Source organism: Luteibacter sp. KNZ12-1A (assembly GCF_056755675.1).
Genome location: NZ_JBPGXU010000020.1, coordinates 1 through 50,737 on the forward strand (window position 1 = coordinate 1; position 50,737 = coordinate 50,737).

Here is a 50,737-nt window from a genome sequence, read left to right on the forward strand (position 1 = left end):
CCTCGGGTGGCCGCCCATCGAAATCCCTCACCCTGGTGGGAGCCGACCTTGGCGGCGATCCCGCGGCAGCGGGCCAGGTTTGGCAAGCACCTATCGCCGACAGGGTCGGCTCCCACAGGCATCCCTTCCCGAGCGACGGTGCAACCAACCGGAGCGACGAGGGTGGCGGCCGACGGCTCGCCTGCCGCGCTTCCGGGACTTCCGTGTAGAACCAAAAAAAGGCCCCGCAGGGCCTTTTTTCCGTTCCGGCAGCCGGGATCAGCGCTTCTTCTTGGGCCGGACGTAGAGCACCAGGCTATGGTCTTCGATGACGTAGCCGTGGCGCTCGGCGATCTCGTGCTGGAGGCGCTCGATCTCCTCGCTGATGAACTCGATCACTTTTCCGCTGTCCACGTCGATCATGTGGTCGTGATGCTTGCCGCGGTCCAGTTCGTACACCGCCTGCCCGCCCTCGAAGTTGTGCTTCATGACGATGCCGGCAGCTTCGAACTGGGTCAGGACGCGGTACACCGTGGCAAGCCCGATGTCCTCCTGGTGCGCAAGCAGGCGCTTGTAGATATCTTCGGCGGTGAGGTGGCGTTCCTCCGCCTCTTCGAAGATCTGCAGGATCCGCATGCGCGGATGCGTGACTTTGAGGCCCGCCTTGCGGAGCTCTTTGGTTTCCTGGTCCATGTCAGACCCCTCGCGGTGCCGTAAGGCGCTTAGTGTATCATCACAGGCTTCACGATCCGGACGTTACTACGCATGCATAAGCTCATCCGCACGCTGGGTTTGGCCATGATGGCGACCGCCATCGCGGGCTGTGGCCTGCTCTATACCCCCGACGTGCAGCAGGGCAACCTGCTCGACAAGAAGAACGTCGACCAGCTGCAGCCCGGTATGACCAAGCGCCAGGTCCTCGTCCTCCTGGGCACCCCCTCGGTCATCTCGCCGTTCGACCAGGACCGCTGGGACTACGTCTCGACCTTCTCGCACCGCGGCCGTCCGATGACGACCCGCACGCTGACCCTGTCCTTCAACAACGACACGCTCGTGCGGACCGAGGGTGACTTCTTCTCCCAGGATGCCCAGCAGCTGCTGAAGGACTCGGAGAAGTACAAGGCGAACCCGACCGGCGGCGCCGATGGCGACAAGAACACCGATGGCAAGAAGGAATCCAGCGACGGCGGCTTCGGTGTCGGCGTCAACGGCTCGTCCGACGACAGCCCGGCCAGCAAGCGCCAGTAAAGTTCCAGGTCAGGTGCCGCGCATCGCGCGGCGCCTCCTGGCTTCCATGGGGTCGAGGGTCAGCGGCCGGTAGAGTTCCACGCGGTCGCCCTCCTCCAGGACCTGCCCGGCAGGCACCTTCTTCGCGTAGATGCCTAGCCTGGAAGGGTCCGGCACCACCCCCACGGGCAGAGACGTTTTCGCCGCTTCGACGGCCTCCCAGGCGGTCGTCCCCGACGGCACGCGCAGGGCGATCACCACCTGCCCCTCGGGCCCGGCGTAGGCGACCTCGATGGCAATCTCAGCCATACTGCCGGCGCGCCTCGTCGCAGAAGTCGTCGACCATCCGGTTGGCCAGTTGCTGGAAGCCCATCTTCAGTACCCCACCGCCCAGGCCGGCGTAGTCGAAATCCAGGGCGAGCGCGATTTTGCAGCCGGCGTCGCCCAGGGCCTGGAAGGTAAAGACGCCATCGAGCGAGCGGAACGGCCCCTCCACGAATTTCATGGACAGGCGTTCCGGCCGTTCCATGGTGTTCCGGGTGGTGAAATGCTGCTTCATGCCGGCGAACTTGAGATCCAGCCGGGCCACCAGCACATTGTCGTCCCGCTCCACCACCGTGGCCGCGTCACACCAGCCGAAGCGCTTTGGGTATGCTTCCACATCGTTGACCAGGTCGAACATCTGCGCGGGCGTGAACGGCACGATCGCACTGCGGCGGATTTCAATCACGTGAAGACCTCGTCTTATTCACCGGCTCATGGACCCGCCGGACTTGTATCAGGGATCCGATAGACCGATTTTAGCGGACATGGCAAAAGCGAAACCGAAGGACACGGAAAAGGAAGGCCGCGGCACGATCGCGCTGAACAAGCGCGCGCGCCACGAATACCACATCGACCAGCGCTTCGAAGCCGGGATGGAACTGCAGGGCTGGGAACTGAAGTCCCTGCGTGCCGGCCGGATCAACTTCGGCGAAGGCTGCTACGCGATCATCCAGCACGGCGAGGTCTTCCTCGTCGGCGCCCAGATTCCGCCGCTGATCAGTGCCTCCACCCACGTGGTGGCGAACGACCGGCGCACGCGCAAGCTGCTGCTCCACCGCGAGGAGATCGACCGCCTGATCGGCGCCGTCGAGCGCAAGGGCTACACCCTGGTCCCCACCGCGATGTACTGGAAGAACAACAAGGTGAAGTGCGAGATCGGCCTGGCCAAGGGCAAGCAGGAGCACGACAAGCGCAACACCGACAAGGAACGCGAATGGGCGATCGACAAGCAGCGCGTGATGCGCTCGCACAACAAGATGGGCTGACCTGAACAGCCGGGCGGCGCCCATTGTGGGTGCCCCTCCCCGCCCATATACTGCTGGATGTAGTCACATTACGTTTTCCCCGGGGGTGTACTGGTTTCGACGGGGGTAGTGCGATCTACTGGTGCATGCCGAGGGGGCAGCTTTCCTCGTTAAACCAGCCGCAAAACATATAGTTGCCAATGACAACTACTACGGTGACAACTCGGTGGCTCTCGCCGCCTAAGCTGTCCGGCCCCTAAAAAAGGCCAAACCCCCGAACCGATCTTGTGCTCATGCTCGTCGGTGTAGGGTCACTATCATGAGACCGCCGAAAGACCCTCCGTCTGTGGGTCTGACGCTAGATCAATCAGATATGTCCGCCGGTGCGCTTAGCACGCCGTGCTGTCGGCGGACGAGACTTAACGGTGAGCTAAGCATGTAGATCTGGAGATTAAACGCCTTCGGACGCGGGTTCGACTCCCGCCACCTCCACCACTTCGGCAGCGGATCAACGGTAAAACGTTGATCCGTTTTGCTTTCTGGGTGCTGGAAACCTCGCTGATCGGTCCATCAAAAGGTACTGATTGAGGTACTGGTATGCCGAAAGCGTTCCTGCAAACCCGGTCGAGCGGCATCTACGCACGCTATCTGGTTCCGGGCGTTCTGCAAGCCCATTGGGGCGCGCAATACATCGTCCGAGCCCTGCGTCAGCGCGGGGATGCAGCGCGCCTGGCGGCCGCTCAGCTCGGCTATGCTCTGGGGCAAGCGTTCGCTGCAGCCAGGGGGCAGCCGATGGACACGAAAAAGTTGATCAAGGACGTGCTCGAGGCGCACGACGCCGGCAGCTTGCGGCACTACACCGTGGCGCATACGCCGGGTGGCGGTCTGTCCATTTCGGCCGATGGCGCGGAGGACCATGCCCGAGCGATGGAGGCGTTGGCGGCCATGCAGCGCCTGGCACCGGGCTCGCCATCTGTGTTGGTCGCTCCTGCCCTGCCCATGGCGCCAGCGAAGCCGACGCTGCTGTTGAGCGCGGCGGTTGAGCTGTTCTTGAAGCAGTTCGGGCAGAAGCAACGGGCGGCGAGCAACGTGCTCGACACCGGGCACACCCTGAAGGTATTGATCGGCGCGGTTGGGGACAAACCGCTTGCCGAAGTAGGCGCGCCGAAAGCGGGATCGAACGCTGGCGACGGGAATACAACGAGGAGCGACCGAAGAAGGCGTTGAGCGGGTTGACACCTGCCGCCCAAGCGAAGCAGTTAAAGTAGCTCCGGACTCAAAATCGGCCCGCTACTTAAAGCGGAGGGGATATCGGTCGAACGCGGGGCATAGTTGATCCAAGCCATGCTTCGTCACCGAGTCGGCAAATCTTGCCAAGATGGACGCGTTAAAACGAGTCTGGCCACTCGTAAGCAGTCGCTCAATTCCCCTGCGGGTCCGACTTCAAAGCATGTGGGGCCGATACACGTTTCCCGTCTTCTCCAACGCGCTTTAGTTTTTCCTGCGCCTCTTTGTAGCCGGCACTGGCGGACTTCCTCAGCCAGAATAGCGCACGCTCGCGATCAAGTGCCGTGTCGTTGTTCATGAAGTCCTCGTAGACATTGTATTGCGCAACAGGATCCCCGTTCTCAGCGGCAATGAGCGCCCAGCGCCTTTCCTCCATCGGGTTAAGGAGTACGAAACCGTAGAAGACGGAGATCTTGGACGCCGCCTCCGACGACCCACGCATCGCCTCGACCGCAAGAGTTTGCAACTGCTGCTGCGTGAGGACCAAGTCTTGATTGAGGTTCACCGGCTGCTCCGGCGCGGTTTGTGCGTAGGCCGGCTGGACCGCGAACCATAGCACTGACATGAGTAGCGTTTTAGATTGCTTCATGAGAAGGCCTTAGGGCTGAAATTCCAGAATTGTTCCGGTGTTGGCGTGGTCAAAAGTCAGTCCAGAGGGCGAAATATTTTGGCTGTCCCAGGTGACGGGCTGCCCATTCGAAAGGGCGCCAGCGCTTTGAAATGTCCCTTTGCCTAGCCAACCGAAGTTATCTGGCGCTTGGACGGGAGCATTTAACTCTCTGGCAAGCAACTGAGCAAATGAGCCCGATTTATGCCAAATGCGACGGTCCGGCGTAACGCCCGTGTTGCATGCCAGCAGCAACACCGTCTCACCGGGCGAATAGTTGGGATCCGCTTGGATCATCGCAGCAAGGTCTCTCGGCGATAGTTTTTGAATCCGGCTGTTTTGGTCATTAAGCACTTCAAGCGGGTTGCCGTGAGCCCCTACGACATAGGTGCCCGGCGGCGAAACAAAGCTTTGCGCGCTTTGATATTGCGGAGTTCCCGGCTTGAACAGGTTTAGGTCGGTGAGGCCCAGCGGATCGAAGAGACTTAGCGGTTTACCACTGGCATATGCATACGTGCTGATGCCGCCTGCCAAGCCGATCGGATCGCTCTGGATGTATCGCCCCGTAGCGCTGTCGTAGTAGCGATAAATATTGTAGAGAAATCCGCTTTCCTGGTCCCAGTATTGACCCGCGAACCTGAGATTTAGCACGTACCCACTCGCCGACGTCGGCGCCTGCTCACCAAACGGATTTCCCTGGTAGGCCCAGTTCCACACCACCGTGCCGGCGGTGTTGGTGACCGCGCGGGGCGTATCCAGGCCATCGGCATGCACGAAGTTGATGGAGGAACCGTCCACCACCGCGACCGGGGTGTTATCCATCCACACATAGTCCCGCGACGCGGCCCCATACTCGCCCAGCAACCCAGAGGGTCCATAGGCGAACCGGTTGGTTGCAGTGCCCACCACCTTGGCAATGCGGTGCGCTGAGACGTCGTAGACATAGGTCGCGACCGTCGCGCCACCTTGCTGAAGCACCGTCAGCTGACGGCGTCCGTTGTAGCCATAACCCCAAGCCATACCAGCGCTGGCATTGCCGATGGTTGACCCGTTCGCATCATAGGTTCGGGACCCGGTGCCGATGGCCGTGAGTCGATGCGTGCCGCTTTGATATCCGTAATTGCCTGTGGCCAGGCCCGGCGCCGTCTTCGTCAGTCGATCACCGGTCTTCGAGTAGGTGTAAGCTTCGACGAAAGCGCCGCTGGCGTCCTTAACACCGGTGAGCCGATAGAGCGGGTCATAGGTATAGGCCTCCACGGCCGGGGAGGCGCCCGGCACGTTGCCCAATGCCACGATGTTGCCCACCGCATCCCGTGCCACATGCAGGTTCAGTGCCGGGCTGGTGATATCGGTGAACCGGTAGTTGGCATCGTAGCTGCGGGCGATGGTCTGGCCGTTGCCCAGGGTGTAACTCGCGACCGGGCCAAACGGCAGGTAGGTGGCCGCGCTGACGACGGTGGTGGCAACGCCCTTGGCCGGGGTGACAGTGACCTTGGTGACCTGGCCTACGGCATCCCGTCCGTATTCGGTCACGAGCCCACTTGGGGAGGCGACCGCTGCCAGACGACCGGCCTTGGTGTAGACATAGTCGGTGGTATCGGTGACCGTGCCTTGCGTCTGGCGCTGTTCGGTCACGCGCCCATGGTTGTCGTAGCAATACACCGTGGTGACCGCACTTTCGACCACCCGAGTCAAACGGCCGACGGGGAAAGAGCTGGCACACCCAGTGACACTCGCGGCCTCATCGTAGTGGAACGCGACGTTGAGCGTGGCGTCCGTGTAACCGACGGACGTCTTGCGACCCAGCGCATCAAACGCCTGGTTCGCCACGGTGGATTTGGCGTCGGTCCGAGTCAGCGCGTTGCCCGCAGGATCGAAGGTGGACGATTGCGTGCCCGTATCGGGGCTGGTCAGGGATGCAGGGTTGCTCAGCCCATCGAAGCCATAGGTGGTCACCAAGCCATCGGGGTCGGTCACCGACTTAACCTGGTCCAGAGCGTCCAGCGAGAGTTTGGTCGTGCTCGACTTGGAAGCATCCGTGCCGCTGGCATTGGCGACGGTGCTGACCACGCGGTCTAGGCCATCATAGCCGCTCTTCTGAACCGTCCCGAGCGCATCCTTGGCTGACACCAGATTGCCATCGGCATCGTAGCTGCCGCTGTCGGTGGCGTCGAAGACGACATGACCCAGCCCATCGGTCACACTGACCAGCTGACCTAGCGTGTTGTAGCTCCGCGAGAGGCTTTGCCGCGACACGCCCAGCGCGTCGAACGTCTCCTCCTTGATCCGATTACCGGAGGCATCCAAGGCGTAGTGGATGTGCTCACCCAAGCCATCGGCCAAGTCAACCAAGCGATGAGCATCGTCGTAGCTGTAGGTGACCGCCACACCGTCCGCATCCGTCACCGACGTCAATGCGCCCACCGCATCGTAGGTCAAGGTGGTCGTGGCATCGCCGGCCGACGCCGTACCGTCTGTGTTGGCTCGCACCGTTTGGCTAGCCAGCCAGCCGCGCGAGGTGTAGCTGAGATCGGTCACGACCCCGTTGGGATCCTGGCGACGTACCGGTCGCCCAGTCCGATCGTAGGCCAGTACTCGCGTCACCTGACCCAGTGCATTCGTCACTTGCGCGAGATCACCCGCCCGGTGGCACGCCCCTCCCGACGTGCCGCACCCTGATTCATCCGTCGTCAGGTAATAGCCCAGCTGGGTGACATCACTGACATCAGCACGGGGGCCGTCCACCGACAGCAGCAGTCCGATCCGTGGGCACTGGGTGGCGTCGACCGCGTCGCAGTAGCTCATGGTCGAGCGCCGCACGCCAGCCGGCGCGGCACCCGTGGCCGAGCACGTATAACTTGCAGCCGTGGAGATGGTCGGGTCCATATCGCACTGGGCCGTCACTTGGCCGCGTGCGTTGTAAGCCCATCCGAGTTTGGCGACAACGGTGCCTGAAGCATTGCTGATGGTGCGCGTCAGCGGATTGCGCCAGAGCGTGTCCCACGTGGTCACGGTGGTGCGCTGATCCGTGGTGTTCTTCGCCTCAATGCGCTGGGTTTCCAATCCGGCCGGGGTCGTGACGACCGATGTAATGTGATTGGCGAAGTCGATAAAGCTCGAGGGCCATCCGTTCGCATCATAGTTGATGGTCGAATAGGGTTGCGCGCAATCGGGGCCGCAAGGTGCCGACCCTCCGGTGACGTGCGATTGTGCCTTGAAGCTCTGGAAATTGAGTGCCGTCTTCGCCCCCAGTGGCATGGTCGCGGTATTACGCAACTGCCCATAGGAGACCTGGTAGGTGTCAACATTGCCGGCGAAGCTCGCCGAAATAGCTCGGCCACTGCTGTCGTAAGTGGTGGTCTCGAACCGCACCCCTTTTTCGTCGACCAGACCGGTCATCGCGTTGGGCTGAGCCTTGCCACCCGTCAGGGTGCTCTCGTTGTAGACATACGTGCGCGAGTGATTGTCCGGGTAAGTCACCGAGGTCAGGTTGCCTTGGCTGTCATAGCCATAGGAAAGGGCTGCGCCATCGGGCAGCGCCACCGTCGCCACGCGACCTGCGCTGCTGTAGGTGAAGTTCAAAGCACGCCCATCCGGCCCCGTCACGGTCAGTAGCAGACCCGCACGGGGCGCCGTCTGCGCAGGGGTGCTAGCCGTGCTGTAGGCAAGCGTGGTGACTGCGCCGGACAGATCCACGACCGACTGGAGCGTCCCATCCAGGGTGTAGTGCTCCGTCTCGCGCGCTGCGCCGAGAAACAAGGCGTAACCGACAAGGTGCCCGGTGCCATCGGTCTCGTCGCTCAGGGTGTTGACGGTATTGGCTGCGCCCACCCATCCGCCCGTGCCCTTTGAGAATCGCTCCACCGAGCCATCGGGGCGATAAACGGCGGCCGTCTTCACCGACGCATTGTTCGACCCCGCGGCGTCATGGAGCGACAGCGAGCGGTCAAAGCTGTGGCGCCAGTGGGCACCCATGGCCGTTGAGGTGACCGTGGAGTCGCTGTTATAGAAGCGACGAAAGGTCAGAGCCTCATTGTCTCGAAAGTCTGTGTCTTGCTGGTACTTATTGCCGTTGGACGCGTTGATGGGGTCCCCGACAAAGTTGGAACCTGGGCACATGGTCCCTGATTCTTTCGCAGCATCTCCGGAGCTTCGTAACGGGCTCGATCCGCCCAGCGCTCCTCCTTTTCCACCATTCGCCGCCGCGCAACCACCCAGGTTTTTCTCGGGATTCTGCGCAACATACTCGGTCGCCCAAACGCCATAACCCGCCGTATTGGGTTGGGTGGCTACCGCCGCGGCTACCGCCGAGTCACGGGCATCAGTGTCGTAATAGTAATAATAAAGCGTAGGGCAATTGGTGGTGCAGTTGCCGCGCATCTGGGCCGCGAGCGATGCAACGGCGGCGTCGAGGGACGAGAAGGTTCCGTTGTAACCGCTGGTCAGATAATAGGGTGCGCCGTAGGTCGATGCGGCCCAGGTTGAACCGCTCACGCAAAGCAGCATCGCGAGCGAACACTGGACCATCAACCGAACGAGGGAGCGAGCGGACCAAGTCCTTGTCGTGGGCATCGCGGCAATCTCAGGAGAGGTGCCGCATTATCGAAAAATCTTGCTTCAGCGGCGTGTCGGCGCAGACCCACATGACTTGTAGGATTTCCCCTACACACCACCTCCCCGCTCCTGCGCTCAGAACTCGTACGGCGTCAGCGCCCTAGGGCGTTCGCCAGGTTAAAAGAAAGGGCGAGTTGTGAAGCTTGGACTGGCTCTATCGCTATCGGATTGCCTGGCCGGGTGTCACCACCGCGATGCACCCTTCGCATCCGCTGGGGCGTGTCAGAATACAGCGACGAACCAGGCGATGGCTCATCAAGGAACGCTGCACAGCTCCGCTCAGATCGACCGCCTGCCCTCCTCCCACATCTCACCTGCCGCCGACCGTCGCAAGCATCTATCGACGCCTTGCTGTGCCGTTCAATTGAATGCCGCGCACGACCTGCCTAGCTCATCAGCAGATCGCGAAGCGCTTTCGAGGGACGTGGATTTCGGCACGTCAGAAAAGCGTTCCTCAGGGTTTGAAACTGCGGATCCGCCGTGACGGCGCCGGAGGCCTGCCAAGCGTTTACTGCTTCCCACAATCCCGGATTCGACAACGCGATGTGCGTCAGTTCGATCTGCAGCATGCGCCGCTCCCCTTCGACGGTCGCGGGCCACCCAGGCTGCTGAGTCAGAAACGCATACTGGAATTCGGAAGGGATCAGCTTCTTGACGGTGGGCGCCAGGCTCGAGGGATCCTGATTGAGCATGGCCATCGCGTCGAGACATCCCGCCCCGAAGTGCTCAACGTCGTGAGCAGAGGTGTTGGCCGACGCCTTGAGCGCGGCACGGACCACCTCGACGCGCTGCCAGCCCTGCAATTTTTCCAGTGTCGGCCACCAGTACTGCATGTAAAGCGCAACGGCGGCCGCCACTTGCGGTGTGCTGCCTGAGGTGCCGCCGCCATCGAGGTCGTAGCCGTCGGTCGCGTAGCCACCGAGTTGGCCGTTGGTGACCAATCGACACTGCGCCCAGGGGACATTCGGGGTATAGGCTGCAATCACATTGCCCATGTCCCCCGTCGGCCCAAAATTGCCCTCGAGCGTGCCGACGCCATAGGAAGCGTTGAAGTAGGGCTGACCGGCGTAGGTCACGCCAGCCACCCCGATGACCTGCGGGTATCGGGCCGGCCAAACCACCCATCGGTAGGGAAGCCCGCCGAAGTTGTCCCCGGTCGCCGCACAGATGACCACACCGGCCTCGTAAGCGGCATTCACGGCATCGGCCCACGACCGTGTCGGCAAGCCGCCGTGGCACAAGTTGATGACATGGGCGCCCTGTTCGATGGCGTAGTGGATGCCCTTGGGAATGACGCTCGTCCACAGGTGCCAAACGTGATCGGAAATGCGCACGGGAAGGATGTTGGCAAACGGCACCCCGCCCAAGTCCTCCCCCGTGGCACTGCAGTGACCGCCCGCCAACAGACACGCAGTCCCGGTACCATGGCCTGGTGACGACAGGACGGGTTCGGGCACCCCTGGGTCGGACACATCCTTGCCCGGTGGGTCAACGGTGAAGTCGATGCCCTGCCCCCAAAGCAGGCCTCGCGGCAGACCCACGTGCTTGGGGTTGTAGCCGGTATCGAGGTGGGCCACGGTGACGCGGAAGGCCGGATCGAGCTGAGCCATCACGCGGCCGCGCGCATCGCGCAGCCTGGCGTGGTCGAGGAACCAATCGATGCGCGGCTTTGGGACGTCGGCAGCGGACGGCGGCCACTCGGGCTTCCATTGCCCCGTAGGGGAGGGTTTCAGGGCCGCGGAGCGTGCCGCGGCAGCCTGAACATCGGAGGGGAGCGTGTAGAGCAGATCCGGCTCAGCGTAGGTCTCATCGGATCCTCCTTCGGCTCGCGCGTGGATGACCAGCGCATGCGCTGCATCCCATGCGCTCGCCACTGCGTCTGGCGCCTCGGCATCCAAGGCAGCGGGCACGATAGGCTCTATGGGCACCGAGGACCACGCCACGCCGGCCGGACTCGGCAGCGGTGCCCGCACGTGCGACGCTTCCAGCCGAAGCGTCGTGGACAGACGAAGATGCCCGGGCTGGATGAGCGCGTGCGGGTCGAGCGAAAGAGCATCGTCGTGGCGCAGCAGAATGGCGCGAGCGGTGGACACGGTCATGGAGGGTTCCCTGGTGAATCCGCAGGATTACCCTACCCTTGCTCATGGTCGCTTGCCATCGGCCAGATGGGCTGATTCAACCTCGCACATGCACGCTTCCGGCAACTCAACTGGACGCTCGCAGCATGACGGTGACCTGAGGAAGAACGAATGCATCTCACGTATTTCGTCGGCTTGTTTGATGTCCTGGGTCGAATCCCGCTTCGCCCATCTTGGCCTTGATGGGATGTTCGCTCGTTACCGGGCTTTTGGTTCGCCAAATTGACAGCGCAACGCACACAATGGCGAGCCTTTGGCGACCTTGAGCATCGAGGATGACGCGTGTTGAGCGGCAGGTGGCGAAACGATGATCTTCAACCGGGTCAATGGGGCTTATGCCAGCGACTCAATGGTGCTTTGGTCCCACGCCCGTTTCCCCTGAGGCCCAAGGCATGAACGAGGCACAGTGAACGCCGGCATTGTGCATACAATCAGCTTCCGAACCAGAGCAATCCTCATGATCGAAGACGATGCCGTGCTTGACGCTGCAGGCCTCTTGATCGATGCCGTGGCCTTGAGCGAAGCGCTGCTCGATGGCGACCTCTCGGAGGCCCGTTTCTGCGCAAGGCTGCTCGCCGCCAACTCACCCGCAGCCGGGTACGAAGAGGTGCATGCTGCGACCGTGCAAGTGGACGAACTGCTCGGCTTGCCTGGGCATTGACCGCAAGCGGGATACGCCGCCGCTGTGGCGGAGTTCTGAAAAGCTCGAGCGAGCGACCGCTTTTCTCCGAAGATAACCCGGTCACCCGACGCACTGAGCCAGCGCTCGTGTTTAGGCTCTGGTGGATTCCGTTCGGGCGTCCCAAGTTGCCATCAGAAATGTGGCCAGAGCCCCGGCCAAATTCACGGCCAGTTCGGCGTGCCGCGGTGCAGGTCGGACGGCCGCACGCCCTTTGCCATGGGCATCGCTCAACCGATTGCGTAGGGCGCCCAGCCCTTCCACCGTCGATGCACAACCTCCGAGGATTTGTTTGAACACTTGCTCGCTGTGCTGTGACGGCGCGATGGCTAGCACTCGCGATGCTTGGCCGTAGAGCTTCGTGATGTCCGCCGCGTCCGCATATTCCTCGCCTGCGGCATCCAAAATGTGCTTGCACACTGTTTCGACCAAGGTTCTGGCCATCGTGATCGCGCCCTCGGGATCCGTCGCACGCCGTTCAAGAACCTTGCTCCATGCACCGCGCACGTGATCGGCGTCGATGGCTTGCAGTGCCGTGGTGATGAGCCCATCGGACGGACTGCGCACGCTTGCTTCTAGCCCATCTAGGAGGGGCCCAAAGGCGGCCCACAGAAAGGTTCTTCGTTCATCATAAGTCCTGAACTTGTGCGAAATGAAATGCCAGAACTGGTCGAGCGTGCGGCTCGTGCGCACAACCTCCGGAATGAGGTCGGGTTGAACCGACAGTCCCATCACGGCGGCACGCAGGCGAGCGTATTCGGATGCGCTTTCTTGGCCCCCGCATGCGCGTGAGACCATTAGGTTCTGCAATCCCATCACGTGATCAACATGGACGCGCATGGCGAACTCACTCCTCCTTGGATCGCTGCATGTTGCCGCCGCCATCGCTCGTCGGCACAACTCGTCTGGTGAGAGCTGAGATCCCCGCGTGCGTAAGCTCAACGCTATAGTCCTTGACCTACTCCGAGCATCCTACGAGTATTCTCGCCCCATGTGCTACTCCGCCCAAATCCAAGCCAACTTTAGGGCCTACCAGCGCTTCGACGGAGAGCTGGATCTCGACGCTTATGTGAGATGGCCGGCTAGTCCAAACGCAACGGCACCTGGATACAAAGTGTCCCCAAGGGCATCCGCAACGCCTTCCTCGATTCCACCGAACCGGACGAGCAGGAAGCGCGTGCCGCGGCGCTAGACGCCTATCAAGCCGCGACGCTAACCCTGGAGCAGGAGCTGGCTGAGCAGACGTCACGGCTGGCCAAGGCTCAGAGTGTGCTGGCCAGCCCCAAGCCCACGAAGAAGGCGGAAACCGACCAGCACGGCGCCACTAAGAAGTTCGCCATCGCCAAAGCCAAACTGGCCGAGATCCACGACCACGCCAAGGGTGACGGTTATGCGCGTATCTGGCCGGGCGGCATCACCCCGGTGCTCATGCGGGATCCGGCTACTGGCGAACGCCGGGTAGTCCCCCATGCGCTACCGCTGTCGGCTGCCGTCATGGACTGCGGCGGACGAGAGGAAGTGGGACGGCACCTACAATGCTCGGCGCGACAAGCTCACCACCGCCTGGTGCGAATTGTGGGGCAAGGTGCATGGTGTGATGCTGGCTCGGCGGATCTTCGTCCAGGTTATGCCGAGATGTCTACCGATTCTTAGAGCAGCCGCAACCGGAGGGTATGACGTTGTCGAATTCGCCTCGCCCCTCTGAAAATAAAAGTTGCTATCTATTTAAGATTGCCTTATTATTTTTTCACACAACTACATGGGCGGATAACATGCAGATGCACCACAAGATCGAATTCGACCAACTCATCGATAAGCTCTTCTACGATGGTGCAGCAAGTCTGCGATGGGACCGTTTGTATCTATGGTTTGGGGCAAAGCGCATCGCAAAGCGCACATATCAGGCCTTTCACGAGGCTTGGTCCGAGCTGTCTCTTGCTAAATACCCCAACTCTCCGGTTCCTGCCATCTGGATCATGAAGCTCGACAACTCTTTCACCATCGTCCGCGAGGCTTACAAGGAGGAACAAGTGTCTATGCTCACCGAAGACGGCGAAGCCCCTTATAAACGTCGTTAATCGAGCAATATACTGGTGGAGAAAGAGGCACCTTGTTGAAGCCACGTCGATAACTGCGAACACTTGCTAATTAAGGCGTCACGGCGTTTCTCGACAGGCTCCTGCGACCACGAGCAGACGGACCTTCGATAGCACGGCAATTCCCCGCAGTACCCGTCCCAGTACTTCGTATCTGCAGACGCTTGGCGGTCGCCAAGAGTCACCTGCGCTAAGTCAACTCTACTGCTCGGCCCAATCGAAATTCATGACCCTCACCCATTCTCGGGCGAGCATCACGCTACTAGGAGGTTGTCGTGCCATCCGTGTTTTTCTCGTACTCGCACATCGACGAAGAGTTGCGCGACCGACTAGAAGTCCATCTGGCGATGCTCAAGCGCAAGGGCATCATTGAGACGTGGCACGATCGGCGAATCGGTGCCGGCGAGGACATCCACCAGGCCATCGACGAGCGCATCAACCAGGATGACATCATTTTGCTGTTGGTCAGCCCCGACTTCTTGGCATCGAAGTATTGCTACGACATCGAAATCAAGCGTGCTATGGAACGGCATCACTCTAAGGAAGCCATTGTGATCCCCGTGATCCTCCGCCCGAGCGATTGGCACGACGCACCATTCGGCGCGTTGAATGCGGTACCGAAGGACGGTAAAGCCATTACACGCATGCCGGACGCGGATGAGGCATTTCTGGAAGTGGCTGGAGCGATACGCGAAGCCGCGACGCGTTGGGGTGAGCGCAAACGACGCGCGCAAGTACCATCGACCAAGGATACCGTGCGGGTCGAGCCAAACCCTGCCCCGTCGGTCGCCCCGACACATCGATCCAGTAATCTGCGGCTGGCCAAGGGCTTTACCCAGCTCGATAAAGATCGTTTCCGCTCGGAGACCTTCGAGTTTATTGCCAAGTTTTTTGAGAATTCCTTGACTGAGCTGTCGGCGCGAAACCGTGGCGTAGAGGCGATTTTTCGTCGCATCGACGCGGTTCGTTTCGTTGCGACGGTATATCGCGATGGGACGAAAGTCGCTCAAGCAACCGTCTACACAGGAGGCGCGCATGGTTTCGGGCAGGGCATCAATTATGTGAACGGCGAGAGCTTGAATCAGAGTGGATACAACGAGTCCCTTTCTATCGACGCCGACGATCAGACCCTTTACGTCACGGCACTGGGCCTTCAGGACTTCGGCGCACACCGCGAACAGAAGCTGACGCAGGAGGGCGCGGCGGAGCACCTTTGGGCTTTGCTCCTTCGTCCCCTCCAAGGACGTGCATCGTGATGAACTACCTTCGCGCCAGCGAATTTGCCGTCGGGCCCTTGGGGTGCTGCGCGCCGGGCTCCATCCTGCTCCCGCGCACTGCTCACGAGTTGCCGTACCTGGTCGGCGCGAGCCCAGACGGGCCGATGGCCCTGTGTCTGAGCGGGCAGTTTCGGTTCCAAGCTTTCGTGACCGAGGGTACTACTGGATGGTCCGGTCTGATTGTGCCAGGCGTGCGCGTTGAAGTGGATCCGGCGTCTAGCCCCGAGCTGCACCGCCGCGGCGCGTCGATCGGGTGTGCCCGGCGCCAGGGCAAGACGCTGTCCGTCATCGGGCGCAGCGACCACACACGTCGTTCTGCGACCGTCATCGTGGATGACGAATTAGCCAACCTGAGCGATGAGGCGGCGACCTTTGAGCGCTGGCAAGTGGTGCTCGGCGATGGACTTGATCGGCGCGTGCTGTGGACGGTGGATACCGTCACCGACGAGATCCCCGCAGCCTGAAGAGCGATCTGGACCCGCCGTTGCGCTCTGCGATCGTCAGCTGGTGTTGGCGGGACGGGCCCCAGAATGGGCCGATGAGCGCGCTTCGCCCTGAATGCCGACGAGCTTAGAATTTATTTACTGCATTAGCGCGCTGTTGCCCATCGAGCAGCAAGCTTTCTTGCATTGAAGCGCCCGGCGATCAATGATCTGTACGGTCTTAGTACCGTTTTGGTAGCTCTTCCCCTAACCCAGATACGTTGCTAATCAGAGAGTTGTGGCGTCCGCCCCGAGAGGGTCCCGCAACCTCCACCAATACAGGCCTGTAAGTGATTGATTCGCTTGCAGGCCTTTTTGCTTCATGGGGCTGGAACGGGGTGGATTGGGCTACGGTTGGTCCGTTTTTGGTCCGTTTTTCTGGAGGGGTATATGGTCGATCCCGACCTGACCGTGAAGCTTATTCCCGATGCCGCAAGCGCCTTGGCACCCTGGTTCGACTTCCTCAAAACGATTGCCGCCGCAGGCTTCGGCGCTGCATTCGTGTATTGGACGACAAGGCGGGCCGAAAAGGTTCGCGCCACCGAAGCCCTGAAGACTCTTGCAGGGGCGGCGGCCGCGGAGCTGGCGGCTTCGCGTGGCGTCCTCCAGGAAGCGGAAGATGCCGCGCAAAAAATCGATGCCGAGCACAATTTCGACACGATCACGTACGGGAGGCTGCCTGACGACCCGACGCCGCTCGTCAGAGCCGCGTTTGAGCAGGCGGGGAGATTTCCGAGCAAAATAGCCACCGAACTCGCGCAATACATGCTCCTGCAGCGGCAGCTACGCCAGCATGTCGAAACCCTGCAGACTATGCACGCAGCGAACGTCCTCACAGACAAGAAAAACACAGCTAGGCGCATGGCAATGACAGTCGTAGCCGCGAAGCTGAAGCTCAGCATGCAATCATTGGAGCTGCAGCTGACACTGTTTAGCTTGGGTCGCAAGCATTGGCTCAGCGTGTTCCACTGATTTCGAGTCAGGTACACAACGGCTCTGCAGAGCCGTTTGCAGGCCATAATTTTTAGGCAGAGCCGTGCGATAACGCCTTGAAGCGCCTCGAAGTGGCCATCGAATTTTAGGCGGTTCCGAGCCGGCTCTCGGCGGGCGGGAGGACCACGTTGCATCCAGTTACGCCCGGAGGACCTATGCCACGCTACGGTCCCACCCTCGCCCAGAGCTACCAGGGCCCAGCTATAGGCCCAGACGTGGTAGCCGCCTTCCCTGTACACGACCACCAGCGCCTTCTGGGTCGGGACGATGTTGTACTGGGGTCCCGCTGGTTGATCTCGCTGATGATGTCGATCTCCATCTGCTCCAGGGCTTCGCGCGCCTGGCGGGACACGGAGACGGGTCCAAAGGTGGCGTAGCGGCCGCACATCGCGCCGCCGTGAAGGCGGCGCGGGCGTCGCTAGACGATGCTCAGCCGAGGTCCAGGGGAGGATCCTCCTCGGCCACTTGGCTCGTCGCAATCGTCCACCGCGTGCCGTCAGGCCGCTGCGATGTAAGGCTCCAGCGTGAGAGCCATATCCACTCCTCAAGCCGAGCCGCCGGTGCCACCACTCGGCACGTTTCTACGTTGACCACAAAGCGCTCCACCGCGCCTTGGGGCGGCTGGTAACTCACGGCGAGGCAGACCATCTGTTCACCAACAACCGCAAGGCCACCCGGGTGCGGATCCGCGATGTCGGCCGCAGCATCGAATTCCACCTGGATCTTCCCCACGGGTAGAGGTGCTAGACCCCGGAGTGGCCCGAGAGACCCTTCACACGCTCTCTCGCCCTCGAGCTTGATCGCAAGCAGCTCATTCTTGTAGCCGGCCACCAGGATTACTCCCTGACGGGAGAGGTAATAGCCAGGCGAGCTGGCGGCAGCCAGCGTCAGCTCGCCGATATCGAACGGTCCGAAAACCATGTGTCCTCCTATCTCCCCCGAGAGGCGCCCATCGTACGTGACAAGCGCACCTCGTACAGGCTGCCTTAGCCGGGCCCGGCTCCCACCTCGGCCCGAATTCGTGGCGCGAGCTTTCGACTGAGCAGGATCACATTCTCGGCCTGTGCCGAGGTCTTCACCCGCTGGCGCAGAGATGCCTGCAGATTGGACATACCGATCGCGATCTCAGGATACCTCCCATTGAACGCTCGGATCTTCGTCAGCGCAGCCGCTCGGTCGTCGCGATCACCGCTGGCCGTGGCCATGGCGAATGCGTTCATGAGCGACTTGCGGCCATCCTGGACGCCCCGCTGCTAGTTCATGAGGGCGCTGTTGATCCGCTGCTGCTCGGCGAGGCGTGTCGGCTGGAGGCCCAAGGCCTGGACGAACTGTTCCGGCTTGCTTACGTCATTCACGATCGGATCTCCGCTGAGCGTGTTCACCCCCTCGTGGGCGAAGCGCACCGACTTCATCGCGTTCTTGATGAAAAGGTATGCGGGTTCATTCGCAAACATCGACACGAGATCGGATGCTGCCATTTTGATGCCGGACATCGCCTGCGCTTGGCTCTTTCGCTCCAGCGCCTCGATCGCCGTAAGTGGGTGATCAGCATGGCTCAACGCAGCGAGGTCGAACGCGTAGGGCATAGCCGTAACGACGAATAACCGGAGTTGATCGTACGTGAGCGCGACTGATTGATTCATAACCCTCTCTGAGGACTGTTGTCCGGAAGATGACCGAACTCGGCATCGGACGCCCGCATGTATGCTCCACGAAACACTTATAGTCGGATATGCCATTGATCATGTTCCGCGTCGTTCCGCCCACGCTGCGCGCGCCTCCGTGGTAATCGATCAAATGTTGCTCGGGCCCACGGATCGCGGTTTTGCTGTCTGTATAAACGTCGACCACGGGGAGACTGAAACCCTCTCGATTGAGCAAGGGTTGTCCAGAAGCACGTAGGTTCGCAATGCGGGTGAGATCTGGGCCTGGGTTAGGTAGCCGGATATACCCACTTGTGCGGCCCGCATAGACGAGGTCCGTCGCCGTGTTGAAACGCACGTAAGTGACGTAGGCGAAAATCTGATCCTTATCGCGAGCGGTATCGCCCGACAGTGACAGGGCCATCAGGAGGGGCGAGGCCGCTGGGCAGCTCTTCCCTTCCCTACCGCGTCGCGCTAACGTCACGGTACAGTTTGGGGTACGATTTTTGCCGCCAATTTCTTAGTCCAAACACGTTGCTGATCAGAGGGTTGTGGCGTCTCCCGACAGGGTCCCGCCACCTCCACCACTTCGGCAGCGGATCAGCAGTAACTTGCTGATCCGTTTTGCTTTGCGGGTGACGGAGATCTCCGATCAGTCCTTTCAAAGGTACTCTTGGAGGTACTGGTATGCCCAAAGCATTCCTGCAAACCCGATAAGCCCGCTGACCGAGGTCGACGCGCAGGACATGGATCTGTTTTTTGGACGCCATCGCGACACTGCCGCGCAACGCCACGAAGAGATGTCAGGCAACACTCCGACCGGCCTCGCTCAAATGCAGCAACGGAAATGGCAACCCCAGGGAATCCGTTGATGAGCGACCAGTGACTACGAAGCCATTGGATAGATAAAAAGCCACTGCGCGCGGATTTTGCTCATTTACATCCACTTGCAGTTCGCCTTTCAGTGTTCTCGCATGCTCAAGCATGATCTTTCCTCCGCCTCGCCGAAAGCTGGTCGGAGAAATAAACAACGCCTCAAGCTTGTTGTCGTCCAGCCCCATAAAACCGATAGGCGCTGATGCCTCATCGCACAATACCCACACTTCAAGGCCCGGCAGGGCTTGATCCCGAACTATGGGTAGAAGCGTCTGGATATCTTGTTCCGACAGAAAGTCATGTGACGCGCGAACCGATTGCTCCCAGATGCCAAGGAGAGCTTCATGATCTTCTGGCTGTGCTTTTCGGATCTTCATGTGTGCTGTCTAACGCGCATTAGGAAGTAGCCATCTTCCTTTGATTTTGCACAGGAAACCGGGCCCCACAGTATCCCGCAGTTCGACAGCCTTGTCTTGAGGCTGTATCCCGGAATCGCCAGTGGCGGACGACCGATAACATGCGGCTTCTCGACGGGCTTTCATATGCCGGTCAGAGTAACCCCTCCTGGACAGCCTGATAGATCGTTCTGACGGAAGGCTGGAATCCCAGGCTACGGGCGAAGCTCCCGTCCACATGCAAGTGCCAGGGATTCATGAGCGGCTCGGAAGATGGCGCCATGGATGCGCCGGCGAGCGTGACCAATTCATAGACCGACGCCGGGGCTTCGTCTGTGATGTTCACGATATGGCCGTCCATCACACCGGCCAAGGCCATCTTCACGACCAATGCGACGTCTCGATGATGGACGGTGCTCAGTCTCTGGGCGGGATGCCATGTGCCGACGACATGCTTGGGAAGGTCTTCGAGATGCCCGTCACGATCACCGTAGACGAACGGGAATCGCAGGATCGACCAGTTGACGCCGCTGCTGCGCAGTTCGTTCTCCGCCGCCACCTTGCTGGCAGGATACGCATGCCGTGGCTCGACGACATCGTCTTCGCGGCCTGGACGAGGGCTGTTCGCATCGTAGACGTGGCAGGTACTCGCCATGATGAAGCGCGCGCCCTTTGCATGTGCCTTCGTTGCCGCGATCAGGTTACGCGTGCCTTCGAGGTTGACCTTCCAGATCAGGTCTTCGTCGGACGTTCGGAACACCGCCGCCAGGTGCACGACAGCCGATATGCCTTCCAGCGCAGCCGCAAGGGACCCCGGGTCCAGGATATCGCCCTCGATGGCAGTTACTCCGGCTGGGAGCGTCCTGCCGTGGCGCACCAGCGCCCGGCATCGCACACCCGAATCCACCAGACGCCCTAGCAGACGCGAGCCAACGAGCCCGGTCCCACCTGTCACAAGAACCGTCATGGGTTCACTCCCTCCCCGGCCGCTTCTGGAAACTTCCGCCCTTCGCCGGCGGGATAGACCATGCCGGTCAGCCGCTCCGATTCATCCCAGAGCCTGGCAGCGCTGGTCGTATCGAGGGCCTGCGGAGGGATCATGGCCGGGACCGGATAGCCACGCGTCTCGCTCAGCTTGTTCGGACCGTAGTACGCACCCGCTTGCGCTTCCGGCGAAGTCGCGGCGAAGAGCGTCGGCAATGCCCCCTGAGCCGCGGGTTGGAACAAAAACCACAAGTAACGGCGGACGATACCCGGCGCGCTCCAGGTTCCGGCGCCATTGGGCAAGAGATCGGTGCGCGAAATACCGGGATGCGCGGCGACACTCTGGATACCCCAGCCTGCGTTATCGCTGCGGCGTTGTAGTTCAAGGGCGAACATCAGGCAGGCGAGCTTCGATTGGCCATAAGCTGGCATCGGCTTGTAGCTGCGCCGAGCTTGCAGATCATCGAAGTCGATCGCGGCGCTTCGGGCTGCAACGCTAGAAAGAGTGACCACGCGCGGCTTGTCGCCCTTTCGCAGCAGCGGCAGAAGCTGGCCGGTCAAGGCGAAGTGGCCCAGGTAGTTGGTGCCGAACTGCAACTCGAACCCGTCAGCAGTGGCCAGGCGCTTCGGTGGCGTCATCACCGCCGCGTTGTTGATGAGCAGATCCAGTCTGTCGCGCGAGCGTCGCAGGTTCCCCGCGAATGACTTGATGGAGTCGAGGCTGGCGAGATCCAGCAACTCGAAAGCTACATTCGCACCCGGCACGCTTTGGCGAATCCGATCGACTGCCGCGCTGCCCTTCAACGGATTTCGACCCGCGATGATGACGTCGGCCCCTGCCCGGGCCAATGCCAATGCGTCCTGGAATCCAAGACCGCCAGTACCGGTGACTACCGCTGTACGGCCGCGTTGGGATGGGATGTCGGAAACGGTCCAAGTGGCCATCAACCTTGCCTTGGTCAGGGATGAGAACGTAAGATGAGTGCAACTAATTTAGCACTGAGTGCAATTTTTACTGCACTTGGTGCAGCTTTGCAATAGGCCATCCGGATGTCAGGAAATTCGTCCCCCGTGGGCGCAGCGGCCACAGAAGGTTTGCGGGAGCGCAAGCGCCGCGAAACTCGTCAGCGTATCGCCGAGGTCGGACAGCGCTTGTTCCTTGCCAATGGCTACGAAAATACGACGCTGGACGCCATCGCCGCGGAAGCGGGCATCTCGCGCCGCACCTTTTTCTCGTATTTCAAATCCAAGGACGACGTCATCCTGTTCTGGCAACAGGCAGGAGCTTCGAGTCTGTATGCCGAGTTGCTCAAGACATCACCCGACGTATCGCCGCTCGATGCGGTTCGCGATGTGATGGTGAGGCATATCGAAGGCTATACCACCGAACAGATGATCGCCGTCGACAACCTCATGCGGTCAAGCGAAGCGCTGCGTGCCCGCAAGCAGACGCACTATGCGGAACAGGAGCAAGCGCTCTTCGAGACGTTGTGCGAGGTGTGGCGGCAACCCGAGCGCCGCACCTCGCTTCGGATGGTCGCCATGGTCTCGGTCGGGGCGATGAGATTGGCGCTTCAAGCATGGAGAGACCAGACTGGCCAACGAAAGCCGGTGGCCAAGTTCTTAAGGGATGCCTTCGACAGTTTACGCATGGAACTCTGATTGCATCGAGGGCCATTCGTTCCTGACAGCAGCCCATCCCATGTGTCCTAACGGGCGCGGCTACGATCTCATCTGTCCCAATGAAACGCCTCGGTAGTCTCACGACGACCCAGCAAGAACGCATCGGCCACCAGTCGCAGCGGCGTCGTATCCACATCGGAATTGCGCGAACGGATCAGCGAGGCGAAACGCGAATACATCCCCGCATATTCCCGGTCTTCCCCGCCTACGTCCTGTCCAGGCAAGCTCAGCACGGCGCCACCCTTGGCAAGGGTCAACCTGCCCTGATCGGTCTCGACCACGATGTCCCAACTCTGTGGACCGGTCTGGCGCCAGTCCAGATCCATCGACATCGGGACATCGTCCCCGTCGACGAACCGCAGGTCGGCCGCGATGGGCGCCGCGCGGTTGGCGGGAATCGACAAGGTCGCGGACCGAAGGATGAACGCCCGGGGAAGTATGTACGTGGCGATCGACAATGCGTTGATCCCCGGATCGAAGACGCCCAGCCCGCCGGCTTCCCATATCCATTCTTGCCCGGGGTGCCACACGCGAACATCTTCCCGCCAACGGATGGAAACGCTCTCTATCCGCCGCTCGGCGAGCCAGGCGCGCGCAGGCTCTACGCCGGCGGCATATCGGGAATGCCAGCCCGCGAACAAGGTCAGGCCGCCAGCATCCGCCCGCTGTGAGAGTGCCGCGACTTCGGTCAATGTCGCGCCCGGCGGCTTCTCGAGGAAGACATGGACGTTGTTCTTCAGGGCCTTCCTGGCCAGCGTATAGCGAACCTGCGGCGGCGTGCAGAGGACGACCGCATCCACGGCGACGCCACCCTGGAACAACGCATCGAGGCTGTCGAAGCAAGGAACGCCTTCAACGCCCGACACCGCGGGATCGACCACTGCCGCAAGCTGGAAGTCATCGTCGTTCGCGATCGCGGGGAGGTGCTGGTCGCGGGCGATCTTGCCCAGGCCGACCACCGCGATGCGGATAGGGGCCACCGTCAAAGTGCCTTGACCGTGACGGCCTGCGCGGGTGCCTGCGCGAGCGCGTTACGCAGCGGCAAGGCGAACGGCGCGGCTTCTATCTCGAACACGTCGCCAAGCTGGGTAGCCACGCCATCGGAGAACGACAACGTGGCCGTACCGAAGAAATGCACGTGGATATCGCCCGGCTGCCGGAACAGCTCGTACTTGAAATGATGCGCCTCGAGATTCGCGAAGCTATGCGACATGTTCTCTTGCCCGGAGAGGAATGGCTTTTCCCACACGACCGCGCCGTTCCGATAGATGCGGCTCTTGCCTTCGATTTCAGCAGGAAGCGGGCCGACGAGCAATTCGGCACCCAGGGCCGCCTGACGCAATTTCGAATGCGCGAGCCAGAGGTAGTTATGCCGTTCCGTGATGTGGTCGCTGAACTCGTTCGCGAGGCAAACGCCGAGACGAAACGGCGTGCCGTCGTCACCGATGAGGTAGATGCCCGCGAGTTCCGGCTCCTCTCCGCCATCCTTCGCGAATGCGGGCGACGTGAGCGGTATGCCCGGCCCGACCAGGCCATGGCCGTTGCCCTTGTAGAACCATTCCGGCTGGCTGCCGACTTCCCCTTCCGCGGGTTTGCCGCCCGCGACTCCTTCGAGGAAGATTCGCATCGAATCCGTCTGCTTCTCGGCGACGGCCGCCTCACGGTGCATCTTGTCCCGCCCTTCCGCGGAACCCAGGTGGGTGAGGCCCGTGCCGGTCATGAAGAGATGCGCCGGGTCCGGGTGATCGATCGGAGCGAGCAAGCGGCCCGCGGCCAACTCCTCGACGATATCCACCGGCTTCCCGGCACCGCATGCGGCGATCGCGCCCGCGAGGTCGGTACCCATCGCGATGGCCTTGCCCGCGAGTGCCCGAACGCTATCGACGCCGGGCACGAAGGCGGCGGCATCGCCCCGCGCGGCGATCACCGAGCGCACGCCGTCCGCGGCGCGATGTTGCAGGAGACGCAAAGTCATGAAGTCTCTCTCTTCTCGGAAGACGGGATTCAGGCGGCCGGGATACCGTTGACGAGCCGCGGCAGGCCAGCGTCGTCGCGCAGCACGGCGGGCAACAAGGCCGGCGGGAAGTTCTGGTACGACACCGGGCGCAGGAACCGATCGATGGCGAGGCTGCCGACCGATGTCGAACGCCCGTCGGACGTCGCGGGGAACGGTCCGCCGTGCACCATGGCGTGGGTGACTTCGACGCCGGTCGGCCAGCCGTTGACGACGATGCGTCCGCACTTGCGTTCCAGCAGCGGGACCAGCCGGGCCGCCAATGCGGTATCGCCATCGTCCATCTGCAACGTCATCGTCAGCTGCCCCTCGCATGCCGCGAGGACTGCGCGAAGTTCGGCTTCGTCGGCACAGCGAACCAGCAGGGACGAGGCACCGAAGACTTCGTGCGCGAGCACCTTGTCGGCGAGGAACGCCTTGCCGCTGGTGGAGAAGAACGCCGCGCGCCCGGCGCTCGCGCTTTCGGTAGCCGGGCCTTGTGCCAGGGCCGTCACCTCGCTGTGTTTACGAAGCGCCTCGACCGATGTCTCGTACGCATGGTGGATCGCGGGCGTCAGCATGGTTTGCGGAGGTGCCTCGGACACCACGCGGCTGGCGGCCGACACGAACGCGTCCAGGCCTTCCCCTTCGATCGCCAGGAGCAAGCCGGGGTTGGTACAGAACTGTCCGGCGCCCATCGTCAACGAACCGACGAAGGCGGTGCCCATGGCTTCCCCGCGTGCACGCAGCGCCTCCGGCAATAGCAGCACCGGATTGACGCTCGACATCTCCGCGAACACAGGGATGGGGATCTCCCGTGCCTGTGCCAGTTTGACGAGCGCCAGGCCGCCGGCACGCGAGCCGGTGAATCCCACCGCGGCGATCGCCGGATCGGTGACCAGGGCCGCTCCCAGTTCGATCCCCGGGCCGGTGAGGTTCGCGAATACGCCGGACGGCAGGCCGCTCGCCTTCACCGCCTTGTGGATGGCATCCGCGACCAAGGCTCCCGTGGCGGGATGCGCGGGATGACCCTTGACGACGACGGGACAGCCGGCGGCGAGCGCCGATGCCGTATCGCCACCGGCCGTGGAAAACGCCAACGGGAAATTCGACGCACCGAACACGGCGACCGGCCCCAGGGGAATCCTGCGCAGTCGCAAATCGGCACGCGCGGACGGTGTCTCCCCAGCGGGGACGGGGTCGACGCGCAGCCCCATCCAGTCGCCGCGCCTGAGCACGCCGGCGAACAACCTCAGCTGGCCGACCGTACGGCCGCGCTCGCCCTCCAGGCGCGCGCGCGGCAATCCGCTTTCGCGCATGGCGGTGACGATGAGCTCGTCACCCAGGGCGAGGATTTCCTCGCCGATGCGTTCCAGGAACGCCGCCCGGTCACCGGCATCTGTCGTACGATAAACATCGAAGGCCGCCTCGGCGGCCGCACAGGCGGACCTGACCTCAGCCATATCGTCCGGCGTGAACGCAGGGCCGAAAGGCTGCCCGGTCGCCGCTTCCACCGAGCGGAAAGTACTCTGCATCCCGCCTGTCTTCTCATCGTTCGACATGTGCTGCGCCACGATAATTACTCAGACAATTAGGTTAAGGCGGTTATGCTGGTTTTGCAATGCCAAGCGGTCGATGGCCAGGAAGGAATGAGCACGTGAGCAAGACGACGACGCCGACAGTACCGATCGAACGCGAACGCCAGCCGCGCGGTACCGGTCGACGCCTGTACGGCGCCATCGCGAACAAGCTGGGCGCCGCGATTCTCTCCGGTGAATACCAGCCGGGTGACGTACTCTCCGGCGAAGTGGTTTTTTCCGAGCAGCTGGACGTTTCGCGAACGGCCTACCGCGAGGCGATCCAGGCACTGGCTGCCAAAGGCTTGGTCGAAAGCCGGCCAAAGGCCGGTACGCGCGTGTTGCCCCGGAGCCGCTGGAACCTGCTCGATCCCGAGGTGTTGGGTTGGGCATTCACCGGGCAGCCCGACATCGGCTTCATTCGTAGCCTGTTCGAACTCCGCGCCATCGTGGAGCCCGCCGCCGCCGCACTGGCCGCGGAACGACGCGACAACGAGGCACTCAAGACCATGCGCGACGCCCTGGCCCGCATGACCCGCCATACCCTCGCCACCGAGGCCGGCCGCACGGCCGACCGTGACTTCCACAGCGCGATCCTGCATGCCACCGGCAACGATGCGCTCATCGTGTTGAATGCGAGTATCTGTGCCGCCGTCAGCTGGACGACACAGTTCAAGCAACGCCAGCGCACCCTGCCCCGCAATCCCATCCCGGACCATCGCCGGGTGCTCGTCGCCATCGCCGATCGCGACCCGGCCGCCGCCAGCGAAGCGATGCGCGTACTCGTGGAACTGGCGCTGGAAGACACCCGGCAGGCGATGGAACCGTAAGCCGCATCGCTGACCGCCCGCCTCAGCGGGGCCTAGCGACCTCCGACGCGGCGCTTGTTGTAGACGTCGAACGCGACGGCCGCCAACAGCACCAGCCCCTTGATCAGCGACTGGTATTCCGTGCCGACGCCGAGGATCGACATGCCGTTGTTGAGCAGGCCGATGATGAGGCCACCGATGATCGCGCCGGTCACCGTGCCGATACCGCCGGTCACGGCGGCGCCACCGATGAACACGGCGGCGATCGCGTCGAGTTCGAAACCCGTGCCGGCGCTCGGGCTCGCCAGGTTCAGCTGGGCGGTGAAGACCAGTCCGGCCAGCGCGGAGATGACTCCCATGTTCACGAACAGCAGGAAGGTGACGCGCTTGGTTTTCACGCCCGAAAGGGCCGCCGCGTTGAGGTTGCCACCGATCGCGTAGACATGGCGCCCGAAAACCGACCGCGCCATGATCGCCGCATACGCGACGATCAGCACGCCCAGGATCACCAGAACGATCGGCGTGCCGTTATAGCTGGCCAGCAGGAACGCCATGCAACCGATCAGGAAGACCGAGAAGGCCAGCTTGAGGATGAAATACCAGAGCGGCTCGGACTCCAGTCCGTAGGTATGCCGCACCATCCGCTGGCGCAACGAGCCATAGAGCAGCACGAGGGCGGCGACGCCCCCCAGGATGAGCGTGAGTGGCTCGTATCCGCTGGTGCCGAACGCCGGCAGGAACCCGGAACCCATCCGGCGGAACGCTTCCGGAAAGGGTGAAATCTGCTGGTTTTGCAGCGCGATCTGCGCGGCCCCGCGAAACAGCAACATGCCTGCCAACGTGACGATGAACGCGGGAATCCTGAAATAGGCGATCCAGAAGCCCTGCCATGCGCCGACGACGCCACCGATGACCAGGCAGAGCACGATCGCCGCCGGCCAGGGGATGTGCCACTGCGTGATCATGACGCCGGCCATCGCCCCCACGAAGGCCACGAGCGAACCGACCGACAGGTCGATGTGGCCCGCGATGATCACCATGACCATGCCGATGGCAAGGATCAGGATGTAGCTGTTCTGGATGACCAGGTTCGATACGTTGATCGGCCGGAGCGTGATGCCGCCGGTCGCGAACTGGAAGAACAGCACGATCACGATCAGCGCGCTGAACAGGCCGACCTGGCGAAGCTGTCCCGCCAGGTATTTCAGCGCGGTCTTCGTCGCGCTGGACGGTGGCGTCAATTCATTGGAGGTTGTCACTGGCGCCCCGCTCCCGTTCTCTTGTCATGTGCTGCATAAGGATTTCGGCGGTCGCTTCGGATCGCGGGATATCCGCCGTGATACGGCCCTCGGCGAGGGTGTAGATACGATCGCAGACGCCCAGGAGCTCGGGGAGTTCCGACGAGATCATGATGATGCCTTTGCCCTCGTCGGCGAGCCGGTTGATGATGGCGTAGATCTCGTACTTGGCGCCCACGTCGATGCCACGGGTCGGCTCATCGAGGATCAGCACATCCGGGTCGGCATACATCCACTTGGACAACACGACCTTCTGCTGGTTACCGCCCGACAATTTCCCGGTGATCGAGGACACGCTGGGCGCCTTGATCTTGAGCGACTTGAGGTACTCGCCCGCCACGGTGGCCTCTTTATGCCCATCGACGAAACCGAACAGGCCCGCGAGCTTGCCCAGGGCCGAGCCCGATGTATTGCGGGTGATGTCGTCGATGAGGTTCAACCCATAGCGCTTGCGATCTTCCGTGGCATACGCCACGCCGTTCCTGATCGCCTTCGGCACGGTGCTCATGTCGATCTCGACACCGCGCTTGAACACCTTGCCGCTGATCTTCACGCCGTAGCTCTTCCCGAACACGCTCATCGCGAGCTCGGTCCGTCCTGCCCCCATCAACCCGGCGATGCCGACGATTTCTCCCGCCCGCACGCGGAGGCTGGCGTCGGTGATGATCTGCCGGGTGACGTCGATCGGGTGAAAGACGTTCCAGTTCTCGATGCGTAGAAGCTCTTCACCGATGTTCGGCGTGTGCTCCGGATACCGGCTTTCCAGTTCGCGCCCGACCATGCCCTTGATGATCCGTTCTTCGGAGACGTGGTCCGCCTGCATGTCGAGCGTCTCGATCGTACGGCCGTCGCGGATGATCGTCACTTCGTTGGCGATCGCCTCGATCTCGTTGAGCTTGTGGCTGATGATGATCGAGGTGATGCCCTGCGCCTGGAGCTGCTTGATCAACCCGAGCAGGTGCGCCGAATCGGCGTCGTTCAGGGCCGCGGTGGGCTCATCGAGAATGAGCAACTTCACCCGTTTGGACAAGGCCTTCGCGATTTCCACCAGCTGTTGCTGGCCGACGCCGAGGTCGGTGATCTTGGTGACCGGGTTGTTCTTCAGCCCTACCCGTTCGAGCAGCTTCGCGGCTTCCAGGTTGGTCTTGTTCCAGTCGATCCACCCACGCGTCTGCTGCTCGTTGCCGAGGAAGATGTTCTCGGCGATGGAAAGATACGGGCTGAGCGCAAGCTCCTGATGAATGATGACGATACCGGCCGCTTCGGAATCGTTGATGCTCCTGAAGTCGACCGGCTGGCCCTCGAAGACGATCTGTCCGTCGAACGTCCCAGCGGGATATACCCCGCTGAGAACCTTCATGAGCGTCGACTTGCCGGCACCGTTCTCGCCACAGATGGCGTGGACATGGCCACGCTTCACTCCTAGCGACACATCCTGCAATGCCTTGACACCTGGAAACGCCTTCGTGATGCCCCGCATCTCGAGAATATGATCGGTCACGTGCCCTCCAGCGCGTCTTACTGCAGCTGCGCCGGGGTGTAGTAACCGCTATCGACAAGCACTTCCTTGTAGTTCGCCTTGGTGACCACGGTCGGCTGGAACAGGTAGGTCGGGACGACCACGACCTTGTTGTTGTACGTCTTGTCGTCGTTCGTTTCCGGCTTCTTGCCGGTCAGCAGGTCGTTGGTCATCACGGCCGCCTGGTCGGCGAGCTTGCGCGTGTCCTTGTAGATCGTGGAGTACTGCTGGCCCGCGATGATCGACTTGACCGAGGCCGCCTCCGCATCCTGCCCGGTGATGATCGGCAGCGGTTTCGCGGCGCCGCCGTAGCCCGCACCCTGCAAGGCGGAGATGATGCCGATCGACATGCCGTCGTACGGAGAGAGCACGCCATCGACATTGGCGCCGTCCGAATAGGACTTGGCGACCAGGTTCTGCATGCGCGCCTTCGCCGTCGCCGGATCCCACTGCAGGGTGGCCACCTGGGTGAAGCCGGTCTGGCCGCTCTTGATGACGATGGAGCCGTCGTCGATGTACGGCTTGAGCGTGTCCATCGCGCCGTTATAGAAGAACGTGGCGTTGTTGTCGTCGGGGCTACCCGCGAACAGCTCGACGTTCAACGGTCCCTTCTTGTCGGTCTTCTTGCCATTCGCATCGAGGAAGCCCAGGCCGGTAAGCAGGCTGTTGGCCTGGTCGACACCGACCTTATAGTTGTCGAACGACACGTAGTAATCGACGTTCTTGCTACCGGTAAGGAGGCGGTCGTAGGAAATGACCTTGATGCCGGCTTTTGCCGCGGCATCGAGCTGGTCGCTGAGCGAGCCACCGTCGATCGACGCGATGACCAGCACCTTGGCACCCTTGGTGATCATGTTGCTGACCTGGAGCACCTGCTGCGGGATCTTGTTGTCGGCGTACTCGAGATCGACCTTGTAGCCGAGCTTCTCCAGGTCCTCCTTGACGGCGTTGCCATCCTTGATCCAGCGCTCGGAGACCTTGGTGGGCATGGCGACACCGACCAGAGCGCCCTTGTTGTCCGATGACGAGGCGGCGGTGTCGCCGTTGCCACGCCCGCCGGAACAAGCCGCGAGCGAGAAGGCGAAGCCGACGGCCGCGAGGCCGATATACAGGTTGCGTGCGTTCACTTTGGAATACCTTTCGGTTGAGTGCTGGAAATTACCCGTCTTTCCGAAAACGTCTTTACCGCCGCGTATCTCATCGATTATCTTGTCTGAGTAATAGACTATCGGCGCACTGATCGCGCGTCAACGACCGCCGCTCGACTGTACCCCCAAGTGCCGAACGGCTTCCTGCCTGTCTCCAGAGACCTCCCGCTCGCCATGACACAGCCCCCCTCTCCGCTTCGTTCCCGCGCCTGGTTCGACAATCTCGAAAACATCGACATGACCGCGCTGTACCTGGAGCGGTATCTCAACTTCGGCCTGTCGCTGGAAGAGTTGCGCTCGGGCAAGCCGATCATCGGCATCGCCCAGACGGGCAGCGATCTTTCGCCGTGCAACCGCCATCACGTCGTGCTTGCCGAACGCGTGCGCGAAGGTATTCGTGAAGCGGGCGGCATCGCGCTGGAGTTCCCGGTGCATCCGATCCAGGAAACAGGAAAGCGTCCCACCGCCGGCCTCGATCGCAACCTGGCGTACCTGTCCCTGGTCGAAGTGCTGCATGGTTATCCCATCGACGGCGTGGTGTTGACGATCGGTTGCGACAAGACCACGCCAGCCTGCCTCATGGCGGCGGCCACCGTGAACATCCCGGCCATCGCGCTTTCGGTCGGCCCCATGCTCAACGGCTGGCACAAGGGCGAACGTACCGGCTCGGGAACGATCGTCTGGAAAGCGCGCGAGTTGTTGGCTACCGGCGCCATCGACAAGGAAGGCTTCATCAAGCTGGTCGCCTCGTCCGCGCCATCGACAGGCTATTGCAACACGATGGGAACGGCGACGACGATGAACAGCCTGGCCGAAGCCCTCGGCATGCAGCTGCCGGGCGCCGCGGCGATCCCCGCGCCCTACCGCGACCGTCAGGAAGTCGCCTATTTCACCGGCAAGCGCATCGTCGAGATGGTCGCGGAAGATCTCAAACCCTCCGACATCCTCACCCGCGAAGCATTCCTCAATGCCATCGTGGTCAACTCGGCCATCGGCGGATCGACCAACGCGCCCATCCACCTCGCAGCCATCGCGCGTCACATGGGCGTGGAACTGACGATCGACGACTGGCAGACGCACGGCCACAAGGTGCCGTTGATGGTCAACCTGCAACCGGCCGGGGAATACCTCGGCGAGGACTTCTACCACGCCGGCGGCGTACCCGCGGTGGTGGGCGAGTTGCTCAGGCAGGGCCTGATCCACGAAGGCGCGATGACGGCCAACGGCAAGTCCATCGGCGAGAACTGCCGCGATGCGACCATCGAGGACGAGCGCGTCATCCGCCCGTTCACCCGTCCCCTGAAGGAAGATGCCGGATTCATCGTGTTGCGCGGCAACCTGTTCGACAGCGCCATCATGAAAACCAGCGTCATCAGCCCGGAGTTTCGCGAACGCTATCTCAGCCGTCCCGAGGACCCCGAAGCGTTCGAAGGCCCGGCGGTCGTCTTCGACGGCCCGGAGGATTATCACCACCGCATCGACGACCCCTCGCTCGGCATCACCACCGACACCTTGCTCTTCATGCGCGGCGCGGGCCCGGTGGGCTACCCGGGTTCCGCGGAAGTGGTGAACATGCGGCCGCCGGCCTATCTCATCCGCGAAGGCGTGCACGCGCTGCCTTGCATCGGTGACGGTCGCCAATCGGGCACCTCGGGTTCGCCCTCCATTCTCAACGCGAGCCCCGAGGCCGCGGTGATGGGGGGACTGGCGCTGATCCGCACCGGGGATCGCGTCCGCATCGACCTCGGCAGGGGCACGGCCAATGTATTGATCAGCGACGAGGAACTGGCCGAGCGCCGCCGAGCGCTGGCCGAAGCGGGCGGCTACCGCTATCCGGCATCGCAGACGCCGTGGCAGGAGATCCAGCGCAGCATCGTCGGACAGATGGAAACCGGCGCCATCCTCGAAGGTGCGGAGAAATACCAGCAGATCGCGCAGACGAAGGGGCTCCCGCGGGACAGTCACTGACCGGCCAGGCAAGCGCTAACCGGTCGACACGCCCTTGGTGTTCGGCCGGCTCCGCGAAGCCTCCACCAGATAAGCACGCGACATGACGGGCAGCTGCGCCCGTAGTATCGCCAGGGATGCAGGCGAGCCATCTTTCTCCAGTACGGCTTGCACCGTGCCGACGAGCATGGAACGCAATGCGAACGTCACGGTCTCGACATCGTCGAACACGGCATCCGATGCCGTGGCGAGCAGCCGCGCGATGGCCCGATCGGTACGCCCGACCACATCGGCGATGAGGTCGGCCGTATCCAGTTCGGCGGCGACCACATACAAGGCCCGCGAGCCAGGAAGGTGGCGCAGTTTCGCTTCGAGGTACGCGCGGCACAGGCCATCCGAGATCTCCCGCAGGGGCGCGCCCTCGTATCGCACGCATGCCTCCTGCATGGCGATCACCACATCTCCCAGGTACTGATCGAGCACCGCGTATAGCAAGGCCTGCTTGTGCGGGAAATACTGGTACATCGTGCCCACGGAGACCCCGGCCCGCTGCGCCACGCGCGTGGTCGTGAGCCGGGCGATGCCATCGGATAGCAAAACCTGAAACGTCGCCTCGAAAATCGCCGCCACGGTCGCCGTCGAGCGGGCCTGGCGCGGGGATTTACGGGGCTTCAGGGACTCGGAAGGCACGACGGTCATATGCGAATGTAAAAACCGAAGGATGATTCATAAATTAACTCATAGCGCCAACCATCACTACTCCACAAGGAAACGCCATGAGTAACGCAGATCGTCGCATCTCCCTCGTCACCGGTGCCAACAAGGGCATCGGTCTTGAAGTCGCCCGCCAGCTTGGCAAGGCCGGTCATCGTGTCCTGCTCGGCGCACGAGACGAAACACGTGGCCGCGAAGCGGCGAAAACCCTTCAGGCCGAAGGTATCGACGTGCGCTTCGTGGCCGTGGATCTCACAAACCCCAACTCGCTGACGGCCGCCGCCGCCGACATCGAGGCCAACGAAGGCCGCGTCGACGTCCTCGTCAACAACGCCGCCATCGCGTTGCAAAACGACGGCCTGCCGGGAACGGTCGACCTGGACGCCGTGCGCCAGACATTCGAAACCAACTTCTTCGGCACCGTCGCCGTTACACAGGCACTCTTGCCGCTGCTGAAGAAATCCACTTCCGGTCGCATCGTCAACGTCTCCAGCGGTCTCGGTTCCATCACCCTGAACAACGACCCGGCCTGGGAGTTCGCCGCGGTCAAGTTCCTTGGCTACAACGGCTCGAAGGCCGCGCTGAATATGTTCACGGTGCTGCTGGCAGCCGAACTGAAGGAACACGGGATCAAGGTGAACGCCGCCGATCCCGGCTACACCGCCACCGACCTGAACGGCCATAGCGGCCACCAGACCATCCCTGAAGGTGCCGCTGAAGCCATCCGCCTCGCCCTGCTCCCGGACGACGGCCCGACCGGTGGGTTCTTCAACTCCGATGGTGCAGAGCCCTGGTAACTTCTTTTTGATCGTCACGGAGAGCACCGAAAGGTGTCCTCCGTGATCAATGTGCGCCAACCACAAGGCCTGCCATGGCAATGCCAACTAGAAACTTAGCCCCAACGGCTTGTCACATTCATATTCCTCGTCAATCTTTGTCATGTCATCGGATGAGATGTGCCGCGCGATACGTTCCTGCGGAGTGAGGCTCCGCCAGACTTCCACGTCGATGCAATGACGATTGGTAACACCAAAGAGACGTTGCGTGTTTCGCATCAACGCACCCACACCTTGATCCGTTGGATTACTCAACTGAATGCCCGGCGCAAGACGTCGATCGGAACCAGGAATACCACGGACATGGCTTGAACTTTCGGCGTTCAGCAGGCGCTCCTGAAATCCTCCGTCGCTGCCAGCCGCCTCGTTGCGAGCCGGCGTGGCCGTTGGCAAGCCAGATGCAGAAGCCGCATTCACGTTAACCGCACCACCGGACAATGATTCAGAACGCGCGGTTGGCTCGCGGGCGTCCCTCGGGGGAGGCGCCTTTCCCATGACGGGTGCACCTCCTCGTCGACTCGATAACGCCTCTGTCACAGCAGCTGTCGCCGCCTTGTTAGACGCAGCAAGTGGCATCGGTGGCGATATGAATCGCAGTTGTAGAGTTGCCGTAGCCCTGCTTTCCATTCCAGTCGGCTTATCGACACTATCGACTCCAGGCCGAAGCAACGACACTAGTAAAGCGAAATGGCAGCCTATCGCCACGGCCCATGCCGCGATTCGGTGTGTCGAGCCGGACAGAGCATCCGGCCTCCGCCTTTCCACCCTCACGGCGCGCCCTCCTTTGGCAAGCATTTATGGCCTCTACCGGCTATTTCGGTCGCGAAGGACGAGCCGGCGGTCTTTCCCAGCAAATACAGAACCCTCGCAAAGCCGGCGTCGCTTCGACCTAGCTAACTGTGGAAGGTTCCATGGACGGTCGACGAATATCGTCGTTAAGGGCAATGTTCGCCCCGATCCGCCATAGCACCCCGCTGGGGTCGGTAAGCGTGAAATCACGGATAGCCCATGCGCGGTCTTCCGGGGTGCTACAGCGCACGCCATAACGTCGAACCAGCTGCTGTGCCTGGACACGGCTCCACCAGGCGTCCACGTCGACCACGAGCAAATGCATCATGAAGTTCGAAGCGTGGTCAGGCATGTAGAACTTCTGCAAAAGAAAACTGCAATTTCCCGCCCGCAAGTAAGCGAGGGAATCATCGGTGAAAGCCACCTCGAACCCCAGGTCGACATAGAAGCGTTTAGATAGTTCGAAATCCCTCGCGGGAACGAAAGCCTTTATCTCGACGGTTTCCAATGCCATAGGATGTCCTTCTGCGAGAGTGTCACATGTACGAACAGCCAGGAGTCATCTGGACAGGAATCTGGCCAAGGGTTTCGGCTTGGATGGAAATATACGCCGCATCCGCCGTATTTTGCGCCCCCACCCGTATTTTTCGCCTCCGCCTCCGCTCGTCCAACACTACACCGTGTCATTCGTAGGGGAGCCGTCGGCTGCCGTTCTCAGAGCGATTCCGCAGGGAGGCGAAGGCCGAACGAGGACTTAGCGAAGAGAATGGCAGCCGACGGCTCCCCCTGCCTCGACGCATAAAAAACCCACGGCATCCCTGCCGTGGGCCTCGTCTTTCAGCGGTCGCGCCGGACCATGCCGGCGATCGCATCAGGCGGCGTCGCTATGCAGTTGACGCACGGTTTCCGTGCCACGATTGATCTCGATGCGGCGAGGCTTCATGGCCTCGGGAATCTCGCGCTTCAGATCGATCGAGAGCAGGCCATTGGCAAGGCGCGCGCCGGTCACCCGCACATGCTCGGCCAGTTCGAATCGCCGGCTGAAGGCCCGGGTCGCGATCCCGCGATGCAGGTATTCGCCCTCGGCTTCGGCCTTGTGCTCACCGCTGACGATAAGCATGTTCGACTGGGTCGAGATGTTCAGCTCGTCCTCCGTGAATCCCGCCACCGCCATGGTGATGCGATACGAATCCTCGTCGATCTTGACGGAATCGAACGGCGGATAGTTGTCTCCCTGCTGCGAGCGCGAGGCGGATTCGAGCAATTCGAACACGCGGTCGAAGCCGATGCTCGAACGCAGGAGCGGGGAGTAATCGAGAAGAGTACGCATGGCCATATCCTCATGAATAAGCAACATGGATGGGTTCTCTTGCCCACCCTCCCGGGTGGACAGGCTGGCCCCGAAGCGGCCAGCGATGCGTAACTAGGGATGCCTCGCTCCATTTCAAGCCGGCACATTCAGAATTTGTTTAGCCATCCATACAGGTTGCTTCACCGATGTCGTCACACCCTTGATGATGAGGCCACGACGGCTTTAACGACCGGATGGAATGCTGCCCGCGTCGTCGGCGGAACCTGTCGCAGGCGGCAATCACCTTTTCTTGTGGAGGACCCGAAAATGGCAAATTCCGGCAACACCAACCGCAACGCCCCCGGTAGGGGCGGCGACCAGGCAAGCCACGAGCAACACGTCAAGGCAGGCCAGCAATCGCACAAGAACACGGGCGGACAGCAGCAGTCGTCCGAAAGCTCCATGAGGGGCGGTTCGAGCGAACAGCACGCCAAGGCTGGCCAACAAAGCCACAAGAACCAGTAACCGTCTAAACCACGAAACGGAAGAAGGCGCGGTCTCCGCGCCTTCTTCCTGCCCGGCCACCCCGCCTTCACGCGACGGCCTGAATGCTTCGGTCATTTCACCGGAGCAACGATATGAAGGACTCGTTCTTCAAGCGCAACGGGTTGAGCATCGTCGTCGGCCTGATGATGCTGGCGACGTGGGGGGCGCAGGCCATCACGGGCCATGCCGCGCATAACCAGGAACTGGGCGAGCATGGGCTTCCCGACATCGGCCTTGTCGCTTATTTGATGAGCGGCGACTTCTGGTCGGCCACCTGCGAGAACTGGGAGTCCGAGTTCCTCCAGATGGGCCTGTACGTACTGCTCACCGTCTGGCTGCGCCAGAAAGGGTCGGCCGAATCGCGTCCCGTGGACGAGAAGGAAGAGGAAAACGAGCCGACGCCCGAACATCTGCAACCCAAGGCCTGGCGCCGTGGCGGGATCGTGCGCTGGCTCTACGCCAACTCGCTATCCATCGCGTTCCTCTGCCTGTTCGCCATGAGCTTCGCGGGCCACCTGTTCGGCAGCTGGCGAAAATCCATCGCCGAGGCACTGGCACACCACCAGCCGCCCGAGCGGTTGGCCGCCTATATCGTCGATCCCTCGTTCTGGTTCGAGTCTTTCCAGAACTGGCAAAGCGAATTCCTGGCGGTGTTCTCCCTCGTCGTCCTGTCGATCTTTCTTCGCCAGAAGGATTCGCCGCAGTCCAAACCCGTCGACGCACCCAATAGCCGGACAGGAAGTTGACCTGTAGTAGCGCGCACATGGAACCCATTATGAGGCCGGCAACATCTTTCGATAGGCGGCGCTAATCGAGCATTATCCTGCGACGTGAAATCTACGTGATAGTCTCTTAGATATCAGAGATTTAGATCGTTCATATCGCTTCTTCCGCAATTGCATACGCCCATTCACATCGCAAGTATTGACGACTTCTGAACGATAGTTTTATGTTCGGGCTGCCGTTGACGGGCGACCGAACGGCTTTGGCTTGTTTTCCATCGTTTGAAACATTCGGAAAGAATTTCGAATAGCGAATGGAAATGCTTTCCGAGTGAGACCTTCGGCAACCGCCGATGCGTTACTTGTGGCCCGCTGGGGGCCAACTCTGGGGAGAGCAGTAAATGAATTCACGTGACCTACGGCAGGCGCAAGTCCTGCGTCGTTCCGCACTGGCCTTGGCCCTTGCGGTTGGCCTCGGCGGCACGGGTGCCGTCCTCGCTCAGGCCACCACGGGCGCGATCTTCGGCCAGGCCAGTCCAGGCAGCACGATCCAGGTATCCGGCACGACCGGTGTGACCCGCGAGGTCACGGTCGGTACCGACGGCCGGTACCGCATCGGTAATCTTCCGCTAGGCAGCTATACGGTCAACGTCATGCAGAACGGCCAGGTGGTCGATTCCCGCAAGAACGTCGGCCTGACCGTGGGTGCGGGATCGGAAGTCTCATTCACCGGGGCCCCCACCGCCACCGGCGCCCAGGCGCTGGAATCGGTCACCGTGACAGCGAATGCGCTACCGCCGATCGATGTCTCCGCGGTGGATTCGCGCACGGTGATCACCTCCGAGCAACTCGCCCGCCTGCCGCTCGGCCGCAACGCGGAAGCCATCGCCCTGCTCGCTCCGGGCGTGAATCCAGGCGCGGGCTTCTTCGGGCGGACCGTCTCGTTCGGCGGCTCGGGCGTGTCCGAGAACGCTTACTACATCAACGGCTACAACACGGCCGATCCGCTGCGTAACCTGGGTGGCGTGGGCCTTCCCTATGGCGCCATCGACCAGCAGGAGATCTATACCGGCGGCTACAGCGCGATGTATGGGCGCTCCGAAGGCGGCGTGATCAGCCAGGTCGGCAAGCGCGGCACGAACGAATGGCATTTCGGCGCGCAGATCCTGTGGGAGCCGAAGTTCGCTCGCTCGCAGCTGGGCAACCAGTACTTCCCAAGTGCGAACCTGCCCGCGGGCTACGAGTACTCCGACCCCTCGCTGGCCGGCCAGCTCTACCGCAATCGCGTAGGCGACAACCAATGGACACGCACGGTCAGCGCGTACGCCGGCGGTCCGCTGATCAAGGATAAGCTGTACCTGTTCGTCGCCGCGGAAACGGAGAAAACGGAAGGTACCAATACCAATCCCTTTACCACGGCACCAAACGCGACCAACCACTACAAGTGGGATTTGCCGAAGTACTACGCGAAGCTGGACTGGAACATCAACGACAGCAACATCCTCGAACTGACCGGGATCAACTCGGCGGACGAACGCAGCGGCAAGTATTCCACCTTCGACTACGACACACGCGAACACCTGGGCTTCCAGGGACGCTACCCCGACAGCACGAAGACGTCGTCGACCTACGGCATCGCCAAGTACACCAGCTACATCACCGACGACCTGACGTTCTCGGCGACTTACGGAAAGAGCAAGACAACCGACGTCCAGCGCAATCCGGGCGACCTGGGCCTGCCCTTCATCAGCCGTCCGGACCTCCAGGATCCGGCGATCACCGGCGGACAGTCTTTCACCAACACCACGGCCACCACGCAGAAGATCGCGCCGGGCGCGAACAGCAAGACCCACGGCCTGCGTGCCGACCTGGAATGGCAAGTCGGAGATCACCGCGTGACCGGCGGTATCGACAACATGAAGTACACCGCGCAGGACGAAGGCGTGACGACCACGGGCCCGGGCTATTTCTGGGCCTACGGTCACGTGAACGATCCCACCGTCCCACTCGTCCCGGGCCTGGGCGTCGGCCCGACCGGCGGTGACGGCTATTACGCCCGTCGCACGATCTTCATCACGACCACGAGCATGGAAGTCGACCAGAAGGCTTACTACCTGGAAGACAAGTGGCAGATCACCGACAAGTTCCTGTTCACCATCGGTGTACGCAACGACCGGTTCAAGAACTACAACGACCAGGGTCGTACCTACGTCAACAGCGGAAACCAGTGGGCGCCACGATTGGGCGCTTCATGGGACGTCTTCGGCGACTCCTCGCTGAAGATCTACGGCAACCTCGGCCGTTATTACCTCGCGCTACCGAACAGCGTCGCTATTCGAGGCGCCTCGGCCTCGACCTTTACCAACGAGTACTTCACGTATACCGGCATCGATCCGAACGGCGAACCGACCGGCCTGAGCCCGATCGGTCCCGGCCCGGTATCCTCGAACGGCGAGTACGGTCAGCCCAATGATCCGAAGTCGATCACCGCGACCGACCTCAAGTCGCAGTACCAGGATGAAGCCATCCTCGGCTTCGACAAGACGCTGGGTCCCGACTGGGTCACGGGCGCCAAGGTCATGGTTCGCAAGCTGCGCGCGGCAATCGACGATGTCTGCGACACCGCACGTATCGCCGACAAGCTGGCGGCGACCGGTATCGATCCGGACAGCGTCACCATCCCGGGCTGCGTGATCTTCAACCCGGGCCGCTCGAACGAGTTCAGCCTGGCCAACGTCGACGGCAGTGGCCGTACCAAGGTGAAGATGTCCAAGGACGACTGGGGCTTCACCACCGGTGCCAAGCGCAAGTACTACTCACTGGACCTGTACCTGGAACATCCGTTCGATGGCAAGTGGTTCGGCCGCGCCATTTACACCTTCTCGAAGAGCTACGGCAACACGGAAGGCCAGGTGAAGTCGGATATCGGCCAGAACGACATTTCGAAGACGCAGGATTGGGACGCCGCCGCGCTGATGGTGCATAGCAATGGCCTGCTGGCCAACGATCGCAAACACCAGTTCAAGGCCTACGGCTCCTACCAGGTGACCCCGGAATGGCTGCTTTCCGGTTCACTGCGCCTCACCTCCGGCGCGCCGAAGTCCTGTCTCGGCTTCTTCGGCCCGAACGACGACGACCCGATCAGCTACGGCTCGTCGTACCACTCCTGCGCGGGCAAGCTCTATGCACCGGGCGAGCAGCGCATGCCCTGGTTCAAGCAGCTCGATCTGTCGGTCGAATACCGCCCGGCGTTCGCCGACCACAAGCTGGCCTTCGGCCTGCAGGTCTTCAACGTCACCAACGAGCGCAAGCCGCTCCTCAACGACTATGTCTACGAGGACGATCGCTTCACGGTGTCGAACACCTACGGTGCGGGGCTGTACTACCAGACGCCTCGTTATGCCCGCCTGACCGCGAGCTACGATTTCTGAGCTGGGAATCATTACGGCATCACAACAAAAACCGGGCCAGGGAGGGCCCCTCATTGCAAACTCCCCTCGCCGCCGTGCACAACGGTGGCGTTTTTTTTAAGGACCGATATATGCGTTCGTTCGGCAAAGCGTACGTCCCCCGTTCCGTCCTGGCGCTCTTCCTCTTCCTGCCTTTGTGCGCATCCGCGCAGCACAAGGCGGGTGACATCGTCGTCGAGCGGCACACGATACATGACGAGAAGGGCCAGTCCCGGGACTACGAAATCGGCACGCTTTACGTGCCGGAGAACAGGCACAAGCCGGACAGCCGGCTCATCGGTGTCGGCTTCGCCCGGATCAAGGGACCGGCGTCGACGCGTCCGGGAACGCCTCCGGTCTTCTGGCTTCCTGGCGGACCGGGACTGACCGTGCTCGGTGCATTTACCGATACGGACGCATCGTCGAAATCCCGGCTGCGCTCATGGCTCGCCTTCGGCCAGGTCGGCGACCTCGTCGTCATCGAACAGCGTGGCTATACCACCCGCGGCGACATGCTGACCATTGCCTCGAAACCCCTGCCCGACGATCGCCCCGGCTCCGTGCGCGACGACGTGGCCGCCATGCGGGAAGATGCCAAGGCCGCCATCGCGGCCTACCCGGACAAGGATCTCTCCGGCTACGACATCGGCGAGTTCGCCAGCGATATCGACGACCTCCGTCGTGCGCTCGGCTATCAAAAGATCAGCCTCTTCGGCGGCAGCTTCGGTTCGCAATGGGCGCTGGCGGTCATGCGGCTGCATCCGGGCATCGTCAGCCGCGCCGTGATCGCCAGCGTGGAACCCTTGAACAATGGTTACGACATGCCTTCGCATGTCTATGCCTCGCTGCAACGCATCGCCTACGATGCCGATCGCGCGCCATCGCTGGCACCCTACCTTCCGCAGGGTGGCCTCATGGCGGCCGTGAAGGCGCTTCACGAGCGCTTCGCCGCGGCCCCCGTCACGGTCACGTTCAAGGAGGACAATGGCGCGACGCGGCGCATCGTGCTTGGCGAGGGCGATCTCCAGCAGGCCCTCCTGTCGCACACGCAGGAAAGCGCGGAATGGCCGGCCTTCATCCTTTCGCTGTATCACCGGCATTACGAGGCATGGGCGCGCGAGGTCGCCGGCGAGCGCAAGCCGGACCCAAGGATCCTGATAGGACCGCTGGCGGATAGCAGCCTCGGCGTCAGCGCCGAGCGCGAGCACCTCCTGCGCACCGATCCCGCGCTGGACATGTTGGGAACGTGGAATTTCGAGGGAAATATCGCTTCGGCCGCCGACTGGCCGACTGCGGACATGGGCGACGGGGTACGCAAACCCATCGTGTCCGACATACCCGTGGTTTTCATCCACGGCGACTGGGACACCTCGACGCCTGTCGAGAATACCCTGGGCCTGCTTCCCTATTTCCCGAAGGGCCATGCCATCCTGGTCCACCGGGGATCGCACGACGGCGCGTTCTATCAACTGCGGAACGAACCGGCGGCGAAGCAAGCCGTGTACGGATTCCTCGCCACCGGGGAAACATCGGGACTGCCCGTCGAGGTCACGCTTCCGGTTCCGGACTTCGAGGTACCTTCCTTCGCGCCGCCGACATCGACCTCGGCGCCGCCGGCGCGGTCTTCCTGAGCGTAGCCGTCCGCCTTCGAGGGCTCGGACCGATCAGGTCGGGCTCTGCCGGTCGTTCTCGGCCTCGATCTGCTGCAGGTCGAGGTCGCGCTCCATGTAGTGCAGCAACTCGTCGTGGATCTGGCCGGAACGATGCAGGCGCAGGAGTTCGGTGCGACCCGCGGCGATGGCCGCCAGCACCACGTCGTAATGCGCGGCGCGCCCCCCTTCGTTCGCATGCGGGGCCTTGCTGTAGCGTTCGGCGACCGTCACGCGATAGGTGTACTGCTCCAGCAGGCGGGGATGGATCAAGCGCCCTTCGTCATCGTAGGCGCGCGCCTTCACCGCCGCGAGTTGGGCGGAATCGATGAATACGGAAGCCTGTGCTTCCGTCAGGTGCGTGCTTTCCGCCTTCTCGCCGGCATCGAGCCGAAGCCAGCGGATGACCGGCGCGATCGTCCCACCCTGCACCACCACCGTGACCAGGATCACGGCGAAGGCCGCTGCGATGGTCAGGTCGCGCCCAGGCACGGCTTCGGGCAGCGACAAGGCGATCGCCAGCGTCACCACGCCACGCATGCCCGCCCAACTGAGCAGGAACGAGGCCTTCGCCGACGCCGGCACGGGCTTGCGTCCCACCATGCGCGCCAGCGGGACGCGCAGGTACTCGGTGACGTAGATCCAGAGAAAGCGCGACAGGATGACCGCGGCGAGCACGGCGAGGATGGGCATGCCCAAGGTCGACAACGCCTCGCCGACGCCGCCCATGCGCGCGACGACACCACGCAGCGAGAATCCGATCAGGATGAAGACCAGCGCCTCGAGCAGGAAGATCATCACTTCCCAGAAGGCGAAGCTGTTGACCCGCACACGCGCCGAGAAGACGTCGTGCTGGTACCACCCGAAGATGATGCCGCAGCTGACCACCGACATCACGCCGGACACATGCAAGGATTCGCCACCGATGTACGCGGCCCAGGGTGACAGGCAGGCGGCCGTGATGGCGAGGAAGAGGTGGTCGATCCGGCGCAGCACGAAGATCAGGGCGAAACCCAGCGCCACGCCCACGACGATGCCGCCCAGCGCCAGCGCGGCAAAACTGAGCACCGCTTCATGCGTGCTGAAAGCGCCGGTGAGCGCGGCCGCCGTGGCGAAGCGGAACAGCACGAGGCCCGTCGCATCGTTGAGCAGGCTCTCCCCTTCGAGAAGAACCATCAGCCTGCGCGGCAGGCGTACCTTGCCCAGCACCGCCTTCGCCGCCACGGCGTCGGGTGGCGACACCACGGCACCGAGCGCGAAGCACGCCGCCCACGGCAAGGAAGGCAGCATCCAGTGAACGGTGACGCCCACCGCGAACGTGGTGAATACCACGGCGCCTATCGCCAGCCAGAGGATGCCGCCGAGGTATCTGCGGAACTCCGACCACACCGTATAGAAGGCGCCGTCCATGAGCAGCGGAGGCAGGAAGATCGTCAGCACCAGCTCCGGATCGAAGCTCACTTCCGGGATACCGGGCAGGAAGGCGATGCCGATGCCACCGGCCAGCAAGGCCGCCGCGGAAGGCAGGCGCAGGCGGCGCGCGATCAACTCCAGCACGAGGATCGCGACGAGAAGGATCAGTACGAACTTGAATGTTTCGGTCGAGGCCATGCGCCCTCCAGGCATATCGGAGGCAATCTTATCCGTATCGCCTGGCCCGCCGATTGGACCGGTTGTACGCCCACCCCTGCCGGAAGTCATGCATTTACCTGCCGGGGACATTTTGCCAGACTCGATGAACCGTCCCTGAAAAACAGGCCTGCCTGATGCGACCGATGCGCCCTGCCCTCCACCACGTCAGGACCGCGTTGTCGGTCGGCGTGGCTTCCGTTTGCCTCGCCCTCGTGGCAGGCCCCGTCGCCGCGCAGCAGACCGTGCTGACCCCCGAGCAGAAGGCGACCATCGCCAAGCGCAACGACATCGAGCGGCAACTCGAAGCCATCGCCGTGGTCGACCGCAAGGTGATGGTGAAGATGCGCGACGGCAAGCGCATGGCGGCCGACGTGTACCGGCCCAAGGATGCCTCGGGCAAGGTGCCCACCATCTTCGTGCGCACGCCGTACAACTTCAATTTCTGGGACGTGAAGCTCGGTGCGCCGCGTGACATGAGCCGGCAGCTCGCGGCGGTGAAGCGTGGCTATGCCTATGTCGACATGAACGAGCGCGGCCACTATTTCTCCGAGGGCAACTACGAAATCCTCGGTGCGCCGCTCAGCGACGGCGTCGACGCCATTCGCTGGATGACCTCCCAGCCCTGGTCGAACGGCAAGGTGGGCACCACCGGATGCTCGTCCACCGCCGAGTGGCAGATGGCCGTCGTCGCGCAGAACGAGCCGGGTCTCGCCACGTTCAACGTACAGGGCTTCGGCGCCGGCGTGGGTCGCGTCGGCCCCTATTACGAGCAGGGCAACTGGTACCGCGGTGGCGCCGTGCAGATGCTCTTCATCGATTGGCTCTACAAGGAACAGAACCAGGTGCGGCCGATGTTCCCGGCCAACCTGTCACAGGCCGACCTCATCCGTGCCTCGAAGATGTTCGACCTCGATTCGCAGCCGCCGGAACCCGATTGGGACAAGGCGTTCTGGGTGCTGCCCGAGAAGGACATCATGAAGTCCGTCGACGGCCCCAAGGGCATCTTCGCCGACGCGATGGACGTACCGACGGGCGGCAACATGATCGCGCGCACGCCCAACAGCCCCGCCTGGCACAAGGGCGGCCTGTGGCACGACGACATGAAGATCGACAAGCCCGGCCTGTGGTTCATGAGCTGGTTCGACGTTTCCGTTTCGCCCAATCTCGCCGCCTACAACCACGTGCGCGCCACGGCGTCCAAGGAGGTCGCGGACCAGCAGTACGCGATCATCGCGCCGGTGCTGCACTGCGCCTATACGCGTGCGACCGAGCACACCGTCATCGGCGACCTCGACGTGGGCGACGCGCGCTTCGATTATGAAGGCCTGGTCTTCGGCTGGTTCGACAAGTTCCTCAAGGGCGTGGACAGCCCCATCGTCGACAAGCAGCCCAAGGTCATGTACTACGTGATGGGCGAGAACAAGTGGCGCGATTCGCCGACGTGGCCTCCCGCGGGCGCCACCACGCGCGAGCTCTTCCTCACCAGCGGCGGCAAGGCCAACACGCTGTATGGCGACGGCAAGCTGGTCGGCGCGGCGGGCGGCACGGACCATCCCGACCAGTTCCTCTACGACCCGGCCAATCCGGTCACCACGCTCGGTGGCGGCGGGTGCTGCCAGGGCACGGCGGTGAAGTTCGGCTCGTTCGACCAGAACCCGCAGCTCGCCCGCAACGACATCCTCGTCTACGATTCGGAGCCCTTCAAGGAAGGCACCGAGGTGAGCGGACCGATCACGGTCACGCTGTACGTGTCGTCGGATGCGAAGGACACCGACTTCACCTTCAAGGTGATGGACGTCTATCCCGACGGACGCGCCTTCAACCTCACCGAGAACATCCAGCGCATGCGTTACCGCGAGGGATACGACAAGCCGCCGGTGTGGATGAAGGACGGCGAGGTCTACAAGGTGGCCTTCCAGCCGATCGACACGAGCAACTTCTTCTTCGCCGGCCATAAGCTCCGGGTAGCCGTGTCGAGCAGCAACTTCCCGCGCTTCGACCGCAACCTCAACACGGGCGGCAACAACTACGACGAGGCCAAGGGCGTGATCGCGCACAACGCCGTGCACCACGACGCCGCCCATCCGTCGAAGATCACCTTCACGGTGGTGCCGCGAAGCAACCCGTAACCCGGATCAGGCCGGCTTGCACCCGGCGGAGACTTTCTCCGCCGTGGTCGTCACGCACAGTGTGAAGCCCGCGGGCAGCCGGTCGACCAGTCGTTCCTCCGATACCGCCAGCGAGAAGGCCTTCACTTCGGCCGCACCATCGAACACGGTGTAGTAGCAGCGCCCCGCGCTGCTCGCCTGGCAGGCGAAGCGTGCGCGGCCCATGCGCACTTCCGTGCGGCTGTCCAGGGTGACCACGCCGTTCTCCTGGGATGTGGCCACGATCGTGCGGTTCTGCGCGTCGGTGCAGCCGGCGAGGTTCATGAAGCAATAGACGATGGCAAGAAACAGGCGCATGGAAGTCTCCTTCGTCACATGGCGCGGAAGATGGCCATGAACGGCTGGCTCACGCTCAGGGTTTCGGGGCGGCCGCGTAGCCGCAGGCAACCCTTGCCGGTGTCCTCGCGTTCCACCGAGGCGACCTGGCGCAGGTTGACGATCGTCGAACGGTGGATCTGCCGGAAGATCTTCGGGTCGAGTTGACGGAGCAGGTCCCGGATGGGCCTCGTCAGCAGGGCGTCGCCATCGGCGGTCGCCACCAACGTGTATTTGTTGTCCGCGCGGAAATAGATCACGTCCTCGACGAGGATCAGGCGTGTCGCGCGTCCCGTGCTGGCGGTGAGCCATGTCAGCGGCTCGTCGGGCGGACGGTCGAAATGCGCGCCGATATCGCGCGCGATCCGCGCCGTCCGCTCCACATGCCGCGCCGCGTCGGCGAGACGGCCGCGCAAGCGGGCCACCGTCTGCGCGAGCCGGTCCGATGTGACCGGCTTGAGCAGGTAGTCCACGGCACCTCGTTCGAAGGCGTCGACGGCATACTGGTCGTACGCGGTGATGAAGACGACCAGGGTGTCCGGGCTCGCCTCGGCAGCCGCGGCGGCCACTTCCATGCCGGTGAGCCCGGGCATGCGGATGTCGAGGAAGGCCACCTCGGGCCGGTGCGACGCGATGGCTTCCAAGGCGGTGCCGCCATCCTCCGCGACTTCCAGCACATCCAGTTCGGGCCAGGCGATGGCGAGCTCGCGCTGCAAGGCGGCGGCGAGCAGCTTCTCGTCTTCGGCGACGATGCACCTAGGCATGTTCGACCACTCCCGTCACCGGCAACGTGATGGTCGCGGCGACACCATGGGGAAAATTGTTGCCGATCGAGAACGCCGCGGCGCTGCCGTACATGAGTCGAAGGCGCTCGCGCAGGTTCTTCAGTCCGATGCCCGTGCCAGCACCGTCGCTACGGAAGCCCATGCCGTCGTCGGCGACCGTGAGGGACAGGCCCGAGCCATCCACGCCGGCGCGGATCCAGATGCCACCACCGCCCGGTTTCGGTTCGAGCCCATGCTTGATCGCATTCTCGACCAGGGTCTGCAACATCATCGACGGCATGGGCACTTTCAACGCATCCGCCGGCACGTCCGCATGCACGGCCAGGCGGTCGCCCATGCGCAGGCGCATGATTTCCAGCCACGCGGTGGAACGCTCCAGTTCCTCCCCCAGGGTGGAGAGCGAACCATCCGTGCGCGGCAGCGAGCGGCGCAGGTAATCGATGAGGTGGCCGAGCATCCGATCGGCGCGCGCGGGGTCGGTACGAACCAGCTCCTGCGCACTGGCCAGGGTGTTGTAGAGGAAGTGCGGTTCCACCTGCGCCTGCAGGAGACCGAGCTGCGCGGCGGTCAACTCCTTCTCCATCGCGGTCTGGCGTACATCGGCACGCTCGCGGTTGCGGCGTTCGGACAGGCGCTGCGTGATGGCCCGTACCAGCGTTTCCACGTACTCCAGCGACGCACCGCCATCGGGATTGAACCAGTCGGTCCATGCGCCGCTGTCCGGCTCGCAGACGAACATCACGCTGCTCGATCCGTCCGTCGGCGTGATCGTGGCGGATATCTTCGTGTGGCGGTCGAGCGATGCCTGCCACTGTGGCCGGGCCCGGCGGCGTGGTTGCTCGTTGGCCAGCTGGCGGATGATCGCGCGCAACTGGAGCCCGCCGCGTGTTCCGCTCACATCGTGCACGTTCGGCAGTTCCCGGATCACCTCGTCGACGATGGCGAAGGCCTCGTCGGCGGGATAAGGCACTTCCACGCGGCGACGCTGCCGGTTGGACACGGTCTCCGCATCGACGCGGCCCGCGATCACCCGGACACGGTAAAGATGGGTGACGCCGCGAGACAGCGCCACGAGCAGGCCGACGAACCACGCCAGCGTGAATATCCACGGAAATTCACCGCGATTCCAGCCGGTTCCGGACCACACGACCATTAGCACGCATAGCGCCGCCACCCACGCCACGACGATGCGTCCAAGGAACTTCAGGCTTGCCATCACATGTACTCCCACCCTGCATTGGCGTGGAGCATACGACGCGGTTCGCCCTGCCCGGCGCCGATTCCGACGAAACGTCGCATGCGCCGACGAAACGCCCTCCTTGCGCGGCGCAGCATGACCTGGGCCGCCCGATGGGCCATTCTCGGGAAACGGCTTTCGCGGTGGGGACCGCAAGCCACGACAAAGGGGTTACTGCATGGCCTTGTTGCTCGTCGTTTTCGCTGTCGTCGTACTTGCGATCTTCCTCGGCATCCGTACCTTGCCGAAGCATCATCCCGCCAACTGGCTGCTGGGCATCGTCGGTGGAGCCTGCCTGGTTCTTGCCTGGTATGCGATCTTCCGTCCCATGTTGCTGGCCTCGGGCGGTGGCGATCCGTCGCTGGTCACGCTTGGCCTCACCGCCGCCGGCATCGTGTCGTGCGTGCTGGGCGTGGTCTGCCTCGGAGTCTGCGTGTGGCGCGACCCTGCCCGCTTCTGGATGCTCTCCATCGTCTTCATCGGCGTGATCGGCGCGACCCAGTTCACCGCCCTCGGCTGACGATCTACGGAACCACGGATAAAGGCCGCTCAGGCCGAAGCGGTCGACCCGTCGAGGGACGCTCCGGCATGGCGGTAGTCGAACACCGCCAACGTCGCGGCACCCGCGACCACTTCCAATGATGCGTGGCCGCCGAACGGGAGCGTCCACTTGTCCGGACCGTGTCCGAAGGAAAGGCCGCGCAACATCGGCAGGCCACAGGCACGAGAAAAACGCTCCAGCGCATGGTCGATGTCGTAGCCGTTGTCGTACTCGCTGATGCGATGGCCACCGAGCCCGCCGATGAGGATCGCGCGCTGGCGGTCGAGTACTCCCGCCAGCTTCAGTTCGTACAGCATGCGTTCGACCCGATAGGCCTGCTCGCCGGTTTCCTCCACGTAGAGAATGCCGCCGTCGATCCTGGGCAGGTAAGGCGTGCCGATCAGGCTGCACAGCGCGGAGAGGTTGCCACCCCAGAGCGTGCCTTCGACGAGCATGTCGTGCTGCTCGTCGCCACAGGCCCAGCTCATTTCCGTTCGCGGCGACAGCACCGTATGCCAGAAATGCCGCCAGGTGTTTTCGCGCAGGTAACCCTGGCCGAAGTCGCGCACGAGCATGGGCCCGTGCAACGTACCGATCGCACTGCGGGCATAGAGCGCGCACTGGAGCACGGTGAAGTCCCCGTGCCCCACCAACACGCAGGATTCGTCGAGGAAACGGGCGGCAAGGCCGTCATAGTCCAGCCGCTCCAGCAAGGCGATCGCGCCATAGCCACCGCAGATGGCCATGACGAGATCGGGCAATGGCCGGTCGGTTCTCGCCAGCTGGTTGATGTCCGCGGCGCGCTCGGCGTCACCGCCGGCGAACCGCAGCATCACGCGATCGGCCACCTCGCCGCCATGGACGGTATGTCCGGCGGCTTGCAGCCGTTCAATGCCCCGAGCGCAAGCGGCACGGTCATCCGCATATCCGGAGGGGGCAATGAGCCGTATATCGAGTCGTGTCGGCATGTCTGGCAGTGAATGATTCGGCCTAGCAATACCTCGACCGCCCCGAGAAGGCAATCGAAAGGTGCCGGACGACCTCACCATTCCATGCCGGCGCCCACGCTGAAACCCGCATCGCCACGCGAATTCGCCGACCCGCTGAGCTTGTAGACCCACCCTCCCCCGTCCGTGACCGTGGAAATACCGACGGCGATGCCCGACTCGCCGCGGAAGGTGCCCCCCGCCACCGCGGCCATGTTGCGTCCCGGCGTCGTGGCTTGTGGAAGCCCCGCCATGGCCATCGCCGAGGCGACGCCCGCGCTGGCCCGATTGTTCGTACGCTGGATATCGCGGTCGATCGCGCCCACCCGTTCATCGGTGTAGCGGCGCGACCAGTCGGCTACCTGGTCCAGCTGGCCCACGTTGGCCGCATCCGTCGCCGCGGTGCCGGGTGCCACGTTGTGCACGACCGTTGGCGCACCGGGCGAGCCAAGGGTGACATTTCCCCGGTCGACGCTGCCGTCCGGGCCGGTGTCGTAGCCCACGCTGCCTTCGCGCACCTGTCTCTTATACACATCT

Annotated in this window: 47 protein-coding genes, 1 other RNA gene and 1 pseudogene; 20 read left to right on the forward strand and 29 right to left on the reverse strand. The window is 62.6% G+C overall.

The features are described from left to right. Positions 1–258: 258 nt before the first annotated feature. On the reverse strand, positions 259–672 hold the full coding sequence (gene fur, locus ACR9ZJ_RS06515; RefSeq protein WP_306847561.1) for a ferric iron uptake transcriptional regulator: 414 nt from the start codon (positions 670–672) through the stop codon (positions 259–261). A 72-nt stretch (positions 673–744) separates the two neighbouring features. On the opposite strand from fur, the gene ACR9ZJ_RS06520 reads away from it, so the two are divergent. After that, positions 745–1,227: an outer membrane protein assembly factor BamE gene (locus tag ACR9ZJ_RS06520; protein WP_306847563.1), complete on the forward strand. Its 483-nt coding sequence runs from the start codon at positions 745–747 to the stop codon at positions 1,225–1,227. 9 nt (positions 1,228–1,236) lie between these two features. On the opposite strand, the gene ACR9ZJ_RS06525 is transcribed toward ACR9ZJ_RS06520, so the two are convergent. Both ACR9ZJ_RS06525 and ACR9ZJ_RS06530 read right to left on the reverse strand, forming a co-directional pair. Then, positions 1,237–1,515, reverse strand: a complete 279-nt coding sequence (locus ACR9ZJ_RS06525; protein WP_481287236.1) for an RnfH family protein — start codon at positions 1,513–1,515, stop codon at positions 1,237–1,239. Further along, positions 1,508–1,936, reverse strand: coding sequence for a type II toxin-antitoxin system RatA family toxin (locus ACR9ZJ_RS06530; protein ID WP_481280760.1), 429 nt, complete (start codon positions 1,934–1,936; stop codon positions 1,508–1,510). Before ACR9ZJ_RS06530 ends, ACR9ZJ_RS06525 begins: the two co-directional genes overlap by 8 nt. Positions 1,937–2,015: 79 nt before the next feature. Between ACR9ZJ_RS06530 and smpB the strand changes: the two genes are divergently transcribed. The 3 genes and pseudogenes from smpB to ACR9ZJ_RS06545 all read left to right on the forward strand — a co-directional run. Beyond that, on the forward strand, positions 2,016–2,516 hold the full coding sequence (gene smpB, locus ACR9ZJ_RS06535) for an SsrA-binding protein SmpB (RefSeq protein WP_306847568.1): 501 nt from the start codon (positions 2,016–2,018) through the stop codon (positions 2,514–2,516). Between the two features lie 81 nt (positions 2,517–2,597). Then, positions 2,598–2,990: a transfer-messenger RNA gene (ssrA, locus tag ACR9ZJ_RS06540) on the forward strand. 668 nt (positions 2,991–3,658) lie between these two features. Then, a pseudogene (locus ACR9ZJ_RS06545) lies at positions 3,659–3,763 on the forward strand (integrase core domain-containing protein); the annotation flags it as partial. 152 nt (positions 3,764–3,915) lie between these two features. Here the strand turns inward: ACR9ZJ_RS06545 and ACR9ZJ_RS06550 are convergent. The 3 genes from ACR9ZJ_RS06550 to ACR9ZJ_RS06560 all read right to left on the reverse strand — a co-directional run bounded on the left by ACR9ZJ_RS06550 (position 3,916) and on the right by ACR9ZJ_RS06560 (position 11,102). Continuing rightward, positions 3,916–4,371, reverse strand: coding sequence for an SEL1-like repeat protein (locus ACR9ZJ_RS06550; protein WP_481287237.1), 456 nt, complete (start codon positions 4,369–4,371; stop codon positions 3,916–3,918). Between the two features lie 9 nt (positions 4,372–4,380). Continuing rightward, positions 4,381–8,916 carry an RHS repeat-associated core domain-containing protein gene (locus tag ACR9ZJ_RS06555; RefSeq protein ID WP_481287238.1) on the reverse strand — a complete coding sequence of 1,512 codons (4,536 nt, stop codon included), beginning with the start codon at positions 8,914–8,916 and terminating at the stop codon, positions 4,381–4,383. Between the two features lie 473 nt (positions 8,917–9,389). Then, on the reverse strand, positions 9,390–11,102 hold the full coding sequence (locus ACR9ZJ_RS06560; RefSeq protein WP_481287239.1) for a S8 family peptidase: 1,713 nt from the start codon (positions 11,100–11,102) through the stop codon (positions 9,390–9,392). Between the two features lie 496 nt (positions 11,103–11,598). On the opposite strand from ACR9ZJ_RS06560, the gene ACR9ZJ_RS06565 reads away from it, so the two are divergent. Then, positions 11,599–11,802 carry a hypothetical protein gene (locus ACR9ZJ_RS06565; protein WP_481287240.1) on the forward strand — a complete coding sequence of 68 codons (204 nt, stop codon included), beginning with the start codon at positions 11,599–11,601 and terminating at the stop codon, positions 11,800–11,802. Between the two features lie 111 nt (positions 11,803–11,913). Here ACR9ZJ_RS06565 and ACR9ZJ_RS06570 read toward each other — a convergent pair whose 3' ends face one another. Beyond that, a complete protein-coding gene (locus ACR9ZJ_RS06570) occupies positions 11,914–12,660 on the reverse strand; it encodes an abortive infection family protein (protein ID WP_481287241.1) in 747 nt (248 codons plus the stop codon). A 429-nt stretch (positions 12,661–13,089) separates the two neighbouring features. On the opposite strand from ACR9ZJ_RS06570, the gene ACR9ZJ_RS06575 reads away from it, so the two are divergent. The 5 genes from ACR9ZJ_RS06575 to ACR9ZJ_RS06595 all read left to right on the forward strand — a co-directional run bounded on the left by ACR9ZJ_RS06575 (position 13,090) and on the right by ACR9ZJ_RS06595 (position 16,647). Continuing rightward, entirely contained in the window at positions 13,090–13,473 is a 384-nt protein-coding gene (locus tag ACR9ZJ_RS06575) for a hypothetical protein (RefSeq protein ID WP_481287242.1), read from the forward strand. Positions 13,474–13,598: 125 nt separating this feature from the next. Next, the gene (locus tag ACR9ZJ_RS06580) at positions 13,599–13,898 is read left to right on the forward strand and encodes a hypothetical protein (protein WP_481287243.1); all 300 of its coding nucleotides are present in this window, start codon (positions 13,599–13,601) and stop codon (positions 13,896–13,898) included. A gap of 293 nt (positions 13,899–14,191) precedes the next feature. Beyond that, on the forward strand, positions 14,192–15,172 hold the full coding sequence (locus ACR9ZJ_RS06585; protein WP_481287244.1) for a toll/interleukin-1 receptor domain-containing protein: 981 nt from the start codon (positions 14,192–14,194) through the stop codon (positions 15,170–15,172). Continuing rightward, a complete protein-coding gene (locus ACR9ZJ_RS06590; RefSeq protein ID WP_481287245.1) occupies positions 15,172–15,657 on the forward strand; it encodes a hypothetical protein in 486 nt (161 codons plus the stop codon). The genes ACR9ZJ_RS06585 and ACR9ZJ_RS06590 overlap by 1 nt, the downstream gene beginning before the upstream one ends. A 408-nt stretch (positions 15,658–16,065) precedes the next feature. Continuing rightward, a complete protein-coding gene (locus ACR9ZJ_RS06595) occupies positions 16,066–16,647 on the forward strand; it encodes a hypothetical protein (RefSeq protein ID WP_481287246.1) in 582 nt (193 codons plus the stop codon). Between the two features lie 450 nt (positions 16,648–17,097). Here ACR9ZJ_RS06595 and ACR9ZJ_RS06600 read toward each other — a convergent pair whose 3' ends face one another. The 6 genes from ACR9ZJ_RS06600 to ACR9ZJ_RS06625 form a co-directional block, all read right to left on the reverse strand. Beyond that, the gene (locus tag ACR9ZJ_RS06600) at positions 17,098–17,589 is read right to left on the reverse strand and encodes a hypothetical protein (RefSeq protein ID WP_481287247.1); all 492 of its coding nucleotides are present in this window, start codon (positions 17,587–17,589) and stop codon (positions 17,098–17,100) included. 65 nt (positions 17,590–17,654) lie between these two features. After that, positions 17,655–17,888: a hypothetical protein gene (locus tag ACR9ZJ_RS06605; RefSeq protein WP_481287248.1), complete on the reverse strand. Its 234-nt coding sequence runs from the start codon at positions 17,886–17,888 to the stop codon at positions 17,655–17,657. Positions 17,889–17,921: 33 nt separating this feature from the next. After that, entirely contained in the window at positions 17,922–18,311 is a 390-nt protein-coding gene (locus ACR9ZJ_RS06610; protein ID WP_481287249.1) for a hypothetical protein, read from the reverse strand. A gap of 803 nt (positions 18,312–19,114) precedes the next feature. Further along, positions 19,115–19,564, reverse strand: a complete 450-nt coding sequence (locus ACR9ZJ_RS06615) for an acetyltransferase (protein WP_481287250.1) — start codon at positions 19,562–19,564, stop codon at positions 19,115–19,117. A gap of 172 nt (positions 19,565–19,736) precedes the next feature. Then, positions 19,737–20,549: an NAD-dependent epimerase/dehydratase family protein gene (locus tag ACR9ZJ_RS06620; RefSeq protein ID WP_481287251.1), complete on the reverse strand. Its 813-nt coding sequence runs from the start codon at positions 20,547–20,549 to the stop codon at positions 19,737–19,739. Further along, positions 20,546–21,511: an SDR family oxidoreductase gene (locus ACR9ZJ_RS06625; protein ID WP_481287252.1), complete on the reverse strand. Its 966-nt coding sequence runs from the start codon at positions 21,509–21,511 to the stop codon at positions 20,546–20,548. The genes ACR9ZJ_RS06620 and ACR9ZJ_RS06625 overlap by 4 nt, the downstream gene beginning before the upstream one ends. A 126-nt stretch (positions 21,512–21,637) precedes the next feature. On the opposite strand from ACR9ZJ_RS06625, the gene ACR9ZJ_RS06630 reads away from it, so the two are divergent. After that, complete coding sequence (locus tag ACR9ZJ_RS06630) at positions 21,638–22,228, forward strand: TetR/AcrR family transcriptional regulator (RefSeq protein WP_481287253.1); 591 nt, start codon at positions 21,638–21,640, stop codon at positions 22,226–22,228. A gap of 68 nt (positions 22,229–22,296) precedes the next feature. Here the strand turns inward: ACR9ZJ_RS06630 and ACR9ZJ_RS06635 are convergent, their stop codons facing one another. From ACR9ZJ_RS06635 to ACR9ZJ_RS06645, 3 genes are read right to left on the reverse strand one after another with little or no spacing between them, the layout of a single operon-like run. Further along, a complete protein-coding gene (locus ACR9ZJ_RS06635; RefSeq protein ID WP_481287254.1) occupies positions 22,297–23,229 on the reverse strand; it encodes a Gfo/Idh/MocA family protein in 933 nt (310 codons plus the stop codon). A gap of 2 nt (positions 23,230–23,231) precedes the next feature. Further along, positions 23,232–24,224 carry an AraD1 family protein gene (gene araD1, locus ACR9ZJ_RS06640; protein ID WP_481287255.1) on the reverse strand — a complete coding sequence of 331 codons (993 nt, stop codon included), beginning with the start codon at positions 24,222–24,224 and terminating at the stop codon, positions 23,232–23,234. 29 nt (positions 24,225–24,253) lie between these two features. Beyond that, positions 24,254–25,777 carry an aldehyde dehydrogenase (NADP(+)) gene (locus ACR9ZJ_RS06645; protein ID WP_481287256.1) on the reverse strand — a complete coding sequence of 508 codons (1,524 nt, stop codon included), beginning with the start codon at positions 25,775–25,777 and terminating at the stop codon, positions 24,254–24,256. 122 nt (positions 25,778–25,899) lie between these two features. Between ACR9ZJ_RS06645 and ACR9ZJ_RS06650 the strand changes: the two genes are divergently transcribed. Further along, entirely contained in the window at positions 25,900–26,649 is a 750-nt protein-coding gene (locus ACR9ZJ_RS06650; RefSeq protein WP_481287257.1) for a FadR/GntR family transcriptional regulator, read from the forward strand. A gap of 32 nt (positions 26,650–26,681) precedes the next feature. On the opposite strand, the gene mmsB is transcribed toward ACR9ZJ_RS06650, so the two are convergent. Genes mmsB through chvE form a run of 3 tightly spaced genes read right to left on the reverse strand, consistent with a single transcriptional unit; the run spans position 26,682 to position 30,572 of the window. Continuing rightward, positions 26,682–27,887, reverse strand: a complete 1,206-nt coding sequence (gene mmsB, locus ACR9ZJ_RS06655) for a multiple monosaccharide ABC transporter permease (RefSeq protein ID WP_481287258.1) — start codon at positions 27,885–27,887, stop codon at positions 26,682–26,684. After that, positions 27,871–29,427 (reverse strand): multiple monosaccharide ABC transporter ATP-binding protein, encoded by a 1,557-nt coding sequence (mmsA, locus tag ACR9ZJ_RS06660; RefSeq protein ID WP_481280770.1) that lies wholly within the window; start codon positions 29,425–29,427, stop codon positions 27,871–27,873. Before mmsA ends, mmsB begins: the two co-directional genes overlap by 17 nt. A gap of 17 nt (positions 29,428–29,444) precedes the next feature. Further along, positions 29,445–30,572, reverse strand: coding sequence for a multiple monosaccharide ABC transporter substrate-binding protein (gene chvE, locus ACR9ZJ_RS06665; RefSeq protein ID WP_481280771.1), 1,128 nt, complete (start codon positions 30,570–30,572; stop codon positions 29,445–29,447). Positions 30,573–30,767: 195 nt separating this feature from the next. Here chvE and ACR9ZJ_RS06670 point away from each other — a divergent pair, with 195 nt between their 5' ends. Beyond that, the gene (locus ACR9ZJ_RS06670) at positions 30,768–32,561 is read left to right on the forward strand and encodes an IlvD/Edd family dehydratase (RefSeq protein ID WP_481280772.1); all 1,794 of its coding nucleotides are present in this window, start codon (positions 30,768–30,770) and stop codon (positions 32,559–32,561) included. Between the two features lie 15 nt (positions 32,562–32,576). Here the strand turns inward: ACR9ZJ_RS06670 and ACR9ZJ_RS06675 are convergent, their stop codons facing one another. Continuing rightward, a complete protein-coding gene (locus ACR9ZJ_RS06675) occupies positions 32,577–33,230 on the reverse strand; it encodes a TetR/AcrR family transcriptional regulator (RefSeq protein ID WP_481287259.1) in 654 nt (217 codons plus the stop codon). Positions 33,231–33,316: 86 nt separating this feature from the next. Between ACR9ZJ_RS06675 and ACR9ZJ_RS06680 the strand changes: the two genes are divergently transcribed. Next, entirely contained in the window at positions 33,317–34,051 is a 735-nt protein-coding gene (locus tag ACR9ZJ_RS06680) for an SDR family oxidoreductase (RefSeq protein ID WP_481287260.1), read from the forward strand. 87 nt (positions 34,052–34,138) lie between these two features. On the opposite strand, the gene ACR9ZJ_RS06685 is transcribed toward ACR9ZJ_RS06680, so the two are convergent. The 3 genes from ACR9ZJ_RS06685 to ACR9ZJ_RS06695 all read right to left on the reverse strand — a co-directional run bounded on the left by ACR9ZJ_RS06685 (position 34,139) and on the right by ACR9ZJ_RS06695 (position 36,209). Beyond that, positions 34,139–34,585, reverse strand: a complete 447-nt coding sequence (locus ACR9ZJ_RS06685; protein WP_481287261.1) for a hypothetical protein — start codon at positions 34,583–34,585, stop codon at positions 34,139–34,141. A 394-nt stretch (positions 34,586–34,979) separates the two neighbouring features. Continuing rightward, positions 34,980–35,393: a VOC family protein gene (locus tag ACR9ZJ_RS06690; RefSeq protein ID WP_481287262.1), complete on the reverse strand. Its 414-nt coding sequence runs from the start codon at positions 35,391–35,393 to the stop codon at positions 34,980–34,982. A gap of 357 nt (positions 35,394–35,750) precedes the next feature. Then, a complete protein-coding gene (locus ACR9ZJ_RS06695; protein ID WP_481287263.1) occupies positions 35,751–36,209 on the reverse strand; it encodes an Hsp20 family protein in 459 nt (152 codons plus the stop codon). Between the two features lie 288 nt (positions 36,210–36,497). Between ACR9ZJ_RS06695 and ACR9ZJ_RS06700 the strand changes: the two genes are divergently transcribed. From ACR9ZJ_RS06700 to ACR9ZJ_RS06715, 4 genes are all read left to right on the forward strand, one after another. Beyond that, positions 36,498–36,695 carry a hypothetical protein gene (locus ACR9ZJ_RS06700; RefSeq protein WP_481280778.1) on the forward strand — a complete coding sequence of 66 codons (198 nt, stop codon included), beginning with the start codon at positions 36,498–36,500 and terminating at the stop codon, positions 36,693–36,695. Positions 36,696–36,808: 113 nt separating this feature from the next. Next, on the forward strand, positions 36,809–37,462 hold the full coding sequence (locus ACR9ZJ_RS06705) for a DUF6766 family protein (RefSeq protein WP_481287264.1): 654 nt from the start codon (positions 36,809–36,811) through the stop codon (positions 37,460–37,462). 377 nt (positions 37,463–37,839) lie between these two features. Further along, on the forward strand, positions 37,840–40,869 hold the full coding sequence (locus ACR9ZJ_RS06710; protein WP_481280780.1) for a TonB-dependent receptor: 3,030 nt from the start codon (positions 37,840–37,842) through the stop codon (positions 40,867–40,869). 110 nt (positions 40,870–40,979) lie between these two features. Continuing rightward, on the forward strand, positions 40,980–42,518 hold the full coding sequence (locus ACR9ZJ_RS06715) for an alpha/beta hydrolase (RefSeq protein WP_481287265.1): 1,539 nt from the start codon (positions 40,980–40,982) through the stop codon (positions 42,516–42,518). A gap of 33 nt (positions 42,519–42,551) precedes the next feature. Here the strand turns inward: ACR9ZJ_RS06715 and ACR9ZJ_RS06720 are convergent, their stop codons facing one another. Further along, entirely contained in the window at positions 42,552–44,147 is a 1,596-nt protein-coding gene (locus tag ACR9ZJ_RS06720; protein ID WP_481287266.1) for a Na+/H+ antiporter, read from the reverse strand. Positions 44,148–44,311: 164 nt separating this feature from the next. On the opposite strand from ACR9ZJ_RS06720, the gene ACR9ZJ_RS06725 reads away from it, so the two are divergent. After that, positions 44,312–46,297, forward strand: a complete 1,986-nt coding sequence (locus ACR9ZJ_RS06725) for a CocE/NonD family hydrolase (RefSeq protein ID WP_481287267.1) — start codon at positions 44,312–44,314, stop codon at positions 46,295–46,297. A 6-nt stretch (positions 46,298–46,303) separates the two neighbouring features. Here the strand turns inward: ACR9ZJ_RS06725 and ACR9ZJ_RS06730 are convergent, their stop codons facing one another. From ACR9ZJ_RS06730 to ACR9ZJ_RS06740, 3 genes are read right to left on the reverse strand one after another with little or no spacing between them, the layout of a single operon-like run. Beyond that, positions 46,304–46,633: a hypothetical protein gene (locus ACR9ZJ_RS06730; RefSeq protein ID WP_481280784.1), complete on the reverse strand. Its 330-nt coding sequence runs from the start codon at positions 46,631–46,633 to the stop codon at positions 46,304–46,306. Positions 46,634–46,647: 14 nt separating this feature from the next. Beyond that, positions 46,648–47,415, reverse strand: a complete 768-nt coding sequence (locus tag ACR9ZJ_RS06735) for a LytR/AlgR family response regulator transcription factor (protein ID WP_481280785.1) — start codon at positions 47,413–47,415, stop codon at positions 46,648–46,650. Next, on the reverse strand, positions 47,408–48,652 hold the full coding sequence (locus ACR9ZJ_RS06740) for a sensor histidine kinase (RefSeq protein WP_481280786.1): 1,245 nt from the start codon (positions 48,650–48,652) through the stop codon (positions 47,408–47,410). The genes ACR9ZJ_RS06735 and ACR9ZJ_RS06740 overlap by 8 nt, the downstream gene beginning before the upstream one ends. A gap of 199 nt (positions 48,653–48,851) precedes the next feature. On the opposite strand from ACR9ZJ_RS06740, the gene ACR9ZJ_RS06745 reads away from it, so the two are divergent. Then, positions 48,852–49,193 carry a hypothetical protein gene (locus ACR9ZJ_RS06745; protein WP_481287268.1) on the forward strand — a complete coding sequence of 114 codons (342 nt, stop codon included), beginning with the start codon at positions 48,852–48,854 and terminating at the stop codon, positions 49,191–49,193. A gap of 29 nt (positions 49,194–49,222) precedes the next feature. On the opposite strand, the gene ACR9ZJ_RS06750 is transcribed toward ACR9ZJ_RS06745, so the two are convergent. After that, on the reverse strand, positions 49,223–50,182 hold the full coding sequence (locus ACR9ZJ_RS06750; protein ID WP_481287269.1) for an LD-carboxypeptidase: 960 nt from the start codon (positions 50,180–50,182) through the stop codon (positions 49,223–49,225). A gap of 74 nt (positions 50,183–50,256) precedes the next feature. Then, on the reverse strand, positions 50,257–50,737 hold a 481-nt coding region (locus tag ACR9ZJ_RS06755), incomplete at its 5' end, for a YadA family autotransporter adhesin (protein ID WP_481287270.1).

Coding starts and splice junctions, on each gene's coding strand:
- ACR9ZJ_RS06620 (WP_481287251.1), bottom strand. CDS start 20,549: ATGACGGTTCTTGTGACAGGTGGGACCGGGCTCGTTGGCTCGCGTCTG.
- ACR9ZJ_RS06750 (WP_481287269.1), bottom strand. CDS start 50,182: ATGCCGACACGACTCGATATACGGCTCATTGCCCCCTCCGGATATGCG.
- ACR9ZJ_RS06705 (WP_481287264.1), top strand. CDS start 36,809: ATGAAGGACTCGTTCTTCAAGCGCAACGGGTTGAGCATCGTCGTCGGC.
- ACR9ZJ_RS06670 (WP_481280772.1), top strand. CDS start 30,768: ATGACACAGCCCCCCTCTCCGCTTCGTTCCCGCGCCTGGTTCGACAAT.
- ACR9ZJ_RS06745 (WP_481287268.1), top strand. CDS start 48,852: ATGGCCTTGTTGCTCGTCGTTTTCGCTGTCGTCGTACTTGCGATCTTC.
- ACR9ZJ_RS06555 (WP_481287238.1), bottom strand. CDS start 8,916: ATGGTCCAGTGTTCGCTCGCGATGCTGCTTTGCGTGAGCGGTTCAACC.
- ACR9ZJ_RS06695 (WP_481287263.1), bottom strand. CDS start 36,209: ATGCGTACTCTTCTCGATTACTCCCCGCTCCTGCGTTCGAGCATCGGC.
- ACR9ZJ_RS06725 (WP_481287267.1), top strand. CDS start 44,312: ATGCGCCCTGCCCTCCACCACGTCAGGACCGCGTTGTCGGTCGGCGTG.
- araD1 (WP_481287255.1), bottom strand. CDS start 24,224: ATGACTTTGCGTCTCCTGCAACATCGCGCCGCGGACGGCGTGCGCTCG.
- ACR9ZJ_RS06690 (WP_481287262.1), bottom strand. CDS start 35,393: ATGGCATTGGAAACCGTCGAGATAAAGGCTTTCGTTCCCGCGAGGGAT.
- ACR9ZJ_RS06520 (WP_306847563.1), top strand. CDS start 745: ATGCATAAGCTCATCCGCACGCTGGGTTTGGCCATGATGGCGACCGCC.
- ACR9ZJ_RS06680 (WP_481287260.1), top strand. CDS start 33,317: ATGAGTAACGCAGATCGTCGCATCTCCCTCGTCACCGGTGCCAACAAG.
- ACR9ZJ_RS06580 (WP_481287243.1), top strand. CDS start 13,599: ATGCACCACAAGATCGAATTCGACCAACTCATCGATAAGCTCTTCTAC.
- ACR9ZJ_RS06735 (WP_481280785.1), bottom strand. CDS start 47,415: ATGCCTAGGTGCATCGTCGCCGAAGACGAGAAGCTGCTCGCCGCCGCC.
- ACR9ZJ_RS06710 (WP_481280780.1), top strand. CDS start 37,840: ATGAATTCACGTGACCTACGGCAGGCGCAAGTCCTGCGTCGTTCCGCA.
- ACR9ZJ_RS06730 (WP_481280784.1), bottom strand. CDS start 46,633: ATGCGCCTGTTTCTTGCCATCGTCTATTGCTTCATGAACCTCGCCGGC.
- ACR9ZJ_RS06645 (WP_481287256.1), bottom strand. CDS start 25,777: ATGCAGAGTACTTTCCGCTCGGTGGAAGCGGCGACCGGGCAGCCTTTC.
- ACR9ZJ_RS06595 (WP_481287246.1), top strand. CDS start 16,066: ATGGTCGATCCCGACCTGACCGTGAAGCTTATTCCCGATGCCGCAAGC.
- ACR9ZJ_RS06700 (WP_481280778.1), top strand. CDS start 36,498: ATGGCAAATTCCGGCAACACCAACCGCAACGCCCCCGGTAGGGGCGGC.
- ACR9ZJ_RS06685 (WP_481287261.1), bottom strand. CDS start 34,585: ATGGGAAAGGCGCCTCCCCCGAGGGACGCCCGCGAGCCAACCGCGCGT.
- fur (WP_306847561.1), bottom strand. CDS start 672: ATGGACCAGGAAACCAAAGAGCTCCGCAAGGCGGGCCTCAAAGTCACG.
- ACR9ZJ_RS06625 (WP_481287252.1), bottom strand. CDS start 21,511: ATGGCCACTTGGACCGTTTCCGACATCCCATCCCAACGCGGCCGTACA.
- ACR9ZJ_RS06590 (WP_481287245.1), top strand. CDS start 15,172: ATGAACTACCTTCGCGCCAGCGAATTTGCCGTCGGGCCCTTGGGGTGC.
- ACR9ZJ_RS06560 (WP_481287239.1), bottom strand. CDS start 11,102: ATGACCGTGTCCACCGCTCGCGCCATTCTGCTGCGCCACGACGATGCT.
- ACR9ZJ_RS06565 (WP_481287240.1), top strand. CDS start 11,599: ATGATCGAAGACGATGCCGTGCTTGACGCTGCAGGCCTCTTGATCGAT.
- ACR9ZJ_RS06715 (WP_481287265.1), top strand. CDS start 40,980: ATGCGTTCGTTCGGCAAAGCGTACGTCCCCCGTTCCGTCCTGGCGCTC.
- ACR9ZJ_RS06570 (WP_481287241.1), bottom strand. CDS start 12,660: ATGCGCGTCCATGTTGATCACGTGATGGGATTGCAGAACCTAATGGTC.
- ACR9ZJ_RS06610 (WP_481287249.1), bottom strand. CDS start 18,311: ATGAATCAATCAGTCGCGCTCACGTACGATCAACTCCGGTTATTCGTC.
- ACR9ZJ_RS06550 (WP_481287237.1), bottom strand. CDS start 4,371: ATGAAGCAATCTAAAACGCTACTCATGTCAGTGCTATGGTTCGCGGTC.
- ACR9ZJ_RS06615 (WP_481287250.1), bottom strand. CDS start 19,564: ATGAAGATCCGAAAAGCACAGCCAGAAGATCATGAAGCTCTCCTTGGC.
- ACR9ZJ_RS06740 (WP_481280786.1), bottom strand. CDS start 48,652: ATGGCAAGCCTGAAGTTCCTTGGACGCATCGTCGTGGCGTGGGTGGCG.
- ACR9ZJ_RS06720 (WP_481287266.1), bottom strand. CDS start 44,147: ATGGCCTCGACCGAAACATTCAAGTTCGTACTGATCCTTCTCGTCGCG.
- ACR9ZJ_RS06525 (WP_481287236.1), bottom strand. CDS start 1,515: ATGGCTGAGATTGCCATCGAGGTCGCCTACGCCGGGCCCGAGGGGCAG.
- ACR9ZJ_RS06605 (WP_481287248.1), bottom strand. CDS start 17,888: ATGAACGCATTCGCCATGGCCACGGCCAGCGGTGATCGCGACGACCGA.
- smpB (WP_306847568.1), top strand. CDS start 2,016: ATGGCAAAAGCGAAACCGAAGGACACGGAAAAGGAAGGCCGCGGCACG.
- ACR9ZJ_RS06600 (WP_481287247.1), bottom strand. CDS start 17,589: ATGGTTTTCGGACCGTTCGATATCGGCGAGCTGACGCTGGCTGCCGCC.